52 protein-coding genes (2 of these 52 cut by a window edge) are annotated in these 56,248 nt (G+C 65.5%); 28 read left to right on the top strand and 24 right to left on the bottom strand.

The features are described from left to right. Both LQG66_RS23725 and LQG66_RS23720 read right to left on the bottom strand, forming a co-directional pair. Window positions 1–1,304: the 5' portion of a DUF2330 domain-containing protein gene (locus LQG66_RS23725; protein ID WP_231318084.1), read on the bottom strand. Its footprint begins 31 nt before the window's first position; 1,304 of the gene's 1,335 nt are visible here — the first part of the coding sequence; its start codon is at window positions 1,302–1,304; its stop codon lies off the left edge, out of view. Beyond that, window positions 1,301–2,125, bottom strand: coding sequence for an RnfABCDGE type electron transport complex subunit D (locus LQG66_RS23720; RefSeq protein WP_231318083.1), 825 nt, complete (start codon window positions 2,123–2,125; stop codon window positions 1,301–1,303). The genes LQG66_RS23725 and LQG66_RS23720 overlap by 4 nt, the downstream gene beginning before the upstream one ends. Before the next feature lie 154 nt (window positions 2,126–2,279). Here LQG66_RS23720 and LQG66_RS23715 point away from each other — a divergent pair, with 154 nt between their 5' ends. Then, window positions 2,280–3,854, top strand: a complete 1,575-nt coding sequence (locus LQG66_RS23715) for an AMP-binding protein (RefSeq protein ID WP_231318082.1) — start codon at window positions 2,280–2,282, stop codon at window positions 3,852–3,854. Between the two features lie 63 nt (window positions 3,855–3,917). Here the strand turns inward: LQG66_RS23715 and LQG66_RS23710 are convergent, their stop codons facing one another. The 3 genes from LQG66_RS23710 to LQG66_RS23700 all read right to left on the bottom strand — a co-directional run bounded on the left by LQG66_RS23710 (window position 3,918) and on the right by LQG66_RS23700 (window position 8,042). Further along, window positions 3,918–5,027: an HD-GYP domain-containing protein gene (locus LQG66_RS23710; protein WP_231318081.1), complete on the bottom strand. Its 1,110-nt coding sequence runs from the start codon at window positions 5,025–5,027 to the stop codon at window positions 3,918–3,920. A gap of 226 nt (window positions 5,028–5,253) precedes the next feature. Further along, window positions 5,254–7,551: a xanthine dehydrogenase family protein molybdopterin-binding subunit gene (locus tag LQG66_RS23705; protein WP_231318080.1), complete on the bottom strand. Its 2,298-nt coding sequence runs from the start codon at window positions 7,549–7,551 to the stop codon at window positions 5,254–5,256. After that, complete coding sequence (locus LQG66_RS23700) at window positions 7,548–8,042, bottom strand: (2Fe-2S)-binding protein (protein ID WP_231318079.1); 495 nt, start codon at window positions 8,040–8,042, stop codon at window positions 7,548–7,550. The genes LQG66_RS23705 and LQG66_RS23700 overlap by 4 nt, the downstream gene beginning before the upstream one ends. Window positions 8,043–8,295: 253 nt before the next feature. Between LQG66_RS23700 and LQG66_RS23695 the strand changes: the two genes are divergently transcribed. Both LQG66_RS23695 and LQG66_RS23690 read left to right on the top strand, forming a co-directional pair. Then, entirely contained in the window at window positions 8,296–8,676 is a 381-nt protein-coding gene (locus LQG66_RS23695) for a hypothetical protein (protein ID WP_231318078.1), read from the top strand. Window positions 8,677–8,708: 32 nt separating this feature from the next. Next, entirely contained in the window at window positions 8,709–9,380 is a 672-nt protein-coding gene (locus LQG66_RS23690) for a dienelactone hydrolase family protein (protein ID WP_231318077.1), read from the top strand. Window positions 9,381–9,532: 152 nt separating this feature from the next. Here the strand turns inward: LQG66_RS23690 and LQG66_RS23685 are convergent, their stop codons facing one another. The 3 genes from LQG66_RS23685 to LQG66_RS23675 all read right to left on the bottom strand — a co-directional run bounded on the left by LQG66_RS23685 (window position 9,533) and on the right by LQG66_RS23675 (window position 11,549). Continuing rightward, window positions 9,533–10,249 carry a polysaccharide biosynthesis/export family protein gene (locus LQG66_RS23685; RefSeq protein WP_231318076.1) on the bottom strand — a complete coding sequence of 239 codons (717 nt, stop codon included), beginning with the start codon at window positions 10,247–10,249 and terminating at the stop codon, window positions 9,533–9,535. Window positions 10,250–10,449: 200 nt separating this feature from the next. Next, window positions 10,450–11,106 carry a peptide-methionine (S)-S-oxide reductase MsrA gene (msrA, locus tag LQG66_RS23680; protein WP_231318075.1) on the bottom strand — a complete coding sequence of 219 codons (657 nt, stop codon included), beginning with the start codon at window positions 11,104–11,106 and terminating at the stop codon, window positions 10,450–10,452. 125 nt (window positions 11,107–11,231) lie between these two features. Further along, entirely contained in the window at window positions 11,232–11,549 is a 318-nt protein-coding gene (locus LQG66_RS23675) for a hypothetical protein (RefSeq protein ID WP_231318074.1), read from the bottom strand. A gap of 363 nt (window positions 11,550–11,912) precedes the next feature. On the opposite strand from LQG66_RS23675, the gene rpsT reads away from it, so the two are divergent. Continuing rightward, a complete protein-coding gene (rpsT, locus tag LQG66_RS23670) occupies window positions 11,913–12,179 on the top strand; it encodes a 30S ribosomal protein S20 (RefSeq protein WP_231327911.1) in 267 nt (88 codons plus the stop codon). Window positions 12,180–12,716: 537 nt separating this feature from the next. Here rpsT and LQG66_RS23665 read toward each other — a convergent pair. Continuing rightward, a complete protein-coding gene (locus LQG66_RS23665; protein WP_231318073.1) occupies window positions 12,717–12,968 on the bottom strand; it encodes a hypothetical protein in 252 nt (83 codons plus the stop codon). A 480-nt stretch (window positions 12,969–13,448) separates the two neighbouring features. Here LQG66_RS23665 and dnaA point away from each other — a divergent pair, with 480 nt between their 5' ends. The 5 genes from dnaA to gyrB all read left to right on the top strand — a co-directional run bounded on the left by dnaA (window position 13,449) and on the right by gyrB (window position 20,873). After that, the gene (dnaA, locus tag LQG66_RS23660) at window positions 13,449–14,870 is read left to right on the top strand and encodes a chromosomal replication initiator protein DnaA (protein ID WP_231318072.1); all 1,422 of its coding nucleotides are present in this window, start codon (window positions 13,449–13,451) and stop codon (window positions 14,868–14,870) included. 280 nt (window positions 14,871–15,150) lie between these two features. Continuing rightward, window positions 15,151–16,269 (top strand): DNA polymerase III subunit beta, encoded by a 1,119-nt coding sequence (dnaN, locus tag LQG66_RS23655; protein WP_231318071.1) that lies wholly within the window; start codon window positions 15,151–15,153, stop codon window positions 16,267–16,269. 139 nt (window positions 16,270–16,408) lie between these two features. Further along, the gene (locus LQG66_RS23650; protein ID WP_231318070.1) at window positions 16,409–16,777 is read left to right on the top strand and encodes an endonuclease domain-containing protein; all 369 of its coding nucleotides are present in this window, start codon (window positions 16,409–16,411) and stop codon (window positions 16,775–16,777) included. 82 nt (window positions 16,778–16,859) lie between these two features. Then, window positions 16,860–17,996, top strand: a complete 1,137-nt coding sequence (gene recF, locus LQG66_RS23645) for a DNA replication/repair protein RecF (protein ID WP_231327910.1) — start codon at window positions 16,860–16,862, stop codon at window positions 17,994–17,996. 441 nt (window positions 17,997–18,437) lie between these two features. Further along, entirely contained in the window at window positions 18,438–20,873 is a 2,436-nt protein-coding gene (gene gyrB, locus LQG66_RS23640) for a DNA topoisomerase (ATP-hydrolyzing) subunit B (RefSeq protein ID WP_231318069.1), read from the top strand. 36 nt (window positions 20,874–20,909) lie between these two features. Here gyrB and LQG66_RS23635 read toward each other — a convergent pair whose 3' ends face one another. After that, window positions 20,910–21,404, bottom strand: a complete 495-nt coding sequence (locus tag LQG66_RS23635) for a ribonuclease toxin HepT-like protein (RefSeq protein ID WP_231318068.1) — start codon at window positions 21,402–21,404, stop codon at window positions 20,910–20,912. Further along, complete coding sequence (locus tag LQG66_RS23630) at window positions 21,401–21,733, bottom strand: nucleotidyltransferase domain-containing protein (protein WP_231318067.1); 333 nt, start codon at window positions 21,731–21,733, stop codon at window positions 21,401–21,403. Before LQG66_RS23630 ends, LQG66_RS23635 begins: the two co-directional genes overlap by 4 nt. Before the next feature lie 198 nt (window positions 21,734–21,931). Here LQG66_RS23630 and murA point away from each other — a divergent pair, with 198 nt between their 5' ends. Further along, window positions 21,932–23,227: a UDP-N-acetylglucosamine 1-carboxyvinyltransferase gene (gene murA, locus LQG66_RS23625; RefSeq protein WP_231318066.1), complete on the top strand. Its 1,296-nt coding sequence runs from the start codon at window positions 21,932–21,934 to the stop codon at window positions 23,225–23,227. A 953-nt stretch (window positions 23,228–24,180) separates the two neighbouring features. Continuing rightward, entirely contained in the window at window positions 24,181–25,566 is a 1,386-nt protein-coding gene (locus tag LQG66_RS23620) for an MATE family efflux transporter (protein WP_231318065.1), read from the top strand. 5 nt (window positions 25,567–25,571) lie between these two features. Here LQG66_RS23620 and LQG66_RS23615 read toward each other — a convergent pair whose 3' ends face one another. Beyond that, window positions 25,572–26,714 carry an FUSC family protein gene (locus LQG66_RS23615; protein WP_231327909.1) on the bottom strand — a complete coding sequence of 381 codons (1,143 nt, stop codon included), beginning with the start codon at window positions 26,712–26,714 and terminating at the stop codon, window positions 25,572–25,574. 119 nt (window positions 26,715–26,833) lie between these two features. Here LQG66_RS23615 and LQG66_RS23610 point away from each other — a divergent pair, with 119 nt between their 5' ends. Beyond that, window positions 26,834–28,204 (top strand): MmgE/PrpD family protein, encoded by a 1,371-nt coding sequence (locus LQG66_RS23610; protein ID WP_231318064.1) that lies wholly within the window; start codon window positions 26,834–26,836, stop codon window positions 28,202–28,204. Window positions 28,205–28,212: 8 nt separating this feature from the next. Here the strand turns inward: LQG66_RS23610 and LQG66_RS23605 are convergent, their stop codons facing one another. Then, window positions 28,213–29,640, bottom strand: coding sequence for a serine hydrolase domain-containing protein (locus LQG66_RS23605; protein ID WP_231318063.1), 1,428 nt, complete (start codon window positions 29,638–29,640; stop codon window positions 28,213–28,215). A gap of 147 nt (window positions 29,641–29,787) precedes the next feature. Next, window positions 29,788–30,840, bottom strand: coding sequence for a helix-turn-helix domain-containing protein (locus LQG66_RS23600; protein ID WP_231318062.1), 1,053 nt, complete (start codon window positions 30,838–30,840; stop codon window positions 29,788–29,790). A 143-nt stretch (window positions 30,841–30,983) separates the two neighbouring features. Between LQG66_RS23600 and LQG66_RS23595 the strand changes: the two genes are divergently transcribed. Continuing rightward, window positions 30,984–31,901: a pirin family protein gene (locus LQG66_RS23595; RefSeq protein WP_231318061.1), complete on the top strand. Its 918-nt coding sequence runs from the start codon at window positions 30,984–30,986 to the stop codon at window positions 31,899–31,901. A 42-nt stretch (window positions 31,902–31,943) separates the two neighbouring features. Continuing rightward, the gene (locus LQG66_RS23590; protein ID WP_231318060.1) at window positions 31,944–32,858 is read left to right on the top strand and encodes a phosphoribosylaminoimidazolesuccinocarboxamide synthase; all 915 of its coding nucleotides are present in this window, start codon (window positions 31,944–31,946) and stop codon (window positions 32,856–32,858) included. Window positions 32,859–33,696: 838 nt separating this feature from the next. Here LQG66_RS23590 and LQG66_RS23585 read toward each other — a convergent pair. After that, the gene (locus tag LQG66_RS23585; protein WP_231318059.1) at window positions 33,697–34,089 is read right to left on the bottom strand and encodes a nuclear transport factor 2 family protein; all 393 of its coding nucleotides are present in this window, start codon (window positions 34,087–34,089) and stop codon (window positions 33,697–33,699) included. Window positions 34,090–34,264: 175 nt separating this feature from the next. On the opposite strand from LQG66_RS23585, the gene LQG66_RS23580 reads away from it, so the two are divergent. Further along, the gene (locus tag LQG66_RS23580) at window positions 34,265–34,744 is read left to right on the top strand and encodes an Lrp/AsnC family transcriptional regulator (protein ID WP_231318058.1); all 480 of its coding nucleotides are present in this window, start codon (window positions 34,265–34,267) and stop codon (window positions 34,742–34,744) included. 315 nt (window positions 34,745–35,059) lie between these two features. Here the strand turns inward: LQG66_RS23580 and LQG66_RS23575 are convergent, their stop codons facing one another. The 5 genes from LQG66_RS23575 to LQG66_RS23555 all read right to left on the bottom strand — a co-directional run bounded on the left by LQG66_RS23575 (window position 35,060) and on the right by LQG66_RS23555 (window position 39,057). Next, window positions 35,060–35,737 carry a nitroreductase gene (locus LQG66_RS23575; protein WP_231318057.1) on the bottom strand — a complete coding sequence of 226 codons (678 nt, stop codon included), beginning with the start codon at window positions 35,735–35,737 and terminating at the stop codon, window positions 35,060–35,062. Between the two features lie 123 nt (window positions 35,738–35,860). Next, window positions 35,861–36,526 (bottom strand): HAD hydrolase-like protein, encoded by a 666-nt coding sequence (locus LQG66_RS23570; RefSeq protein ID WP_231318056.1) that lies wholly within the window; start codon window positions 36,524–36,526, stop codon window positions 35,861–35,863. A 186-nt stretch (window positions 36,527–36,712) separates the two neighbouring features. Then, a complete protein-coding gene (locus LQG66_RS23565; protein ID WP_231318055.1) occupies window positions 36,713–37,342 on the bottom strand; it encodes a glutathione S-transferase family protein in 630 nt (209 codons plus the stop codon). Window positions 37,343–37,459: 117 nt separating this feature from the next. Then, window positions 37,460–38,224 carry an alpha/beta fold hydrolase gene (locus LQG66_RS23560; protein ID WP_231318054.1) on the bottom strand — a complete coding sequence of 255 codons (765 nt, stop codon included), beginning with the start codon at window positions 38,222–38,224 and terminating at the stop codon, window positions 37,460–37,462. Between the two features lie 143 nt (window positions 38,225–38,367). Beyond that, window positions 38,368–39,057, bottom strand: a complete 690-nt coding sequence (locus tag LQG66_RS23555; protein ID WP_231318053.1) for a phytanoyl-CoA dioxygenase family protein — start codon at window positions 39,055–39,057, stop codon at window positions 38,368–38,370. A 399-nt stretch (window positions 39,058–39,456) separates the two neighbouring features. Between LQG66_RS23555 and LQG66_RS23550 the strand changes: the two genes are divergently transcribed. Beyond that, complete coding sequence (locus LQG66_RS23550; RefSeq protein WP_231318052.1) at window positions 39,457–40,080, top strand: hypothetical protein; 624 nt, start codon at window positions 39,457–39,459, stop codon at window positions 40,078–40,080. 2 nt (window positions 40,081–40,082) lie between these two features. Here the strand turns inward: LQG66_RS23550 and LQG66_RS23545 are convergent, their stop codons facing one another. After that, window positions 40,083–41,576, bottom strand: coding sequence for an NAD-dependent succinate-semialdehyde dehydrogenase (locus tag LQG66_RS23545; RefSeq protein WP_231318051.1), 1,494 nt, complete (start codon window positions 41,574–41,576; stop codon window positions 40,083–40,085). A gap of 171 nt (window positions 41,577–41,747) precedes the next feature. After that, complete coding sequence (locus LQG66_RS23540) at window positions 41,748–42,068, bottom strand: hypothetical protein (protein ID WP_231318050.1); 321 nt, start codon at window positions 42,066–42,068, stop codon at window positions 41,748–41,750. A 343-nt stretch (window positions 42,069–42,411) separates the two neighbouring features. Between LQG66_RS23540 and LQG66_RS23535 the strand changes: the two genes are divergently transcribed. After that, complete coding sequence (locus tag LQG66_RS23535; RefSeq protein WP_231318049.1) at window positions 42,412–43,605, top strand: serine hydrolase domain-containing protein; 1,194 nt, start codon at window positions 42,412–42,414, stop codon at window positions 43,603–43,605. A 363-nt stretch (window positions 43,606–43,968) separates the two neighbouring features. On the opposite strand, the gene LQG66_RS23530 is transcribed toward LQG66_RS23535, so the two are convergent. Further along, the gene (locus LQG66_RS23530) at window positions 43,969–44,970 is read right to left on the bottom strand and encodes an adenosine kinase (RefSeq protein ID WP_231318048.1); all 1,002 of its coding nucleotides are present in this window, start codon (window positions 44,968–44,970) and stop codon (window positions 43,969–43,971) included. 70 nt (window positions 44,971–45,040) lie between these two features. Between LQG66_RS23530 and murJ the strand changes: the two genes are divergently transcribed. The 4 genes from murJ to LQG66_RS23510 all read left to right on the top strand — a co-directional run bounded on the left by murJ (window position 45,041) and on the right by LQG66_RS23510 (window position 48,998). Next, window positions 45,041–46,600, top strand: coding sequence for a murein biosynthesis integral membrane protein MurJ (gene murJ, locus LQG66_RS23525; protein ID WP_231318047.1), 1,560 nt, complete (start codon window positions 45,041–45,043; stop codon window positions 46,598–46,600). Between the two features lie 49 nt (window positions 46,601–46,649). Next, a complete protein-coding gene (gene trpS, locus LQG66_RS23520) occupies window positions 46,650–47,702 on the top strand; it encodes a tryptophan--tRNA ligase (protein ID WP_231318046.1) in 1,053 nt (350 codons plus the stop codon). A gap of 123 nt (window positions 47,703–47,825) precedes the next feature. Continuing rightward, window positions 47,826–48,320, top strand: coding sequence for a universal stress protein (locus LQG66_RS23515; RefSeq protein WP_231318045.1), 495 nt, complete (start codon window positions 47,826–47,828; stop codon window positions 48,318–48,320). A gap of 108 nt (window positions 48,321–48,428) precedes the next feature. Then, on the top strand, window positions 48,429–48,998 hold the full coding sequence (locus LQG66_RS23510; protein ID WP_231318044.1) for a NifU family protein: 570 nt from the start codon (window positions 48,429–48,431) through the stop codon (window positions 48,996–48,998). Between the two features lie 73 nt (window positions 48,999–49,071). Here LQG66_RS23510 and LQG66_RS23505 read toward each other — a convergent pair whose 3' ends face one another. Then, window positions 49,072–50,754: a methyl-accepting chemotaxis protein gene (locus LQG66_RS23505; RefSeq protein WP_231318043.1), complete on the bottom strand. Its 1,683-nt coding sequence runs from the start codon at window positions 50,752–50,754 to the stop codon at window positions 49,072–49,074. Window positions 50,755–51,008: 254 nt separating this feature from the next. Between LQG66_RS23505 and tsaB the strand changes: the two genes are divergently transcribed. The 7 genes from tsaB to ybeY form a co-directional block, all read left to right on the top strand. After that, window positions 51,009–51,707 carry a tRNA (adenosine(37)-N6)-threonylcarbamoyltransferase complex dimerization subunit type 1 TsaB gene (tsaB, locus tag LQG66_RS23500; RefSeq protein ID WP_231318042.1) on the top strand — a complete coding sequence of 233 codons (699 nt, stop codon included), beginning with the start codon at window positions 51,009–51,011 and terminating at the stop codon, window positions 51,705–51,707. Continuing rightward, a complete protein-coding gene (gene rimI / locus LQG66_RS23495; protein ID WP_231318041.1) occupies window positions 51,707–52,189 on the top strand; it encodes a ribosomal protein S18-alanine N-acetyltransferase in 483 nt (160 codons plus the stop codon). The genes tsaB and rimI overlap by 1 nt, the downstream gene beginning before the upstream one ends. A gap of 43 nt (window positions 52,190–52,232) precedes the next feature. Beyond that, a complete protein-coding gene (locus LQG66_RS23490; RefSeq protein ID WP_231318040.1) occupies window positions 52,233–52,685 on the top strand; it encodes a Fur family transcriptional regulator in 453 nt (150 codons plus the stop codon). Next, the gene (locus LQG66_RS23485) at window positions 52,678–53,397 is read left to right on the top strand and encodes an HAD family hydrolase (RefSeq protein ID WP_231318039.1); all 720 of its coding nucleotides are present in this window, start codon (window positions 52,678–52,680) and stop codon (window positions 53,395–53,397) included. The genes LQG66_RS23490 and LQG66_RS23485 overlap by 8 nt, the downstream gene beginning before the upstream one ends. A 55-nt stretch (window positions 53,398–53,452) precedes the next feature. Then, complete coding sequence (gene miaB, locus LQG66_RS23480) at window positions 53,453–54,850, top strand: tRNA (N6-isopentenyl adenosine(37)-C2)-methylthiotransferase MiaB (RefSeq protein WP_231318038.1); 1,398 nt, start codon at window positions 53,453–53,455, stop codon at window positions 54,848–54,850. A gap of 4 nt (window positions 54,851–54,854) precedes the next feature. Then, window positions 54,855–55,892 carry a PhoH family protein gene (locus LQG66_RS23475; protein ID WP_231318037.1) on the top strand — a complete coding sequence of 346 codons (1,038 nt, stop codon included), beginning with the start codon at window positions 54,855–54,857 and terminating at the stop codon, window positions 55,890–55,892. Between the two features lie 64 nt (window positions 55,893–55,956). Then, window positions 55,957–56,248: the 5' portion of an rRNA maturation RNase YbeY gene (gene ybeY / locus LQG66_RS23470; RefSeq protein ID WP_231318036.1), read on the top strand. It continues 218 nt past the right edge of the window; the window shows 292 of its 510 coding nt (coding positions 1–292); its start codon is at window positions 55,957–55,959; its stop codon lies off the right edge, out of view.

Below are 56,248 nucleotides of genomic sequence, written 5' to 3'. Positions count from 1 at the left end.
ATCTTCGCCACGATCTCGCTCCGCGGCCAGCCGGTGAGCGCAGCGACGTCGTCCGCTTCCTTGGCAAAGCGTGTGTCGAGCTTGTCCTTGTAGGCCTTCGCCGCCTGGCATGAGGCTTCGCCGCGCCAGGGATGATGCTGCACATAGCGCCCCTGGAAATTGCTGCGGTCCTTGGTCTCGATGAACACGATGTCCTCGGGAAAGGTCTTGGCATCGTAGCGCACGTGCAGGCGCGTCACGTAGGCGCTCGAGCCGCCGCCGGCGAAGCGCGGGCTGCGGAAGGCTGTGTCGTCGTCGCTGCCGATCCAGCGTGCGCCGAGCTCCGCCAATTCCTTGTTGCTCAGCGGATCGGCGGCGCAGGGATCGCACCAGCCCATGTCCCAGGCATATTCGACGAACACCGCCTGCATGTTTTCACGGGCGACGGCACGCTCGAACAGCGCCTTGTAGAACGGGCCGAACTCGTCCTTCACATAGAGCGGCACGTCGATGTCGGAGGGGATCTTCACGGTCCGGTAGTTGGCTGCCTCGATGCGGCCCTGCCTGGTCAGGGCGAAGATGATGAGATCTTGAGGTCCCCTGGCGTTCACGGTGCCCAGCCGCAGCGGGACCATGAACTTGGCGCTCTGGTAGCGCACCTGCAGCGGCCGCAGCGTGCCGTTGCCGATGCTCTTCATGCGCTCGACGTTGACCTTGGCGACGAAGAACCGCATGCCTTGCTTGATGTAGCTGCCGAGCACGGCCTCCGCGCCCTGCGGGATGCGATAATTGTTGTCGGTCAGCCAGCGCGTCAGCCCGTCGCTCTCCTGCGCCGACAGGATCAGCACGTCATATTCGGCGACGTCGTAGCTCGCCTCGATGGTGACGCCGTAGTGCCCGCGCATGGAGTACTCACGCCCGTTTCCCGCGGCGGCCATCATCGGCACGCCCCGGCGGACCTCGTAGACGCGGGGATTGCACGGATCCTCGTCGTGATATTCGACCAGCCGCGGCGCGGTGTACTTGTCGAGATGATCGATCGTCTTTGGCTCGACCACGCCGATCTGCTTGCGCTCGATGAAGGTCGGCACGGGAACCACGACCGCGAATTCCTTGACGTCGCCCTCGAAGTCGCTGGCCATCGTGATCGAGGTCTGGTCGCCGTCACGGGCCAGCACCACCTTCGAGGACTTGTTGAACAGCCTGGCGTCGGCCTGCGCGACGTAGAAGCCGCAGAATGCGTTGGCCGGCACGGCAGCCGCGTTGGCCAGGATCGCAGCGGCCGCGACGCCGGTACGGAAGAGCTTGCTGAAACGCAGGGTCATGTCGAAACTCCTTTCGGAACGGAAGGACGCCAGGAAAAGCGGACGGCGGGGATGAGCCGGTCGAGCACGAGCGTGAGCGGCGACAGCGCGATCAGCGCGACATAGAGCGCCGGCCGCATCTGCATGACGAAGGCGAGGTAGTACGCGGCGATCGCCACCGTGACCGCAAACAGCAGCCGGCCCACACGTGAATCCGGCGTAGTGCGCGGATCGGAGATCATGAAGAAGGTGAAGATGAGCAGCGAGCCGCTCTGCAGCTGATGCAGCGGAATCGCCGGGGGATCACCGAGCCAGGCGGCGCGTGCAAGCAGCAAGGCGGCGTGGGCGGCGAAGAAGAAGATGGCAATATCGATGCGGCGGGACGCGCTGAGCACGAGGACGGCAAACAGGCCCGCGAGGCTCGCGAACCAGATCGCCGTGCCCCACTGACCCGGTGAGATCCAGACGCCGTTCGTGGTGAACAGCAGCACGACGATGGCAAGCCCGGCCGGATTGAACACGTGCTTGCCGTCGATGCGCAGCAGGAATTTCGAGCTGATCGCGATGACGGCCGCGGCGGCATGGAGCCAGAGCACATCTGCGCGCAGCAGCAGGCTGAGCGACAGCCCGGTGATGACGGGCGATCTGACATCGAGCGGGTTGCCGGACAGCCAGCAGCAGATCAACTGGGTCAGCACGGCACAGGCGATCGCGACCACGCTCGCCGCGGGACGCGCACCGAAATCGATGACGGTGAAATTGATCGCCAACAGCGTGGTCAACGCCGCGATCTGGACATAGCGGGCATCGGGCAGCCGCCATCGCCGTGACAGGGCCTGCATGCGAACCTCCGGGCGTGTTTTGCCGCGCCATTGGTCGCCCTGGAAAAGAAACGGGTTCAATCCCGATTTGCTCGGGGCAAGGACAGGTGGCAAAAGACAACGACAAGAACGAAGCGGCTGGCACGGGCCGCAAGCAAGACGAGTGGAAGGACAGATGAACGAAACCAGGATCGCACCCGGCACGATGACGCCGTTCGACGGCATGGATGTGCCCTGGCTGCTCGCGCTGCGCAGCAGGACCCGGCGCGACCATCCCTTCCTGATCTGGGCGCCGTTCGATGCACCGGCGCGCCGCTGGACCTATGGCGAATTCCACGACCGCGTCGGCGCGCTGGCTGCGGGTTTGGTGAAACGCGGCATCAAGCCGGGCGATGCCGTGCTGATCCATCTCGACAATTGCGTCGAGGCCATGCTCGCCTGGTTCGCCTGCGTCGAGCTCGGCGCGCTGGCGGTCACCACCAACACGCGCTCGGCGGCGGCGGAAATGAGCTACTTCGCCGGCCACTGCCGCGCGGTGGCAGCAATCACGCAGCCGGCCTATGCGGAGATGCTGGCCAGCCACTGCCGCGACCTCAGCTGGATCGCCGTGATCTCGCACGATCCCGGCCAGCCGGAGAGCGCCGCCGTCGCGCCAGGCGACCGGTTCGAAGCGCTGTTCGCGGATAGCGCCGACCGGCCGCGGCGCGCGGTCGATCCGCTCGCGCCGTGCAGCGTCCAATACACATCGGGCACGACGTCGCGGCCCAAGGCGGTGCTGTGGACCCACGCCAATGCGCTATGGGGCGCGAAGATCAATGCCGCGCATGAAGACCTGCACCAGAACGACGTGCACCAGACCTATCTGCCGCTGTTCCACACCAATGCGCTGGCCTACTCGATGCTGGCGAGCCTGTGGGTCGGCGCCACCTGCGTGATCCAGCCGCGCTTCTCGGCCAGCCGGTTCTGGCGCGTGGCGGTGGAGCATGGCTGCACCTGGACCTCGACGATCCCGTTCTGCATGAAGGCGCTGCTCGACCAGGAGGTGCCCGGGGATCACAAATTCCGGCTGTGGGGCACCGCGCTGTCGGAGCCGCCCGCCTTCGCCAAATTCGGCATCAAGATCATCGGCTGGTGGGGCATGACCGAGACCATCACCCACGGCATCGTCGGCGAGGTCGACCAGCCGAACACGCCGATGTCGATCGGCCGCGCGGCGCCTGAATATACGATCCGCGTCACCGATGACGACGGCCATCCGACCGCGGTCGGGGACACCGGTAACCTCGCCATCAAGGGCGTGCCCGGTTTGTCGCTGTTCGCCGAATATCTCTACAACGAGGAGGCGACGCGGACGAGTTTCGACGCCGACGGGTTCTTCCTCACCGGCGACCGCGTCACGCGGCTGGAGAACGGCTTCATCAGGTTCGGCGACCGCGCCAAGGACATGCTCAAGGTCGGCGGCGAGAATGTCGCGGCCTCCGAGATCGAGCAGGTGATCATCACGGTGCCGGGCGTCCGCGAGACCGCGGTCGTCGCGATGCGGCATCCGATGCTGGAGGAGGTGCCGGTGGCGTTCGTGATCCCGCAGGCCGGCGTCGCGCGCGAGCAGCTGGCCGAGCGGATAACCGACGCCTGCCGCGCGGGGCTCGCCGACTTCAAGGTGCCGCGCGAGGTCAGGCTGGTCGACGAGATGCCGCGCTCGACGCTCGAGAAGGTCGCCAAGGCGGAGCTGCGCAAGCTGCTGCCCTGAGCCCGCCGCGAGGCGGTCGCGGCCAGCCGATCCTGACCCGAGAGACGGACCGAGTGCTCGCGACTAGTGCGCGCCCATCGCGACCGGGCGGAACGTCTGCAGCAGTTGCTGATCGAGCTTCGGTCCCATGTTCTCCATGATCGCGAACGCGCGCGCATGCGAGAACGCGGGCCTGTAGGCGCGGTGCTCGATCAGCGCGGCATAGATGTCCACGATCGTGGTCAGGCGCACGATGTCGCTGATCTGCTCGCTGTGCAGAGCATCAGGGTAGCCCGACCCGTCGAGGAACTCGTGGTGATGCAGGATCACGTCGAGCATCTCCGGCGGGAAGCCGCCCTGCCATGACAGCGCCTCGTAGCCGCGACGCGGATGCTGGCGCAGGATGGCGATCTCCTCAGCGGTCAGCTTGCCCTGCTTGTCGAGGATCGCGACGGGAATGAAGGCCTTGCCGACGTCGTGCAGCAGCGCCGCGCGCGTCAGCCGTCGCTGATCGTCGTCGCGCATGCCGAGATGCAGCGAGAAGCCGACCGCCAGGCCGGTGACGAACAGGCAATGACGATAGGTATCGTTGTGGTGGCATCCGACGGCCGTCATCCACTCGCGCAAGGAGGAGTGCTTGATCGCCTTGAGGATCCTGTTCTCGGCTGCGACGATGTCCTCCATCGTCAGCATCGCGCCAGCCGGCAGCTTCTCGAAAATCTTGACCATGACGGCCTGCGCCGCCTCGACGCCGCGATTGAGCAGCTTGCCGCGATCGGTCTCGTCGTAGCCGTCGTCAGCGGGAAGCGCCGAACGGATGCGCTGCAGCACGTCGGCCGGGCTGAACGGGCGCGCGATCGTATCGGTGGCGCCCAAGGCCCAAGCCTGCATCGTGGCGTGATGCATCGCCTCCGCGAGCACGAACAGGCGCGGCATCTCGCTATAGGCGCGCGAGGCGAGCTTCTTGCGGACCCGCTGCACGCTCTCCGGCGAGCGCAGGTTGATGTCGACGATGACGCCGGAGAAGCGCCCGCCTGGATTTTCGGGGATGTCGGAGGTCGGCATCATATCGACGTCGCCAACCGAGCGTAGGATACGCGCCAGCTCGCTGCTCTGATCGCCACGATCCGACGCGAGCAGGAGATGGCGCCTGGTCGCGGTCTGGGTCACGGTCTGCTTGGCTGTCGCGCTCATACGTGCTCGCCCCCTGCGGTTTGCTGCTCATGCAAGTTACCGGGATACGGGTTCGTCGCGGCTTAAGCCGTTCATTCAAGCTGTATCATTTTGGGTGAGTGAAGCGTTAAGCCGGTCGTTAAGATACGCGGCGATTGCGTTCGATCCTGGTCATGGCCCGGTAACGAAAAACCGCCGGAGAGTTTCTCCGGCGGTTCCGAGATACTGCAGCGCTGATGCGCCGGGTCTACGCCTTCATCGCGGCCTTGACGGCCGCCGCAGTGATCGGCAGCGAGCGCAGCCGCGCGCCGCAGGCGTTGTAGATGGCGTTGCCGAGCGCCGGCGCGACCACGGTCACCGCGGGCTCGCCGACGCCGGTCGCCTTCTCGCCATTGGCGATCACGGCGATCGCGACCTCCGGCACCTGGCTCATCCGCAGCGGCCGGTAGCTGTCGAAGTTGGTCTGCTCGATGCCGCCGTCCTTCAGCGTCGCCTTCTCGTACATCGCGAGCGACAAGCCCCACAGCGCCGCGCCCTCGACCTGGGCGCGGATGTTGTCGGGATGCACTTGCGTGCCGACATCGGTCGCCACCGTGAGCTTCTTCACCGTGACCTCGCCCGAGTCTGCAACCGCGACATGGGCGACGCATGCCGTCCAGCTCGCAGTGGCGCGCTCCTGCGACGACACGCACGATACGCCCATGCCCTCGCCTTTCGGCAGCTTCTTCGCGCCATAGCCGGACAGGCCCATCGCCGCCAGCAGCGTGTTGCGCAGCCGCTGCGCGCCGCCGTCGTTCTTGCCCTTGCCGTCGAGCAGCGCGATGCGGAACTGCGCCGGGTCCTGGCCCGATGCGGCTGCGATCTCGTCGATCATGCTCTCGACCGCCCAGAACGTCCAACCCGGCGCCACCGAGCGGAGCTGCCCGGACGGCGTCGCATTGTGCGCAAGCTCGTTCTTGATCGCGCGGACATGGTGGTTGGGCACGGTGTAGAAGAAGTCGGCGCCGTTGACCGTGAACGAGTCGAGCGGGCCCTTCTTGTCAACCGAGGGCGACAGGAAGTCCGGGATGCCCCAGCGCGCGGTCGGCCAGGCCGAAACGACATCGTGGCTCAATGCGATCAGCTTGCCGTTGGCATCGAGTCCCGCCCTGACCTTCTGGTAGGTGAGCGGCCGCGAGTAGTCCATCGTCATGTCGTTCTCGCGGGAGTAGATCACCTTGACCGGCTTGCCCACGGCCTTGGCCGCCTGCACCGCCGGCACCATCATGTCGGCATCGAGCCTGCGGCCGAAGCCGCCACCGAGCCAGGCCTGATGCATCACGACGTATTTGGGGTCGATCCCGGCCGCTCCGGCCGCGATCGCACCGGAGCGCGTCGCGAACTGATTGCCCGAGTAGATGTGCAGGATGTCGCCCTTGAACTCGGCAGTCGCGTTCATCGGCTCCATCGGCGCGTGGATGTTGATGCTGGTGGTGTACTCCGCCTCCAGCACCTTGGCGGCGCCCGACAACGCCGCCGTGGCATCGCCGTCCTTGACGAAGAACTGCCCGGCATCGTCCTGCGCCTGCAGCCGCATCGCCTCGGTGATGATGCTGTCGGTGCTGACGCCCGCGTATGGGCCCTTGTCGTAGCTGATCTTGAGCGCGTCGGCGGCCTTCCTGGCATTGGCATAGGTGTTGGCGACCGCGACCACCCAGCCCGACGTCGAGCCGGTCTTGTCGTCGAGCGTCACCGCCTTGATGAAGCCCGGCACTTTCTTGGCGTCGCTGTCGTCGACCGCCGTGACCGTGGCGCCGAAGCGCACCGGCGGCGTCACCACCTTGCCGTAGACCATGCCCGGCAGCATCGTATCGATGCCGTATTTCGCCGTGCCGTTGGTCTTGGAGGGGATATCGAGCTGCGGCACCGAGACGCCAATCATGGTGTACTGATCGGGCGTCTTCAGCGTGATCGCCTTCAACTCGTCCGGCGTGAAGCTCTTGGTGATCTTGCCGCTCTTGACCAGCTCGGCATAGGTCATCTGCTTCTTGGACTTCGGATGCATGACGACGGAGTCGCGAACCACGAGCTCAGTTGCCGGCACGCCCATCGCGGTCGCGGCAGCCTCGGTGAGCGCGATGCGGCCGGCGGCGCCGGCGCGGCTCATCGCATCGAAATTCATCATCGTGCTCCAGCTGCCACCGGTGATCTGGGCGCCGAGCACGGGGTCATTGAACTTCGGATCGTTGGAGGCGAGCTGGACCCGCATGTCCTTCCAGGCCGCGCCGAGCTCCTCGCAGACGATCTGCGCCATGGTGGACGCGATGTGCTGGCCCATGTCGGCCTTGCCGCAGGTCACGGTGACCAGCCCGTCCGGTGCGATCGCATACCAGACGCTGGGCTCGAAGGTGGTGGGGGCCGCTGCAGCAAGCGCGTTGTCGGTCAGCCCGGCATAGCCGAGCACGAGGCCGGTGGCGGCGGTGCCGACCAGGAACGAGCGGCGGCTGAGATCGGTCGCGGGGCTTTCGAGGCGTTCGCCTGCGGCGTTTGTCACATGCGTGTTCATGTGGGGCTCCGCTCGTTCGAGGTGGTATTGGAGGCGGTGCGCATCTCGGACGCCGCGCGCGAGATCGCCTTCTGGATCCGCGAATAGGTCATGCAACGGCAGAGATTGCCGTCCATATGCGCGACGATCTCCTCCTTGCTCGGGCTGGTGTTCTTGGCGAGCAGCGAGGCCGCCTGCATGATCTGGCCCGATTGGCAGTAGCCGCATTGCGGCACCTGCTCGGCGATCCACGCTTTCTGCAGCGGATGATCGCCCTTCTGCGACAGGCCCTCGATGGTCGTGATCTTCTTATTCGTGACGTCGCCGACCATGGTCTGGCACGAGCGCACCGCCTCGCCGTTGACGTGCACGGTGCAGGCGCCGCACAGCCCCGCCCCGCAGCCGAACTTGGTGCCGGTCATCTGCAACTCCTCGCGGATGACCCACAACAGCGGCGTATCGTTCGCCGCATCGACGGACATGGTCCGCCCATTGATGGTAAGTTTAGGCATTGGTTTCTTCCCCGCCCGGCGTGCGACTTCGCTTACGGCGAAGTTCGGTTTGGAGGACGCCAGCACCCACCGGATCGATGCCAGCCGTTGCAAAGAATGATCGCGACGGCGCAGCGATGCAACGGAATTTGGAACGACGCTTTGCGAAATGAATCAGCGATCGGCGTTGTGCGCCGCGGCAGCACTGGGATCGCAGCGCGGCGCGGGCTATGGAGAGGTGCAGCCGATGCGCTGCCGAAGGAGATTTCAGCCGATGAGAACACCTTTGCGCGTGATGCTGCGCCTCGCCATCGCCCTGCTCTTATCGGGTCTGCTGTTGCCCGGCCTGCTCGTCACGGACCGCGCCGAGGCGCAACCTGCGTTTCCGCTGTCATCTGGCCGCGCGCCTTTCACAGCGACGTTATCCAATGTGTCGCCGCTTGCCTTCGGCATGGATGTCGGTGAGACATCGCGCGTGCTGGATCAGCCGTTGATCTATCTAACCGGCTCGCCCGGCAACGAGACCTTCATGGCGTTGCGCGATCTCGGCGGCAGCGGCCTGGTCCCGCATCATCATCGCCTGTTTCTCAAGTTCCGCCGCGGACGGTTGACCGGCTGGAAAGAGGACTACGGCACCAACTGGATGTGGCGCTGAAACGCGCATCCCGACTGCATAGAGGACAGAACGTGGGACAGGACATCAAGCTGACGGCATCGGACGGTTTCCAGCTCGGCGCCTACCGGGCCGACCCGACGGCAACGGCAAAAGGCGCGCTGGTCGTGATCCAGGAGATCTTCGGCGTCAACCATCACATCCGCAGTATCTGCGACCGTCTCGCCGCCGCGGGCTATGTCGCGATCGCCCCCGCGATCTTCGACCGCGTCGAGCCCAATTTCACCTCCGGCTATTCGCCCGACGAAATCGCTGTGGCGCGGAAATTCGTCGCCAATCCGGATTGGGCCGCCATGCTGCGCGACACCCAGGCCGCGATCGACGCCGTCAAGGATGCGGGACCGGTCGGCATCATCGGCTTCTGTCTCGGCGGCAGCATTGCCTATGCGGCCGCCACCAAACTCACCGGGCTGAAGGCCGCCGTCGGCTATTATGGCGGCGCCGTCGTGCGCTTCGCCGAGGACAAGCCGGCCGTGCCGACCCAGCTGCATTTCGGCGAGAAGGACGCCGGCATCCCCCTGACCGACGTCGAGACCATCAAGGCCAAGCGTCCCGACGTCGAGATCTTCATCTATCCCGGCGCCCAGCACGGCTTCGGCTGCGACGAGCGGGCGAGCTACGACAAGCCGAGCGCGGATCTCGCCTGGACGCGCAGCCTCGCCTTCTTCGCGCAGAATCTTCGCTGACAATCATCGTCATTGCGAGCAGCGAAGCGACGAAGCAAGCCGGCCTTCCTTCTTGGTCCTGAATTGTTTCGCTTCGCTCGCAATGACGAAAATACAAAACTGGCATGATTCCCGGTCCATCGCTGCGCGATGTCGCGGAATGACCAATGAGATCAGAACCAGCGCTCGCCGACCTGGATGGTGTCGCCCGGCTTGAGCGACGTGCCGAGCGGCACTTCGTAGCGCGCTGCGCCCGAGGCATCGGTGTGGGTCAGGATGACGACGTCGCGCCGTGCCCGCGGCGAGAAGCCGCCGGCGATCGCGATCGCGCTCTCCACCGTCATGTTGGGCACGTAAGGGTACTGGCCGGGCGCCTGCACTTCGCCGAGAATGAAGAACGGGCGATAGGCTTCGATCTCGACCGCCACCGACGGCTCGCGGATGTAGCCGTTGCGGAGCTTGGCCGTGATCTCGGCGGCGAGCCCGGCCGTGGTGCGGCCGCGCGCGGGCACGCTGCCGATCAGCGGCATCGTGATCGAGCCGGCCGCATCGATCGCATAGGTGTTGGTAAGGCCCTCCTGGCCGTAGACGACGACGCGCAGCTTGTCGCCCGCATCGAGATGATAGACGGAATCGGAGCGCGCCGGCGCATAGCCGGCCGGCATGACATAGGCACCCCCGCGCGGGGCGGCGGCGAACGAGTTGCGCAACGCGGGGATCGCCCCGCCCTGCCCGGTGGCGGCAACCGGACTGGTGGCAGGCGTCCCATAGGCCATGGCGTCGAGATCGCTCTGCGGCTGGCCGATGGCCACGGGGGAGGCCGTGTGCATGCAGCCCGACAGCAGGATTGCGGAAACGACGGCAATGACCGGAAAAAACAACGCGCGCACTCGAACAATCCCTGAAAGAGGATGCTCCCTAGTCATGCGTGGTTAAGGTTAACAAACCGTTGGCGCGTGTAGTCCGCGCATCGCGCAAGTGCGGTTACGATGAAAATCAGCGGAGTTCGCCACAAGACAAAACCCTCTCCCACAGGTGTGGGAGAGGGACTTCAGCTTCACCGCGCGGCTCGGGCAGCAGGCCGCATCGCCTATGCGTTGACGCCAACGCCGATCGGGCACGCCACGCCGGTGCCACCGAGGCCGCAATAGCCGGCCGGGTTCTTCGCCAGGTACTGCTGGTGGTAGTCCTCGGCGAAGTAGAACGGGCCGGCCGGCGCGAGCTCCGTGGTGATAGCGCCGATCCCCCTGGCCCGAAGCGCCTTCTGATACGCGGCCTCGGATGCTTCGGCCGCCTCGCGCTGCGCATCGCTGAACGTGTAGATCGCAGAACGATATTGGGTGCCGACGTCGTTGCCCTGGCGCATGCCCTGGGTCGGATCGTGGCTTTCCCAGAACGTCTTCAAGAGGCGCTCATAGGGCATGACCTTGGGATCGAACACGACCAGCACCACCTCCGTATGGGCGGTCAGCCCCGAGCACACCTCCTCATAGGTCGGGTTCGGCGTATGGCCGCCGGCATAACCCACGGCGGTGACGTGAATGCCGTCGCCGAGCTGCCAGAACTTGCGTTCCGCACCCCAGAAGCAGCCGAGCCCGAACACGGCCTGTTCGAGGCCGGCGGGATATGGCGGCAGCAGGGCGCGGCGGTTGACGAAATGCGCCATTGCCGTCGGGATCGGCTGGGCGCGGCCAGGCAATGCATCGGCAGCGCTCGGAAGGGCAGGTGCTTTGCGCATGAAGAACATGGTTTGTCTCCGGGCATGGCATTCGCCCGCAGGAAAGATTCCTGCGGCGCGATGACCTTCGGTCGGGGATTATATAGGTCTCTACGCCAACGGCCGCCGCGATGTTACGCGGCTCTTCTGCGCGGTCAGTCGCGCGAATAGCCGATCAGCGGCTTGCGCGGCCGGAACACCAGCATCAGCAGGAGCCCGAGGACGCCAAGCACCGCGAACACCGGCTGATCCAGGAGCGCCGTGACGATCCAGTCCCACAGGAACGGGGCCTTTGCCTCGATCCACGCCTTGAAAGCCGCCTGGCTCGACTGATGGACGTCGTTCCAGAACTGGCCGAAACGGGTGAACTGCAGGGCCTGATCGGCCACCCAGCGCGCACCGTCATAGACGACGAAGATGAAGCTTCCGGCCAGCAGCAACAGTCCCACCAGGCGGAAAAAACCGCGGATCATGCCTCACCTGCCATATCTCGCATGCCCTCGAGGGCAGCAAGGCCTTAGCGGGGGCTCCTCAGAAATTCAACCTCGTCAGGGGTTTAGAACGCGCTTTTGGCGGTTCCGGCCGGCCCGGGGCGCTTTCGAGACCGTTGACGCTCGCCGGGGCTCCCCGTATAAGGTCGCCATTGGCGGTGGGCGCAATCCCGCCGCCGCTGTTCTTTGAGCAGCGCCGATCCGCCGAGCAAGATCCGCTCCGGTCCTGGCTTTCTCAAAGAGGCGTCCGAACAACCCATCGCGTCGGTCGGGCCGCAATCGAGCGGGCCGCGCGCGTACCCGCAGATTGCGGCGAACGCTCGCCGCCGAAGGATATTTGAGAGCATGGCCAACACGACCTCCGCGAAGAAAGCGACGCGCAAGATTGCCCGCCGTACCATCGTCAACAAGTCGCGCCGCACGCAGATGCGCGGCGCGGTTCGTACCGTCGAAGAGGCGATCAAGAAGGGCGATCGCGAGGCCGCGCTGCAGGCGATGTCGCACGCCGAGCCGCAGTTGATGCGCGCTGCGCAGCGCAACATCGTTCACAAGAACACCGCCAGCCGCAAGGTGTCGCGCCTCGCCCATCAGATCGCGAAGCTCGCGAAGTGAGCCGATCGGCCGACGAACTATCAAGATGCAAATAGCCCGGCTCGCGCCGGGCTTTTTCTTTTTCGCTGTTTCTATTTCACGGCGACATCACGATGCGCTGCCATCTGCGCGCGCAGCGACAATTGCGATGTCGCGCGCGCCTGACATGTTCCGTAGTCCTACGTGACCGTGTTCCGTAATTTTACGCGGGTGACAATTTTGTCTCACCTGAAACAGGCGTGAAGCCGCGCTGTGCTTGCGCGTCGATGTCAAGAGCACGTGCGGCCCCGTTCATTTCGCGCACGATGCGCAGCGGGAGTTACCCACGTGAAGTAACCGCAAAAAACATCGTCTCGAAAATGACTTAAGTGCATAGCGCGCCCAAGTGATTGGAAAAGCGACTGCGCTCGGCCGAAACGTAAAAAAATTATGAAGAAATTTTGGGCAGACCATGTTGTTTGTCACATCCGAGATTCCTCGCGATGATTCAAAACCTTGCTTTCTTAACGCGCAACTCGACGCGGCAAGCGGTCCGAAGACTCGTCACGCGTGCTCCGATCAAATGGATTGCGAGTCCCGACGCATCGTGTATTTCTTAAATCCACTCGCGGCGCCCACGATCTTTAAGACCAGCGCGGTTTTGGAAACGGGGTGGACGTGCAAATCGGCGGCGGTGTGCGCGTTGGCGACGCTTTCAAAAGCGATGGCCGGTTCGGTATCCATAGCAATATGGGTAGCGGCGGATCTTTGTCGAAATTTCTCGGGCGCAACATCATCGTTACGCCGTTTTGAACAAGAGAAATACGACATCGGTCGACCCGGCTGAAGCTTGCGACGGCTTCGCTCAGCGAGTGGACAATTGGACGGGATGTATTGCGTAGCGGCTGAATCTTGGGGTTCAGGCGCAGCTGCATTGGGAGATGACAACTTGCCGTGAGCAATCACGGTGAGGCGGGGAGGTTGCATGCTTTACGGACAGATCGCTGTTACACATCTTGGACTGGTTCCGGATCACACCCCCTTAGCGGTCGACACGGCCAGCACGGCCACTGCCAGCACGGCAATGGGTCCCCCTCTCGTCTCCCCCGCGCATCTGAGTATGCGCTGACCTCGCGGAGAACACCTTCTTCCAGCATTGATCTGCCCGACGGCGTGCGCGCCGAACGGCAAAGCTGTGTCTGGAGTTGAGCTTCCGCTCGAGGTCTCGCCGCGGCAGACGCGTCCTTATGTCAGGACATCTGCACGGCGGTCACACGACACCACCACTCAATTCGAAAAGTTGCGACTGCCATGACAAATTCGGAACAGGAACGCTGGTCTCGCGTGAAGGGCCGGCTGCGATCGACCGTCGGCGAGGACGTCTATACGAGCTGGTTTGCACGGATGGACCTCGAGGCCGTTCAGGACGAAAGCGTCCATCTGTCGGTTCCAACGCGTTTCCTGAAGAGCTGGATTCAGGCGCATTACGCCGAGCGCGTGCTGTCGTGCTGGCAGGCCGAGAAGCCCGAAGTGCATCGGATCGATCTGTCGGTGCGTTCGGCCATGCGCTGCGCCCCGCCCGCCAAGGAAGCGCCCGTCGCCGTCGAAGCGCGGCGCAGCGACACCAAGCCCGCGGCCGACATGCGCATGCCCGCCGCCTCTCCGGTCGGAGCCGGCCATGACGCGCTCGGCGGCTCGCCGCTCGATCCGCGGCTGACCTTCGCAAGCTTCGTCATCGGCCGCGCCAATACGCTTGCCCATGCGGCCGCCCGCCAGGTCGCCGACGGTCGCCGCGGCGACCCCGTGATGTTCAACCCGCTCTACATCCATGCCGGCGTCGGCCTCGGCAAGACGCATCTGCTGCAGGCCGTGACTTGGGCCGGCAATGCCGGAGGCGAGCGCAAGGTGCTCTATCTCACGGCCGAGAAGTTCATGTACGGCTTCGTCGCGGCCCTGAAATCGCAGACCGCGCTGGCCTTCAAGGAGGCGCTCCGCGGCATCGACGTGCTCGTCATCGACGACCTGCAGTTCCTGCAGGGCAAGTCGACCCAGGCCGAGTTCTGTCACACCTTGAATGCGCTGATCGATGCCGGACGGCAGGTGGTGATCGCAGCCGACCGGCCGCCGTCCGACCTCGAGAGCCTCGACGACCGCGTCCGCTCGCGGCTTGCCGGCGGTCTGGTGGTGGAGATGGGCGCGCTCGGCGAGGATCTGCGCCTCGGCATTCTCAAGTCGCGCGTCGCAGCGGCCCGCGCGCACCATGCGAGCTTCGACGTGCCCGAGCCGGTGCTCGACTATCTCGCCCGCTCCATCACCCATAACGGCCGCGATCTCGAAGGCGCCATCAACCGTCTGCTGGCGCATTCCAAGCTCAACAGCCAGCCGGTCACGCTCGACATGGCCGAGCGCGAGGTGCGCGACCTGGTCCGGCCGCAGGAGCCGAAACGGATCAAGATCGAGGACATCCAGCGCGTGGTGGCGCGGCAATACAACGTCAGCCGGTCCGACCTGCTGTCGTCGCGCCGCACCGCCAACGTCGTGCGACCGCGCCAGGTCGCCATGTACCTGGCCAAGACGCTGACCCTGCGGTCCCTGCCCGAGATCGGCCGCCGTTTCGGCGGGCGCGACCACACCACCGTGCTGCACGCCGTGCGCAAGATCGAGGCGCTGGTCGGCAAGGATACTGCGCTCAACGACGAGGTCGAAACCCTCAAGCGGCAGCTGCAGGAATAGACGTTTCCGCGCGGAAAGGGGCGCGGACAGAAGGTCCGCCTCCCCGCCATTCTCTCCTGATCCGATCCGTCCGCCAGACAGGCCGAAAGGCCTGCCGAAACATGGGAAAATCGGCCTTCCCGTCTCTTGCGCTTACGCCCCATCCGCGCCACTTTACGCTCCCCCTCGGGCTCCTGGACGCTGCCAAGCGCCGTTCGGGCGCGAGGTGCCATCGGCCGCGGCGCTGCTCAGCCCGCCGGCATTCCAGGACGAGCTCAGTTGGGAACGGGCGGATATTGCAATGAAGGTTACCGTCGAACGCGCGCAGCTGCTGAAATCGCTGGGTCACGTCCATCGCGTGGTCGAGCGGCGCAACACCATCCCGATCCTGGGGAATGTGCTGGTCCGCGCCGAAAATGCCCGGTTGTCGCTGCGGGCGACCGATCTCGATCTCGAAGTGACGGAAACGCTGGCGGCCGAGACCGCTACCGCGGGCTCCACCACCGTGCCGGCCCACATGTTCTACGACATCGTGCGCAAGCTGCCGGACGGCTCGCAGATCGTGCTGGAGAGCGACGGCGAACGCGCGGTGCTGGCGATCCGCGCCGGCCGCTCCAAGTTCACGCTGCAGACACTGCCGGAGAGCGACTTCCCCGATCTCGCCGCCGGCGAGATGACGCATGCCTTCGCGGTTCCGGCCAAGGACATCAAGAGCCTGATCGACCGCACGCAGTTCGCGATCTCGACCGAGGAGACGCGCTACTATCTCAACGGCATCTATCTGCATGCCGGCGGAACCGCCAAGCAGCCGACCCTGCGCGCGGTCGCCACCGACGGCCACCGGCTCGCCCAGGTCGACCTGCCGCAGCCGAGCGGCGCGGCCGACATGCCCGGCGTGATCGTGCCGCGCAAGACCGTCGGCGAGGTGCAGCGGCTGATCGAGGACAATGACAGCGAGATCCGGATCGAGCTGTCGCAGGGCAAGATCCGCTTCACGCTCGGCCAGGTGGTTCTGACCTCCAAGCTGATCGACGGCACCTTCCCCGACTATGGCCGCGTCATTCCGCAGAACAACGACAAGGAGCTGGTCGTCGACAAGGCCGATTTCGCCGCCGCCGTCGATCGCGTCTCCACCATCTCCAGCGAGCGCGGCCGCGCCGTCAAGCTCGCGCTGTCGCCTGGCAAGCTGGTGCTGTCGGTCACCAATCCGGATTCCGGCAGCGCGACCGAGGAACTCGAGGTCGAATACGCCGCCGACGCGCTCGATATCGGCTTCAACTCGCGCTATCTGCTCGATATCGCCGCCCAGGTCGAGGGCGAGGTCGCGGTGCTCCGTCTCGCCGATCCGGGCTCGCCGACCCTGATCCAGGACCGCGACAACAAGAACGCGCTCTACGTGCTGATGCCGATGCGGGTGTGAGGCGAGATTTGGTGCTTAAGCCTCGCTGCTAGATCGCAGTACACTCGTCGTGGCGGGCTTGACCCGGCCGGCCGCGCAAAGAAGATCCCCTCTCCCCCTGCGGGAGAGGGTGCCGAGCGAAGCGAGGCGGGTGAGGGGTATGCCACCGCAATCACCAAGCCATCGGAAGATCTCTAGACGCATCCGCGGCTTCGCCAAGACGATGCGACATCAGGCGACCGAGGCAGAAGCGGTCATGTGGCGCCTGCTACGTGACCGGAGATTCGAGCGCTATAAGTTTCGCAGGCAGACTCCAGTAGAGCAGTTCATTCTGGATTTTGTTTGCTTCGAGAAGCGCTTGATCGTCGAGATCGATGGCAGCCAACATGCTACCGAAGACGCGGATGCCGAACGAAATGCCATCTTGAGAGCTGCAGGTTTTCGTTTCGCTCGCTATTGGAACAACGACGTGTTGTACAATTCGTCGGCTGTTCAAGAGGACATCCTCGCAAAGTTGAGCGAGCCGTGAGAAACCCCTCACCCGCCGCCTTCGGCGGCACCCTCTCCCGCAGGGGGAGAGGGACTCAGAATGTGTGGCCAGCTTCTTTCCGATGACCCCCTCCCGCATCAACCGCCTCGCGCTGACGCATTTCCGCAGCTACCGCGCCGCGAGCGTGAACGTGCGGGCCGACCTGGTCGCGCTGGTCGGCGCCAATGGGGCCGGCAAGACCAATTGCCTGGAGGCGATCTCGTTCTTTGCGCCCGGCCGCGGCCTGCGCCGCGCCACGCTGGAGGACGTCGCCGACAACCAGGGCGACGGTTCCTGGGCGGTGTCGGCCGAGGTCGAGGGCGCGCTGGGGCTCACGACCTTCGGGACCGGCATCGAGCCGCCGCGCAGCGATGCCGCAACCACCCGGCGCTGCCGCATCGACCGTGAGCCGGTCGGCTCGGCGGCGGCGTTCGGCGATCACATCCGCATGGTGTGGCTGACGCCGGCGATGGATGGCCTGTTCATGGGCGCGGCCTCCGAGCGGCGGCGCTTCTTCGACCGCCTGGTGCTCGCGATCGACAGCGAGCATTCGAGCCGGGTGTCAGCGCTGGAGCGTAGCTTGCGCTCGCGCAACCGGTTGCTCGAGGTGCGCAATTTCGACGATCATTGGTGTGACGCGATCGAGCGCGAGACCGCGGAACTCGCGGTCGCCGTGGCGGCCAGCCGCGGCCAGACCGCGCTCAAGCTCGCCGCGATGCTGCGCGCGCGCGGAACCGCCTCCGCCTTCCCGTCCGCCGAGATCGCGCTCGACGGCTGGATGGAGAATGCGCTGCTGACCGAGCCCGCGCTCGCCGTCGAGGACCGCTACCGCGCCGTCCTGCGCGACAATCGCGGCAGGGACGCCGCGGCGGGCCGCACGCTCGACGGCCCGCATCTTACCGATCTTCACGTGGTCTACGCGCCGAAGAACATGCCCGCGCGCGACGCGTCGACCGGCGAGCAGAAGGCGCTGCTGATCGGTTTGATCCTGGCGCATGCGACGCTGGTGGCCGAAACCACCGGTATCGTGCCGTTGCTGCTGCTCGACGAGATCGTGGCTCATCTCGATCCCGGCCGCCGCACCGCGCTGTTCGCCGAGCTCGGCACCCTCGGTGCCCAGGTGTGGCTGACCGGCGCGGACCCCGCGGCCTTTGCCGAACTACGCGGGCTCGGCGAGATCTTCGACGTTGAGGCGGGCCGGATTACCGAGCGCCGCTAACGGCTTGTCCGTTGCGCCCTCCGGGGCCCTGCCCCGACTGGCTGCCGTTGGATCGGACCGCGACGGCGCGCCGTTCATCTCGCCACGACAGCGGCTGCTCGCATCCGGGCCGCTGCTGCTCGCGCGTAGCCGTCAGGCATTGGCGCTGGCGCGGTCTTGATCGATACCACGCGCGAAGGACGCTCTCATGCGGTCGAAACAAGCCGCGCAGAGAGCCCGGCAGCCGCCCCCGGAGCGCCCGCAAAAGCGCGTTCGAATCGCGCTTTCGCAAGCCCCGAAGCAGGTCCTCGAACGGCTTGAAAAACCGTTAAAAAAACCTATCTGTTCAATACCTTAAGAGGCTCCACTTTGCGCTAGGCGCATGGCGCCTTTCGTGGCACAAATAATTCCCTCAGCATCCCCTGCGCGGCACCGCCTTCGGGATCCTTTCAAAGGCCTCACATGACCGAACCCGCCCGGCAAACCATCGCCGAAAACGAGCCTGCAACCGCGAACGAATACGGCGCAGAATCGATCCGGGTGTTGAAGGGCCTGGATGCCGTGCGCAAGCGACCGGGCATGTATATCGGCGATACCGATGACGGCTCCGGTCTGCACCACATGGTCTACGAGGTCGTTGACAACGCGATCGACGAGGCGCTCGCAGGTCACGCCACGGCTGTCGAGGTGGTGCTCAATCCGGACAACTCGGTCACCGTGCGCGACGACGGCCGCGGCATCCCCGTCGACATCCACAAGGGCGAAGGCGTGTCCGCTGCCGAGGTCATCATGACCCAGCTGCATGCCGGCGGAAAGTTCGACCAGAACTCCTACAAGGTTTCGGGCGGCCTGCACGGCGTCGGCGTCTCCGTCGTCAACGCGCTGTCCAGCAAGCTTCAGCTGCGGGTCTGGCGCGACGACAAGGAGCATCTCATCGAGTTCGCCCATGGCGACGCGGTGGCGCCGCTCAGGGTGGTCGGCGAGAGCAAGGGCAAGCGCGGCACCGAGGTGACGTTCCTCGCCTCCCCCGACACCTTCAAGAACATCGAATACGACTATGCGACGCTCGAGCATCGGCTGCGCGAGCTCGCCTTCCTCAATTCCGGCGTCAACATCGTGCTCTCGGACATGCGCCACGCGGTCGAGAAGCGCGAGGAGATGCGTTACGACGGCGGCGTCGAGGAGTTCGTCAAATATCTCGACCGCAACAAGAAGGCGATCGTCCCCGCCCCGATCATGGTGCGTTCGGAAGCCAACGGCATCACCGTCGAGGCGGCGCTGTGGTGGAACGACAGCTACCATGAGAACGTGCTGTGCTTCACCAACAACATCCCGCAGCGTGACGGCGGCACCCATCTCGCAGGCTTCCGCGGCGCGCTGACGCGCCAGGTCAACGGCTACGCGGAGGCCAATGCGAAGAAGGAAAAGATCGCGCTCACCGGCGACGACTGCCGCGAGGGTCTGACCGCGGTGCTCTCGGTGAAGGTGCCGGATCCGAAATTCTCGTCGCAGACCAAGGACAAGCTGGTGTCCTCGGAAGTGCGCCCCGTGGTTGAGAACGTGCTCAACGAGGCGCTCGCCGCGTGGTTCGAGGAGCATCCCGGCGAGGCCAAGACCATCGTCGGCAAGGTGATCCAGGCCGCGGCGGCGCGCGAGGCCGCGCGCAAGGCGCGCGAGCTGACCCGGAAGAGCCCGCTCAGCGTATCGTCACTGCCCGGCAAGCTCGCTGACTGCCAGGAGAAGGATCCGGCCAAGTCCGAGCTGTTCATCGTCGAGGGTGACTCGGCCGGCGGCAGCGCCAAGCAGGGCCGCAACCGCGAGTTCCAGGCGGTGCTGCCGCTGCGCGGCAAGATCCTCAATGTCGAGCGCGTGCGCCCGGACAAGATGCTGTCGAGCGAGCAGATCGGCACGCTGATCACCGCGCTCGGCACCGGCATCAGCGACGAGTTCTCGATCGACAAGCTGCGCTATCACAAGATCATCGTGATGACCGACGCCGACGTCGACGGCGCGCACATCCGTACGCTTCTGCTTACCTTCTTCTACCGGCAGATGCGCGAGATCATCGATCGCGGCCACCTCTACATCGCGCAGCCGCCGCTCTACAAAGTCTCGCGCGGCAAGTCCGAGCAGTACCTGAAGGACGAGCGCGCCCTTGAGGACTATCTAATCAGCACCGGCCTCGATGACTGCGTGTTCAAGACTGCGGAGGGCGAGGAGCGCAAGGGCCGTGACCTCCTGGCGCTGGTCGAGGAAGCGCGTCTCGTGCGCAACATCCTGCGCAACCTGCACACGCGCTACGACCGCACGGTGGTCGAGCAGGCCGCGATCGCCGGCGTGCTGCGCCCGGACATCACCCGCGACATCCCGACGGCGGACGCCGCAGCCGCCTACATCGCAAAACGGCTCGACGTGCTGGCCGACGAGGTCGAGCGCGGCTGGATCGGCCACTTCGTCGAGGGCCAGGGCTTCAGCTTCGAGCGCACCGTGCGCGGCGTGAAGGACGTGGCCGTGATCGACGACGCGCTGCTCGCTTCCGTCGATGCCCGCAAGCTCGACGACTACGCGGCGCGCCTGCAGGAGGCCTATGCCAAGCCCGGCACCTTGCGCCGCGGCGACGCCCCGACCGTCATTCATGGGCCAGTCGATTTGTTCGAGGCGGTCACCGACGCCGGCCGCAAGGGCATCGTCACGCAGCGCTACAAAGGTCTCGGCGAGATGAACCCGCAACAGCTCTGGGAAACCACGCTCGACAAAGATGCGCGCACGCTTCTCCAGGTGAAGGTCAAGGAGGTCGACGAGGCCGACGACATCTTCACCAAGCTGATGGGCGACGTCGTCGAGCCGCGCCGCGAGTTCATCCAGGACAACTCGCTGAGCGCGAACGTCGACGTTTAGCGACGAACCCCGTTCTTCCAGGTCGGTCCGCGACGGTTATCGCTGCTGGCGGTCAGGGTCCACGACGTTCTTGAATTGCGAAATAGCATCGCGAATTCTGAGAAGTACACGACTGGCAGCTTCGACGGACGGCCCCGCCTTCGACGCATCAAAGTCGCCGTAGACCGCGTTCCTGGCACGGTGGCGCATTCTCATCAGTTCTAGCAGATCGAGGCGAAGCGCGGCATCGAACATGGCCGGCCTTCCCTTGTCGCCCTGCATCGACCTGGAGACACGATCGATCAGATCCTTGTGCCACGCATCTCCGGACGGGCTCGTCTCGCCGAGAATGTCGAGAATGCGTTGGATCGCCTTCTCGAGCAGTGTGTATCCGGTTTCCATCCCGTGCAGGAATGCGTTCGACCGCTCCCACGCGGTATCCGGATCATCGGAGTCGAAGCCGCCGCGTTCGAACGTCCGGAGCGACATCCCAAGTTGATTGATGGCGCTGTCCAGATCGGCGTCAACGTCGCTCCAGCGATCATCGCTCATGGCAACGTCACCGCGTGATCGGCAATGCGCGCGAGCAGCCGCTCGCTCGCCTGGGACTTGAGATGAATGTCGGCCGGCAGCTCATGACGGCGACACAGGTCCTCGGCGAGCTCGACGGCAGCAAGCTCGTGCTCGCGTGGGACATCGATGATGACGTCGAAATCACTGTCGAACGACATGAGCTGTCGTGCGACGGACCCGAAGACGATGAAGTGGCCGCCGCAACGCTCCGCGAACCCCCTCAGCTCAGCCATGACGGCGTCAGCCGCCCGCCGTCGTCGTGCGGTTTCGCGCGCCTTCCGTTCCGATACCGTGACAAACTGGACCATGAACAGCTCCTGTCCTGAATATCAGCGTTCCTGCGGCCCAAGACAATGCCTCACCGGACGAGAGTTGAAACCCTGGCAAGTCCCTTGCCCGGAGCAGTGGCCTGCTCGTGCCTTCCGTGTTAATTCCGTGCCGGACCGATGTTCCGCCTTCGCCGGTCCCCTGGCAAATTGCCCCTCTCAGAACGGACTTTTTCGCGCATGGCGCCCATTCAATATATCGTCGAGGGTGGTCACCGGCTCAAGGGCGCGATCGAGCCGTCCGGCAACAAGAACGCCGCGCTGCCGATCATCGCCGCAGCGCTGCTGACCGAGCACCCGGTCACGCTCGACAATGTGCCACGCATCCGCGACACCGAGACCTTGGTCGAACTGGTGCGCTCGGTCGGCGCCTCGGCCGAATGGCGCGGCCGCAACCGGCTCGCCATCCACGCCAAGGAGATCCGCGCCGCCGATCTCGATCCGGATCTGTGCGCGCGCATCCGCGCCTCGATCCTGCTGGCCGGCCCCCTGCTCGCCCGCTGCGGCGAGGTGGCGCTGCCGCCGCCGGGCGGCGACGTGATCGGCCGGCGCCGGCTCGACACGCATTTCCTCGCCTTCGAGCAGCTCGGCGCCACCGTCACCGCGACCGACAAGATCGAGCTGCGCGCCTCCGGCCTCAAGGGCGCCGATGTGTTCCTCGACGAGCCCAGCGTCACCGCGACCGAGAACGCGCTGGTCGCAGCGGTCGCCGCGCACGGCACGACCTACTTGCGCAATGCAGCCTCCGAGCCGCACGTGCAGGATCTCGCGCATTTCCTGGTCGCGCTCGGCGCCAACATCGAGGGCATCGGCACCAACACCATGGTGATCCATGGCGCCAGCACGCTCGGCCAGGCTGCTTACGCGATCCAGCCCGATCACATCGAGGTCGGCTCGCTGATCGGGCTCGCCGCGGTAACGCGCTCACCGCTGCGCATCGTGCGCGCCGGCACCGAGCATCTGCGCTCGATCCGCATGGGGTTCGAGCGGCTCGGCATCATTTGCGAGGTCGCCGGCGACGATCTGATCGTGCCGTCCGACCAGACCATGAAGATCAAGGATGATTTCGGCGGCCACGTGCCGAAGCTGGAGGACCAGCCGTGGCCGGCCTTCCCCGCCGACCTGATGTCGATCGCGATCGTCACCGCCACGCAATGCGAGGGCGTGATCCTGATGTTCGAGAAGATGTTCGAGTCGCGGATGTTCTTCGTCGACAAGCTGATCTCGATGGGCGCGCGCATCGTGCTGTGCGACCCGCACCGCGCCATCGTCGCCGGTCCCAGCCGCCTGCGCGGCGCCCGCGTCGTCTCCCCCGACATCCGCGCCGGCATGGCCATGCTGCTCGCCGCGCTCGGCGCCGAGGGCACCTCCTATATCGACAATGCCGACCAGATCGAACGCGGCTACGAGCGCATCGACGAGCGGCTGAATGCGCTCGGCGCCAAGATCACCCGCGTGCCGGAGCGCGGGCGGTAGTCCTATTCAGTGCCGACCGCTCCCTCCAGAAAACGTAGGGTGGGCAAAGGCGCGCCCGCATCGTCCCGGTTCATACGCCACGCCCGTCGCGCCGTGCCCACCATGACGCTCATGGGCTCACGATGGTGGGCAGGCGCCGCCTTCCGGCGGCTCTTTGCCCACCCTACAAATCCTGCCCGCCGGACGACCCGCGCGACCGGCTACTTGCCCGGACTGAGGACACGCCGTTTGATGCGGTCGAGGAAGCGTCAAACGGCTAGAAATCCGTGCGCATGAACACCCAATTTCGCAGACGATTCAATTAGCGTAGGCTGTTCCACACGGACGCGCCAAAATTTTCCGCTTGCTTTATTTCCGAAAATCGGAAACACTGCAGCCATCCTGTCCTCATGAGAGGGGCGCTTCGCGGTCGTCACGGACGTTGAGGGCGGGATGCGGTGGACGTGGCGGCCTGCAGCGGGATGACCCTGCGGACGAACAGGCGGTCACGTACGGTCAAGTCGCGCGGTCCTGATACTCCGATGCTAGTATCAAGCTCGTGTTGGCGCTCGCGCGCCGCGCGGGCGACGGTGGCCAGAAAGCCCGGCGCACCGGGGAGAACGCGAAGCAGCCGTGAAGACCATCGCGCAGGGAATGCCGGAATATCCGGCTGGACCTGTGGTTCCTGCCCCGTGCATTTCTTCACGCACGGGGGCCATGGGTATCAGTCGATGCCCGGCATTCCCTGCGCCCTCTCATCACAAAGAGGGCCCCGACGAAGCAAAACTCGGGCGCGAAAAGTGCCGCGAGAATGCAGACTCTCATCGCGAGATCTCGTCAAAGCGATGCCGATGCAGATCACCCTGCCGATCATAATTCCTCCGCAGAGCTGCGCTCGCCCGCCGCACGCCTCCTCGGAGAAAACATGCCGTTGCGATGTGCGCGGCACGACGACGGCTGCTATACCACCGATCATGACCTCGACATCCGGAACCAATCACGCACCGCCACCGGCGGAGCCGATGCCTCCTCTCGCGCACGAGCTCTGGGACACGATCCGGCTCGCCGCGCCGATGGCGCTGACGCAGCTGTCGCAGATCGCGATGATGTCGACCGATCTCGCCTTCATCGGCCGGCTCGGCGGCGACGCCGTCGCCGCGGCGGCGTTGGCGGGCACCGTGTATTTCGTCGGCTCCACCTTCGGCATGGGCCTGATGTCCGCGGTGGCGCCGCTTGCCGCGCAGGCCTTCGGCGCGGCGGATGCTGGGCTGGTGCGGCGCGCGCTGCGCGTCGGCTTGTGGGCCGGCCTGTTCATTGCACTGCCGATCATGATGATTGCGCTGAACGGTGAGGCCATCCTGTTGGCGCTGGGACAGGCGCCGGCCGTGGCGCATCTCGCGCAGGAGTATCTGGCCGGCCTCGCCTGGGGCATCGCGCCGATGCTGTGGTTCCTGGCGCTGCGCAGCTTCATGGGGGCGGTCAACCGTCCCGAGCCCGTGCTCTGGATCACCCTGGCCGCGATCCCGCTCAACGCGCTGCTGGTCTATCCGCTGCTGTATGGCCACTGGGGTTTTCCGCAATTGGGCCTGACCGGCGTCGGCCTCGCGACCTCGCTGGTCAACACCGGTACGTTCCTCGCGGGGCTGTGGTTCGCAGCATTCCGTCCGCCGTTCCGCGACTATCACGTGCTCGCGCAACTCGGGCGTATCGACTGGAGGCTGATGCGGCAGCTCCTCATCATCGGCGGGCCGATCTCGCTGTCGTTCCTGCTCGAATATGGCCTGTTCTCGGCGGCTGCGATCCTGATGGGGTTGATCAGCACGCCCGCGCTCGCCGCGCATCAGATCGCGCTGCAGATCACGGCGATCCTGTTCATGGTTCCGTTCGGCATCAGCATGGCCGCGACCGTGCGCGTCGGTCATGCCGCCGGGCGCGCCGATGCCAGGGGCATCCGGCGCGCCGGCCTGATGGCGATGCTGCTCGGCCTCGCACTCGCTGTTCTGTTCACGCTCGGCATCATCGTTGCGCGGTTCGACATCGTGCAACTGTTCCTCGGCGCCGGCATCGCCGATGCGGAAGCGACCGTGGCGCTGGCCGCCACGCTTCTCCTCGTCGGCACGACGTTCTTCATCACGGATGCACTGCAGACCATCGCCGTCGGCGCGCTGCGCGGCATCAAGGACACGCGCGTCCCGCTGCTGCTGGCCGTGCTCGGCTATTGGCTGATCGGCTTTCCCGCATCTTATGCACTCGCCTTCTACACCGCGCTCGGCGCGATCGGGATCTGGATCGGCCTGTCGATCGGCACCACCATCTATGCGGCACTCTTGGTGCTGCGCTTCCTGCGGCTGTCGCGGTGAGGAGATCAGGCGCCCGCTGTATTCGGCGTCTCGTCGCGCTCCGGCCGGTGCGGCCGTCCCGTCGACGCATCGGCCCATTCGGCGACGACGCGCTCGAGATCGATCAGGTTCTGCCGCATCTGCTCGAGCGAGAAGCCGAGCGCGAAGAAGCGCTCCGCGGCATCGCCGGGCAAGCCACGCGTGAGGCCGTCGCTGCGGACAGCAGCGACCTCCTCGGCATAGGCCTTGACCGCGACATGGATCGGCCAGATTGGCGGCGGTCCGGAGCCATTGCGGATGGCCGCCGCGCAGCCGCGCAAGTAGCTCGCGATGGCGTCGCTGACGCGCGTGACCGGACCCGACAGCCGGGCCTGCAGGTCCGAGGGCAGCGGCACCACGCTGGCGCGTCCGATCATCACGACGTCGTGGCGCAGCCGGAGGATGGTCCGCAACAGCGGACCGGTGTCGGCACCCGACGAGAGCCACGCCGAGCGCTCGCGCTCGGCCTCCGCGCCGGTCGCGTTCAACTCGGTCAGCGCGGTGCCGATGCCGTCCTGAATCCGATGCAGCGCGTCGTTGTCGCGGCCGCGCGACAGGCCGGCCAGCAGCTCGGTCATCGCCGCGGCGATCAGTTCGAGCAGGCGTCCCGCCGCGCTGCGCATCTGCACATGCGCGCGCGACGGCAGCACGATGAAGGACACGACGAGTCCCGTCAGCGCGCCGACCGCGACCTCGAACACCCGGTCGACCGCCGAGCCGATCGCATCGAGGCGGCCCATGGTCGGCACCAGCAGCACGATCACCGACGTGACGGTGGCCGGGTTCAAGCTCGGATTGAACGCCGCGATGAAGGCGAGTGGCGTTACCGCCAGGACCAGCATGCCGAGCAGCTGCAGCTCACCGGTATGCGGGATCAGCAACGTGATGGCGCCGCCATAGATCGCGCCGCCGATGGTGCCGAACATGTAGTCGCGGGTCGCCTTCAGCGAGCGCCCGACGCTGCCCTGGGTGACGATCAGCGAGGTCAGCACCGCCCACAGCGGCAGCTTCAGCTGAAAGGCCGTGGCGATCGCGAAGGCGAGCGTCGCAGCCACCGTGCCGCGCACGGCCAGCGACATCTGCGCCTTGCCCACGCGCACCCGGCCGAACAGCTTCTTGGGCGACACCATCGATCTCTCACCTTCAAAAGCACCGCGCGATCCCGGCATGGCAGCCTCCCACCGGGCCCGTCCGGCTTGAAAGGCGGAATCAGCTTGCCTACGCTGTTTTCAACAAGCGAGGAAACACGATGGCCCAGGAAACCGCAACGCTCGCCGGCTATGTCGCCGAGCTGAAATATGACGATATCCCGCCTGAGGTGCTCGACCGCGCCAAGGTGCTGACATTGGATTTCCTCGGCAGCGCCATCCGCGCCCGGCGCGAGGCGGAATCGACGCCGTCGGTCGTCAATATGCTGGCGGCGCTGAAGCTCGACTCGGCCGGCGAGGCGACGGTGTTCGGCGACAGCCGGACGTGGACGCCGGCGGTGGCGGCGCTGCTCAATGGCACGATGGGCCACTCGCTCGACTTTGACGATACCCACGCGGATTCCTCGCTGCATCCGAGCGCGCCCGTGGTGCCGGCTGCGTTCGCCGTCGGCGAAATGGTCGGCGCCTCGGGGCGGGAGGTGCTGACCGCGATCGTCGCCGGCTACGAAGTGTGCTGCCGGCTCGGCAATGCGCTCGATCCGACCTCGCACTATGCCCGCGGCTTCCATCCAACCGCGACCGCCGGCACCTATGGTGCGGCAGCGGCTGCCGGCAAGCTGTTCGGCCTGTCGGAGCAGCAGCTCATCTATGCGTTCGGCGTCTCCGGCAGCCAGGCGGCGGGATCGCTGCAATTCCTGGTCAACGGCGCCTGGAACAAGCGCTATCAGGTCGGCGCGTCGGCGATGAACGGCGTGATCGCGGCGACGCTCGCCAAGAACGATTTCATCGGCGCGGTCGAATCCGTCGAGGGCAAGCATGGCCTTTTGGTCGGCTACACCGACACACCGCATCGGGACAAGGCAGTTGCTGGCCTGGGTACGACCTATGAGACGATGAAGATCGGCGTGAAACCGTATCCGAGCTGCCGCTACACCCATGCCGCGATCGACGCCATCATCGCGCTGCGCCGCGAACACAATCTGACGCCGGACCAGGTCAGGCGCGTCGAGGTCGGCCTGCATCGCAACGGCATCACGCTGACGGGTGATGCCGCCACCAAGCGGCATCCGACCTCGATCGTCGGCGGCCAGTTCTCGATGTTCTTCACCGGCGCGCTGGCACTCGAACAGGGCCGCTTCGGCTGGGACGACTACACGAAGCTGGGCGATGCCGCGATCAATGCGCTCGCCGACAAGTTCGACGTCGTGCAGGACGATCGGCTGGAGACGGGCCGCAGCCACCCGTTCGGCGCGCGCGTGACCATCACCACCGAGGACGGCGTGCACGAGCGGCTGCACGACGATCCCTCCGGCGAGCCGACGTCGTTTCCGTCCGCGCAGGCGATGAGCGACAAGTTCATCACGCTGGCGCGGCCGGTTCTGAGCAGCCGGGCGCAGAGCTTTGCCGACGCGATCCTGTCGCTGGAGCGGTTCGATCACGTCGCGCAGGCGACGGCGTTGGGGCGGGCGTAGCGCGTGCATCACTCCGAGCTGATGACCTCCGTCTTGCCATGCGTCGCAGCGACGACCTCGCTCACCAGCTGCGCCACGCCATCGGCCTCCGGCGGCCAGTTCACGGTGCGGCCGAAGCGCGCGATGACGAGGCGCTCGGAGGGGATGACGATGACATACTGGGCGAGCGTGCCCTTGGCGAAGAAGGCGTCGCGCGGCCAGCCATGGGAGATGCGATAATTGGCGCCAAAGCTGTCGCCGCGATTGGTCCAGAAGCCGGCGCCGAGGCCGACAAAGGCATCGGGCGTCGGCGTGGCGACGTAGTCGACCCAGCCGGCGGGCAGGATGCGGCGGCCGGCAACGACGCCGTCGTCGAGATAGAGCTGGCCGAGCCGCGCCCAGTCGCGCGCGGTGGCCAGCATCTGGCTCGATCCTTCCGGCGTGCCAGCGGCGTCGAACTCGATGGAGACGTTGTTCATGCCGAGCGGATCGAACAGCTCGCGATGCGCGAAGCGCAGCACATCCGCCGCACTGCCGCCGGCGGCGTCGCGGACGAGATGAGACAGGATGATGGTGTTGCCGTCGTGATAGTTGGAGGTCGCGCCCGGCGTGGTTTCGAGCGGCATCGATTCGGCAAACGCCGCGCGGTCGGGCTCGACGAACTTCATGCGATTGACCGGTTCGAGCGCGGACCCGAGCGAGGCCTGCAGCGAACTGCCGAGCGCGAGCCCGGCGGTGTGGCGCAGCAGCTGATCGACCGTGATGGCACGGCGCGGATCGTTGTCGCTCTGCCACGCCGCGACCGGCGCCGGCGCATGCAGCGCGATCTTGCCCTGGCGGACGAGAATGCCGATCAGGCTCGCGGTCATCGACTTGGTCGCGGAGAAGCCGAGCAGCGGCGTGTCGACGGAAAAGCCCGAGGCATAGCGTTCGGCGATCACCTTGCCGTCCTTGAGCACCAAGATGGCATGGGTGCGCCGGAATGGTGGGGCCTCCGGTTCGGCAAAGGCGCGATCGAGCGCCGCCGCGAGCGCGGGTGCTGCCGGCGTCACCACGTGCGGCGGGGCAATGTCGGGCAGCAAAGCCGGCTGCGGCTGAGAAGGCCGGAACGTCGGCCAATCCTGCCCTTCGCCATGCTCCATGTGGCAGCCGAGCCCATCGCGAAACACCGCATGGCTGCGGCCAAGCCCGAGCAAGGTCACGGTCACATCCTTGGCGGCGCGATCCACACGGACATCCATCGCCCAGGTCAGCAGCCCGGCGCCAGGCATCGCCTCCCGGGTTTCGGCCAGAATGCGGTCCGGGTCGAGACCGGAGACGAACGTCTCGGAGCACAGCACGCTGGCGATGAAGCCGGTCGCGACCTGCGGCACGTCGCGGGCACGGGCGGCACCAAGCGCCAGAACGCTGAGCGCTGTGGTCGACAGAATGAGGGCAAGCAGGCGGCGTCGGGACATGGGAAGCTCCGGCAGATGGGCGTTGATCTGCCGGACGAGACCGCACGGACGCCGGCGCGGCTCGCCGATTTCGTAAAGCGCACCAGCCGGAATTGGCAGCAACCTCGCCGATTTCGAAATTCCTCCGTGATTTCAATGTCCGAAATATCACGCCGTCGACAGCCTCAGCCGCCGATACTCCGTCGGCGTCACGCCCGTCACCGTCTTGAACGCGCGGTTGAACGGGCCGAGCGACTGGAACCCGGCATCCATCGCGATGGTGATGACGGGGACCTCAGCCTGGGCGGGATCGGCGAGCGCGGCCTTGGCCTCCTCGATGCGATGGTTGTTCAGGAACGTATTGAAGTTGCGGTAGCCGAGCTCGCCATTGATCAGCCGCCGCAGCCGGTATTCGGGAATGGAGAGGCGCGTCGCCAGCATGCCGATGGTGACGTTCTCGTGGCGGTAGATGCGCTCGTCGGCCATCAGCCGCATCAGCGCATCGACCAGCCTGCGGTCGGCGGCCCGCGGCGCCGCGACCTCAGGCGCAACGGCTTGCGCCGGCTCCGGCGCGAACAATTCGCCGGCGCCGACCCTGAGCAGCATCAGCACGACGGCGCCGACCACGGCCAGGAACATCGCCGCGTTGACCACATTCGCCAGCTCCGACGGACCGCTGCCGGCGGACGCGATCTGCAGCAGCGCGTTGACGCCGCCATAAGCCATCGCCGCGATCACGACGAAGACACGGACGCGCCGTCGCCCTTCGACGAGATCGGCCGACCAGGAGCGGATCGTCTGCGCCAGCGTCACGCCGACAAAGCCGAGCGCCAGCAGGTTGTTGGCAACGATCACGAGCCGCGCATGGCCCGCAGGCCCGAGCACCAGACAGCTCGTCAGGCTGAAGCCGAAGACACCGAGCCAGATCAGAGCATGCGGCCAGCGCGGCGCAAAGCCGTCGTCAAACAGCGCGCGGCAGAACAGCCAGAGCACGACGATGTCGGCGGTCGCCAGCGCGATCATCGGCGCGAAGGCCAACGACGGCGCCGCTGTCCCACCGATGTTGAAAGTCGCCGCGTGCGCGGCCGAGCCGAGCGCCAGCGCGATCGCCAGCCGTCCGACGAGCTGCCTGCCGAGATCACGCCACAGCGATACGGCCAGCATCGCGAGCAGGGCGATGGCGGCGGCGCGCAGCGCAAGATCGAGGCTTTCGAGCGGCATCGTCACAGGTCCGTGTTATCGGGCGGAACTCTAGGCCGGACCGCCGCTCCGTTCAAATCCCCCGGCATACGTCGCGACCTCATGCCCTGCCGCGGCCCCATCAAAGCTGCTAGACTTGGCCGACCACATTTCAGGAGCGTCCCATGAGCTGGCAGCCATCGATCGATCCCGAGTTCGGCGATCCCACCTCCTGCGATGCGCTGGAGCACGTCATCGTGCCGCGCACCCGCGATCTCGGCGACGGCTTTGCCGTGCGCCGCGCGCTGCCGCACGGCCGGCGGCAGATGGTCGGCCCGTTCATCTTCTTCGATCATTTCGGCCCGGTGCAGTTCGTCTCCGGCAAGGGCATGGACGTGCGGCCGCATCCGCATATCGGCCTTGCCACCGTGACCTATCTGTTCGACGGCGCCATCACGCATCGCGACAGCGAGGGCAACGTGCGGGAGATCCAGCCCGGCGCGATGAACCTGATGACGGCGGGCCGCGGCATCGCACATTCCGAGCGCACGCCCGACCTGCAGCGCCAGACCGGGCAGCAGATGCTGGGGCTGCAGAGCTGGATCGCGCTGCCGGTCGAGTCCGAAGAGATCGCACCGAGCTTCCAGCACTATGCAGCCGACGCGCTGCCGACGATCAGCGACACCGGCTTCTCCGCGCGCGTGATCGCCGGCAAGGCGTTCGGCGCGGCCTCGCCCGTGACGATGGTCTCGCCCTGGTTCTATGTCGAGGTGACCGCGCAGGCCGGAACGGTCGTCCCGCTCGATCCCGACCACGAGGAGCGCGCGATCTATGTCGTCGACGGCGAGGTCGAGATCGCGCGCGAGCGCCACGAAGGACCGCGGCTCCTGATCTTCCGCCCCGGCGACGCCATCAGCGTGCGCGCGGTGAAGCCGACCCGGATGATGTTCCTCGGCGGCGACGCGCTGGAAGGGCCGCGCCACGTCTGGTGGAATTTCGTCTCCTCCAGCAAGGAGCGCATCGAGCAGGCCAAGCAGGACTGGAAAACCGGCCGCTTTGCCGCCGTTCCCCAGGAGCACGAGTTCATTCCGCTGCCGGAATAGGCTATTGCGGTCGCAGCGCTCCCGTTTCGAAAGCCCCGCACGATGACCACGCTCCTCACCAGCAATCTGCCGCTCCCGAAAATCGGCCGCGGCAAGGTCCGCGACATCTATGCCGTCGGCGACGACCGCGTGCTGCTGCTCACGACCGACCGCATCTCCGCCTTCGACGTCGTGATGAACGAGACCATCCCGATGAAGGGCGCGGTGCTGACGCAGATCTCGGCGTACTGGTTCAATGCGCTCGAAGGCGTCGTGCATCACCACATGATCTCGGCCGACGCCGATGAGATCATCGCCGCGGTGCCGGAGCTGAAGCCGCATCGCGACGAGATCCTTGGGCGCGCCATGCTGTGCAAGCGCACCACGGTGTTTCCGATCGAATGCGTGATCCGCGGCTATCTCTCCGGCTCGGCCTGGAAGGAATATGCCGCTGATGGCACGCTGGCCGGCGAGAAGCTGCCCGAAGGCCTGGTCGAGAGCGAGAAGCTCGAGCCCGCGATCTTCAGCCCGGCGACCAAGGCCGAGACCGGCCATGACGAGAACATCACCATCGCACGGATGCGCGAGGTGGTCGGCGACGAGACGGCATACGCGCTGGAGAGCATGACGCGCGCGATCTATACGCTCGGCGAAACCTTGGCGCGCGAGCAGGGCATCATCATCGCCGACACCAAGTTCGAGTTCGGCCGCGACAAGGATGGCCACATCATTCTGATCGACGAGGTGATGACACCGGACTCGTCGCGGTTCTGGGCGGTCGACGCCTATCAGCCGGGCCGGCCGCAGCCGAGCTTCGACAAGCAGCCGCTGCGCGACTATCTCGACGCCGAGCGCAAGGCCGGGCGCTGGAACGGCGACGCACCGCCGCCGCCCTTGCCGCAAAGCGTCGTCGACGCCACCAGCCAGCGCTATCTCGAGGCGTTCAGGCGCGTGACGGGCAGTGAGCTGAAGATCTGAGTGGCTAAACTCACTCGCTATCGCCGAGACTGAGGACAGGTGCTGACCTCGTGAGTTGTGATACGAACTTGCGCCGCGCCGGCAGTGCGCTCCCTCGCCCCGTTCTTACGGGGAGAGGGTTGGGGTGAGGGGCAGACGCACGGGAAGTGTGTGGAGAGACCTGTACCCCCTCACCCGGATTGCATCTTCGATGCAATCCGACCTCTCCCCGCAAGCGGGGCGAGGTGAGCACCGATCTCGCCGCGGATTGTTCGCTCTTATAACTTGCAATCCGAGTGCAATCATCCTTCAGGAAACTGAAGACCAGACACACGTCATCGGCCTCGCGGCGCCATGGCCCGAGCTATGCGGATCGATCTCGCCCTCGAAAATGCAGAGGGCGCAGGGAAGGCCGGACCTCGACTGAGGCCCGTGGCCCGCCTGCTCAAAAAAATGCAGGCGGCAGGTACCACAGGTTCAGCCGGACGACCCGGCCCTCCCTGCGCGATAGTTTTAACGTCTGCTCCGTGCTCTCCCCGGGGACCGGGCTTGTTTGCCCCCGTCATCCGCGCGACACGTCATGTCGCAGCGGGCTTAGCGCCAGCATCGGGGCGCCAGGACCACACGGCTTGAACGTCCGCGAGCTGCTAATCGTCCAGCGCATCAGCACCTGACAGGCCCACGGCCACCGCTCCCCGCCTTCTACGTATCGTGACGACGCGTACGCCCCTCTGCATGAGGACGGGATGTGCGGATACAACCACGATTTCGGAAAAAGCGCAAGTCAAAATTCAGCGGCAAGGTAACCCGACGGGCAGTTTTCGCGCAGCTGACAAGCGGCACACCAGCGAACGCGCAATCATCCGGCAGCCGCAAAGCGGCTCTCGATATGAAACGACTTGGCTGTCACCAGCCACTCACCATCAATCAGGTGGAAGCAGAGATAATCGAGATAGAGCAATTGATCGATCCTTACGCGCACCTTGACCAGCGCCTGAGATGGCGAGGCAAGGTCGATCAGCAAGATCTCCTGGTGACGAGGCGCCGCTTTCGACTGTGGCGAGGGAGTGGTCGCCAACAGCTGGCGATACTCGGCCGCGGTGAGAACGCGCAGGCCGTCGTCACGCAAGCCGTGCAGTTGCGCAGTCGGCGCAAACACACGATCGAACTCGTCGACATCGAAGTCGAACATCAGACTGAAATAGCTCTCGACGGCAGCAGTCACGGATCGGTGCGCAGCGATGTCGGCCATGTTCGACGTCTCCCGGTTTGGAGCAGCGCCATCGCATACGAAGAAGGCGGGCAAGCGCGGCTGTTGTCGACGGACATCTTCGGCCCGGACCAGGGCGCATGTCCTTGCGAACTGTGCTATTGTGCCGGCGCCCTACGCAATAAATCCCCAACCCTCCTCCGCGATTGTCAGAGATATGCCAAAAGCCAAGCTCGACGCGATCGACCAACGCATCATCGGAGAACTGCAGGCCGACGCGCGGCTGAGCAATGTCGACCTTGCCGACCGGGTCGGATTGTCACCTTCGCCCTGTCTTCGTCGCGTCAAGCGGCTGGAGCAGGAGGGCATCATCGAGGGTTATCGCGCCGTCCTGAACCGCGACAGCGTCGGCCTCGGGTTCTCCGCATTCCTCGCGGTCAAGATCGTAGGACATGCGAACGAGCATGCCTTGGCCTTCGAGGATATCGTCTGCGCAATGCCGGAAGTCCTCGCCTGCCATCTGGTCTCCGGCGATTCAGACTACCTGCTCGAGGTCGTGACCGCCGACCTGGAGCACTATCGGCAGTTCCTGGTCGAGCGGCTGTTGACCCTGCCCATCGTCCGCGAGGTCAGAAGCAACATCGCCATCCAGACCCGCAAAGCCGCGGCACCTCTGCCGTTGGAGCACTCCCAATGAGCTCTCGGCACCAGGGAAAAGTTCTCGGACTGAGGTAGCTAGATCTCCTCGACACGCAGCAGCACGGGCATATCAGTTGGACCGTCCCTTCCGAGCCAGTTGCCCCAAATGACTTTGGCTTTGAAGTGACGACCGCGACATCGAACACCTATCACGTCCCCGACAACGGGCGGGACTCCTTGATGATAGTTTTCGTCACGACGAAGCTCATGCTCCGTGACGAGCTCGCCGGACTTCAGGAGGATCCTTTTTACCCAATAGGCCAAGCCATGATGCTCCGATCTCTCGTCATCGACCATTCGCCGGTGCGCGCAGCTAATCCTCGAACCCGACAAACACCGTCGCTTCCTTCACCGACTTGCGCTCGGACACGACGGCATTGGCCGGAAAATCGTGATCCGGCCAGCCGAGCGCGATGCTCTTCATGATGACCTGATCGTCGGCGATGCCGGCGTGCTGACGAACCACCGGCGATTGCATGATGCCCTGGCTGTTGATCACGGCGCCCAGCCCGCGCGACCAGGCGGCGTTGACCAGCGCGTTGGTCACGGCGCCGCAATCGAACGGCGTGTCGTCGCTGCCGTCCAGCACGCGGTCATAGGTCACGATCACGCACACCGGCGCGTCGAACTGGCGGAAGCCGCGCATGACCCAGTCCTGACGCTTGTCCTTGTCGTCGCGCGCGATCCCCATGGCGGAGAACAATTGCTTGGCGACGCCGACCTGCCGCTCACGGTGCGGGCCATCGAAGGGCTGGCCGGTGCGAAATTCCCGCGACTGCGGCACGCCAGCCAGCATCCGCTCGGTATTACCGGCCCGGATGCGGTTGAGCGGCTCGCCGGTGATGACGTAGAAATTCCAGGGCTGCGTGTTCATCGACGACGGCGCGCGCATCGCCAGCCCGATGATTTCCTCGATGAGCGCCCTGGGCACGGGATCGGGCTTGTAACCGCGAATGCTGCGGCGACCGAGGATGACGTCGTCGAACTGCATGTGTGGGCGATTCCCGGGATGAAATGAGTTGCAGGGATATTTGCGGCTTTTCGGTCCCGGTGCAAGATGACGAGGCGGGCCGGCGAGGTCACTGCAAGTCCAGCCGACTGGACCGGCACCGAGCTATCGCTTCAGCATCGACAGAACCGTGCGCGCGAGATCGGCGGGACTTTCCACGAGGCGGTCTGCGCCGGCAGCTTCGAGCTCATCGCGGCTGCCATAGCCCCAGAGCACGCCGAGGCTGCGCATCCGGACGGCGTGGGCGCCGGCGATGTCGTGACGGCGGTCGCCCACCATGAGGCCGTGCGGCGCCGCGATATTCCGTTGGATGAGAATATGCGCGAGCAACTCCGGCTTGTGGTCCAGCTCACCTGACGGCACCGAGCCATGGATGGCGTCGAACAACGACGCCAGATCCAGATGCTCCAGGATGCGCCGCGCGAACACCTCGCGCTTCGACGTGGCGAGATAGAGCCGCAACCCGGCACTCTTCATCTCCTGCAGCGCGTCGCGGATGCCGGGATAGAGCTCGCTGCCGAACAGCCCGCTGTCGCCATAGTGCTGACGATAGGCCGCGACGGCCTCATCGACCCGGTCATCGCCATAGGCCTGCAGCAGCACCCGCAGCATGTCCTGCAGCGGCGGGCCGATCACGCTGGTCACATCGAGCGTGTCGTCGGGCGCGTGCCCGAGCGCGCGCAGCGCTGCCAACGTGCTCGCGGCAATGCCGGGCCGCGAGTCGATCAAGGTGCCGTCGAGGTCGAGCAGGACTGAATGAACCGGGGACATGTCCGACCATAGCGGCGGGCTGCAACGCCGTAAATGTCTGCTCAGTCCAAGACCCGCAATCTCGGAGCAATGGCGGATTAGTTCCGTTGTTCGCCAGATGGGCGGACCGATCTGCCCGCCTCGACGAGCAATTGCTCTTTCCCCGCCAACAACTGAACCTGCCCCCGAGGGTCCGGCGGATGCGCGTCATGCCTTCGCACTGGGACGGCTCGAAACCTCGCCATACCATCGCTTGAGATGACGGAGATGTTCGGGCGGCGCGAGCTTCGCGCGGGCGGAGAAATCGACGGCCACCATGGCGCTGATGTCGGCGATCGTGAAGGCGGCTCCGCCGACGAAGGCGTGATCGGCCAGCCGCGCATCGAGCCATGCCAGGAAATGCTGAGCCCGCAGACGGCCGCGCTCCGCCAGCGCCGGAATCTGGTCAAGCGGCAGCGGCCCCGGCAGCGCGCGGTGCTCCAAGCCCGGCACGCTGTTCCGGAACGCCTCCTGGATGGCGTAGATGCCATCCCACTCGATCCGCCGTAGCCAGCATTCGACCAGCGCCCGTTCTTCCGCGTCTTGCCCCATCAGGACGGGCTCAGGATGCAGCTCCTCGATATAGCGGCAGATCGCGATGACATCGGTAATGGCAGCGCCGCTGTCGAGCGCGAGCACCGGGACCGTACAATCGGGATTCATCGCGCGAAATGCCGGGGTGAACTGCTCGCCGCCGCGCAGGTCGACCTGCACGGTGGGAAGGGTGAGACCCTTCTCGGCGAGAAAGATGCGCACGCGGCGTGGGCTCGGTGCGGTGGCGTTGTCGTACAGCTTCATGCTCATTCTCCCTTGCGAGGCTCGGGTCGAGGCACGAGCTCGCACGTCGCAGCATTTCGTATGAATCATACACTTGTCTGTTGCTGCCACCCCATCGCTGAACACACGTCTCGCGTCTCAAGTCAGCGCGCGATGCAAGGCACTCGCGAGGCCATCCGGATTTTCGATCGCCAGCGAGTGTCCGGCTTCAGCAACGACGGTGACGGAAATGCCGTGGTGCGAAAGATCACCGATATCGAGGTGAGGCAGGGAGCGCTCACCGACGATGACCGTTCTCGGCATCTTCAAGCCATAGAGAGTTCTGCGCCAAGTCGGCGTACTGCCCTTGATCAACGAGACTGCTTCGCGGTGCACAGCAAATGCAGCGCTTTGCGCGAGCGACGTAGCCCATACGGCATTGCCTTGGGCTTTCGATGCCTCAACCAAATCGAAATGGCCCCGCGCCACGTAGTCAGACTCGGACATAGCGGCGACCCTTTTGCTGAAGACCCCGCCGCCCGGGTCGATGTTTGGCTCACTCAACGCGACTCGTTCAACCTTCGTGCCTAAAATCTCGGCAAGCACGATGGCAACGGCGCCCCCCATGCTATGACCGAAGAGATTGATCGAACCTGGCACCACGTCGCAGAGCAACTCGGCAACCGAGCGTGCATGATCTTCGATGGAATAGCTGAAGCTTGCGGGCCGATCGCTCAACCCTGAGCCCAGCAAATCGACCAGGATCGCTCGTCTTCCTGCAAGAACAGGTGAGGCTGCGATACCCTCATACTCGGCTGACGACGCACAACCGAGACCGTGAATGTAGACCACGGCTGGGCCGCTACCCGGCATCTCGCGATAGGCGATATTCGCAGATGCCGTACTGAGCCAATAAGCGTTCAACACCGTCCCCAATAGCTTTGAGTGCATCAACACAGAGAGGATGAACGAACTTGCTCGATGATTCGCGCAAACACGAAGAACGACAAGCTCAGGCGCCTCGAGCGACGTCCTCGTCGCAAATCGATCAACGCACTCCGGCGCTCTCACGTCACCCCGAAGATCTCGTCCTGATCCATGCGCACCGCGCGCAAGGCGCGCGTTCCGCGCCACTGCTCCTGCTGCTCGGCCAGGGCATAGGTGATCAGCAGCGACCGGCGGCGCGCGCCGCTGCGATTGAGCGTGGCGCCGTGCAGCACGTTGACATCGAACAGCAGGATGTCGCCGGCCTCTCCGGTCGTGACGAAGGCGGATGATGCCGCCTGCGCATCGTCGGTCCCGCGGCGATGCGTGCCCGGCGCCAGCTGCGTCGCGCCGTTGTCGGGGCCGAACGGATCGAGGAAGGCGAGCGCCGACACCGAGTCGGTGCGCCAGCGCTCGACGCTGTCGCGATGCAGCGGCTGCGCGCCGCCATCGGCGCGCGGCTCGCGCCCTTCGACCTGGCCCAGGAAGAACGGCGCCTTGAGGACGTGATGCACCGCCGCGAGCATCACCGGCAGACGGCAGACGCGCTGCACGGTCGGATCGAGATCGACCATGGCATGGCGCCAGTCGCGTCCGCGCGGGACCGGCCACTGCTCGGACGGGACAGTGCCGGCCTCGAATGCGTTCCGCAACGCCACGATCCATTCTGCCGGGATCGCACTTCGTAGCAGCAGATAGCCGTCCTCATCCAGGCGATGCGCGTCGGCCGCAGCAAGCCGGCCGACGGTGGTGCAGATCGATGCCGCGGTCATGGCTGCGCTCATACATCGCGAGGAGCTGGTCGAATGCTTCGCATCGTTGACGATCCATCACCTCTCCGCAAGCGGCACGCCATCGTGGCCGACGCCAGCAATCCGACACTGACTTCGTCGCCGCTCGCGGTTGGTCCGACGACGAACGTCACAGTCGGAGGCGGTGCCCACGCGGAAGCCCCTGGGCTATTTCGTGACGATCAGGACGGAGCGGCTGCACTTCGCCACCCATCACGGCGCCGAGGCGACACGGCACTGAGGCGAAAGGTCACGTCGCAGCGGGGCTGCCGGACGGCGGCGGTTAACCGTGCGTTAACCACTACCAAATTACTTATTTTCATCGTTTGAAACAAATAGAAATATTGAGAAATGGAGCCTGCAGGCTCCTCCGAGGCGCATATGGCGGTTGTCCAAAGCACCAGCCGGATCTCTCCCGCGATGGAGCGGGTCTATCACCAGAGCAATCTGCTGGGCGAATGGAAAGGCAGCTGGACGGCCAACAGCCAGGCCGTGAGCTTCAAGGTTGTGAACATTCGCGGCAGCCAAGCCACGGTGGAATACACCCACCATGGGCATACCGAGCGCGGCATCGGCACTGTCAACGGCTCAACCATCGACTTCGGGCCCGTCACGCTCGGAACCAAGGATGGCAAGAACGCGGTGCTGCTGTTCTCGGCCGGCGGCGGCAAGGCCACGGCGATGCTCCAGAAGCAGGCGCCTCCGGCCAACGAGAGCAATCTCGCCGGGAGCTGGGCTGGCTATTCGGGCGATAACGGCATGAGCGCGAGCTTCCGCGTGCTTTCCGTCAACGGCAACGAGGCGCAAGTCAGCGTCACCACGAACGGCGTCACCCGTCAGGGCACTGGCATCGTCTACAGGAACGTCATCATGTTCGGCCAGTCGCAGATCTCGACCGACGACGGCAAGAGCGGCAAGGTCATCTACCAGGTCGGCAACAAGTCCTACATGGTCCCGGTGAACAAGCTTGCCTCGACGTCGTCGGCGGTCGACAAGTCGGCCTGAGCTCACACGCCCGCCATCATCACGTATTTGATCTCGAGATATTCCTCGATGCCGTGATGCGAGCCCTCGCGTCCCAGGCCGCTCTCCTTGACGCCGCCGAACGGCGCGACCTCGGTGGTGATCAGGCCGGTGTTGACGCCGACCATGCCGGACTCCAGCGCCTCCGCGACGCGCCAGACGCGGCCGAGATCGCGGGCGTAGAAGTAGGACGCCAAGCCGAACGGCGAGGCGTTGCACATCGCGATCACATCAGCCTCGCTATGGAAGCGAATGACCGGCGCGAGCGGGCCGAACGTCTCCTCATGCGCGACCAGCGCATCCGCCTTCACGTCCGACAGCACGGTCGGCTCGAAGAAGGTGCGGCCGAGCGCGTGGCGCTTGCCGCCGGTGATGATTTTGGCGCCGCCCTTGACCGCGTCGGCGATGTGGCGCTCGACCTTCTCGACCGCCTCCGCGTTGATCAGCGGCCCCTGCGTCACGCCGGCTTCAGTGCCGTCGCCGACCTTCATCGCCGCGACCTTGGCGGCGAGCTTCTGCACGAAGCTGTCGTAGATCTTATCCTGGGCATAGAGGCGGTTGGCGCAGACGCAGGTCTGGCCCATGTTGCGATATTTCGAGACCATCGCGCCTTCGACCGCGGCGTCGACATCGGCATCATCGAACACGATGAACGGCGCGTTGCCGCCGAGCTCGAGGCCGAGCTTCTTCACCGTGCCGGCCGACTGGCGATACAGGATCTTGCCGACCTCGGTGGAGCCGGTGAAGCCGACGAAACGCACGGCCGGATGCTCGCACAGCACCTTGCCGATCGGCGGCGCATCGCCGGTGACGATGTTGAGCGCGCCCGCCGGGATCCCGGCACGCTCGGCCAGCACGGCGAGCGCGAGCGCCGACAGCGGCGTCTCGTTGGCCGGTTTCAGCACCACGGTGCAGCCCGCGGCGAGCGCCGGCGACACCTTGCGGGTGATCATCGAGTTCGGGAAATTCCACGGCGTGATGGCGCCGCAGACGCCGATCGGCTGCTTCAGCGCGAGCAGCCGCGCGTCCGGCTTCTGGGTCGGGATGGTCTCGCCATAGACGCGGCGGGCTTCCTCGGCGAAGAACTCAATATAGGCCGCGCCGATATCGACCTCGCCCAGCGCTTCCGTGAGCGGCTTGCCCTGCTCGGAGGTGAGGATCAACGCGAGATCCTCGCGGTTCGCGGTGATCAGCTCGAACCACTTTCGCAGAATGTTGGAGCGCTGCTTGGCGGTCAGCTTGGCCCAGGCCGGGAAGGCGCGCGACGCCGCTTCGACCGCCTGCGTCGTCTCCGCAGGCCCGAGCTGTGCGACCTTGGCGATCTCCGCGCCGGTCGCGGGATTGACGACCGGGAAAACCGGCGTGCCGACCCAGGCGCCGTCGATGTAGCTCTGCTCGCGCAGCAGCGACGGATCCTTGAGACGCTCTCGCAGGCTCGAGGCAGGAGATTGGGATGCGCGGGCGGCGGTCGATGTCATCGGGCAACTCCTCGAAGCGATCGGTATCTCGCTCGGAATATAGCCCCCGCATGGCAGCGGCGCACGGCATGTGCGCCTCCTGAACGGTACATTCGACCGAGCCAACCGTACCTCTACAGCACCAAATGCGGTGCCGCCGGGGTCGCGGGCGGGCGTCGGATCAGAGCGGTATCAGGCCGCGCCGCTCATGTAGGTCTCGCGACGGCCGATCATGCGTTCCGCCGCGGCCTTGGCGTCGGCCTTGGTCGAGGTCGCGCAAGTGCGGTATTCCAGGTCCGGCAAGCTGGCGGGATCGCGGCGCCCGAACCACGACTTGTGGCCGACGGGTAAGAGCGCAAGCGCCTGCGCCACATTGTCGACCGCTCCGAACGAATACAGCGCGCCGGTCGCCGCGATGCGCACCTCGTAGATTCCCGGGGTGATCGGTGCCACGATATTGTCACCGCGCCCCGGCCGCGGATACCGCTTCCACTCGCTCCACGTCGAAATCATATCGCCCCCAACGGCGGACGTTGCCGCCAAAAAAACGTCATCGGCTCAAAAAAGCCGTTTGTTGAACCCTTTAAGGCAGAAATGGTTGCAACTCACAACAGTCGCAAGCCCGTGGTGGGAACATGGCGCCCATGTGACGGACTCGCGGCTCCATGGAACTAATCATGATTCTCTGAATATTTTGAAGCGCTGTGGCATCGGCAGCGCCGTTCTCCCCTGCCGCAATGCCCGCGCTGCATCATCACGAGATCGCGACCAAGTCGATCTGCGACGGTCCTTGCTGGCTCGGTCGCGCCGGGAAACAATCACCTACCGTCACACAAGAACGGAATGGGAGGCGTTGATGCAGAGCAAGACCGAGATCGATGGCGTGCTGCGGCAGAGGGCAGAGGCCGGCGAGATCCCCGGTGTGGTCGCAGTCGCGGCTGACAGCAATGGGGTGATCTACGAAGGCGCGTTCGGAAAACGCGACCTCGGCCGCGACGATCCGATGACCACCGACAGCGTGTTCTGGATCGCCTCGATGACCAAGGCGATCACCTGTGCCGCCGGAATGCAGCTGGTCGAGCAGGGCCGGCTGTCGCTGGATGCGCCGATCGGCCGCGTGCTGCCGGACCTCGCTGCACCCAAGGTGCTCGATGGCTTCGATGCGAACGGCGAGCCGATCCTGCGCCCGGCGAAGACCGACATCACATTGCGCCACCTGATGACCCACACCGCCGGCTTCTGCTACGACATGTGGAACGGCGACATGGCCAGCTATGTGGAGAAGGCCGGCACGCCCGGCATCATCACCTGCAAGAACGATGCGCTGACGCTGCCGCTGGCGTCGGATCCCGGCACGCGCTGGGAATACGGCATCAACATCGATTTCGTCGGCAAGGCGATCGAGGCGGTCAGCGGCCAGAAGCTCGACGCCTATCTGCGTGACAATCTGTTCGCGCCGCTCGGCATGGATGATACCGGCTTCAAGCTCGGTCCGTCGCAGCGCGCACGCCTGGTCGGCATGCATGCCCGCGGCGAGGACGGCAAGCTGGCGCCGATCCCGTTCGAGATCGAGCAGGAGCCCGAGTTCCACATGGGCGGCGGCGGGCTCTACGGCACCGCCGGCGACTACATCCGCTTCACCCGCATGATCCTCAACCAGGGCCGCGGCAACGGCAACCAGGTGCTCAAGCCCGAGACGGTCGCCGCCATGCGCGACAACCACATCGGCGAGCTCGAGATGACGAAGATGGCCGCGGCGGTGCCGGGCGTCACCAACGACGTCGACCTCTATCCCGACATCGTCAAGAAGTGGGGCTTGAGCTTCATGATCACGACGGCGCAGACGGCGGAAGGCCGCAGCGCCGGCAGCCTCGCCTGGGCCGGCCTCGCCAACACCTACTACTGGATCGATCCCGCGCGCGACGTCACCGGCGTGATCCTGATGCAGCTGTTGCCGTTCGCGGACCGGCTGTGCCTGGAGACCTTCGCGGGCTTCGAGCGCGGCGTCTATGCGGGGCTGGATGCGGCCGGCGGGCAAAAAGCGGCGTGATGAGTTGAGACAGCACGGAGGGCGGGCGGCGGATCGATCCGCTCGCCTTCGGCTCATCCTGACCGATAGAGTTATTAGTTGCGCAGAAGGACCCTTTTGAAAGCACGCCCTCTTCAACAAATTGGATGGATATCTGCCGGAGAGATACGAGCTTTTGCGGCACTGACGGTGCGCTCCCTCGCCCCGTTCCTACGGGGAGAGGGTTGGGGTGAGGGGCAGACGCACGGGTGGTGTTCGCTGCGAGACCTTTACCCCCTCACCCGGATTGCATCTTAAGATGCAATCCGACCTCTCCCCGCAAGCGGGGAGAGGTAAGGGCACCGAGCAAAAGGATGGGACCGAGCAAGCCGTGCGCCTGAGAGCTTAAACCTTCAGCCCGTGCTGCGCGGCGAGATCCTTCAGCGACACTTGGGGCCGCGCGCCGATGTGCTGGATCACCTCGGCCGCGGCGAGGCCGCCGAACCGGCCGGCCGCCTCATAGCCGGTCTTGCGCACCAGCCCGAACAGGAAACCGGCCGCGAACAGATCACCGGCGCCGGTGGTGTCAACCAGCGTCTCGATCGGATGCGCCGGCACCGCGATGACGCCGTCATTCGACACCACGACGCAGCCCTTGTCGCTGCGGGTGACGATGCCGAGCGTGGCATCCTCGCGCAGCTGCTTCAGGGCGCCGTCGAAATCCGACGTCTGGTACAGCGAATGCAGCTCCGTCTCGTTGGCGAACACGAGATCGACGGTGCCGCCGCGCAGCAGGTCGAGAAACTCCTCGCGATAGCGATCGACACAGAACGCATCCGACAGAGTGAGTGCGACCTCGCGGCCGGCGTCATGCGCAATCGTGGCAGCCTTCACGAACGCGTCCTTGGCGTCCTTCGGATCCCACAGATAACCTTCGAGATAGATGATGCGCGCGGCTGCAATCTGCGCGGGATCGATGTCGGCCGGAGTCAGGTTCTGCGCGGCGCCGAGATAGGTATTCATGGTGCGCTCGCCGTCGGGCGTGACCAGGATGTAGGAGCAGCCGGTGGCCGGGCCGTCGGCTGCGGGCGCGGTGTCGAAGGCGACGCCGGCCGCCCGGATGTCGTGCGTATACATCCGCCCGATCTGGTCGTCCTTGACCTTGCCCACATAAGCGGCACGGGCGCCGAGGCTCGCGAGGCCGACGATGGTGTTGGCCGCCGATCCGCCCGACATTTCGGTGGCTGGTCCCATGTCGCGGTAAATCGCGGCCGCGCGCGCCTCGTCGATCAGCGCCATGCCGCCCTTGGTCATGCCATGCCTGGCGAGAAAGGCTTCGTCGGCCTGCACCAACACGTCGAAAATCGCGTTGCCGATACCGAGAACATCGTATTTCGCGTCAGTCATCCACTGGCCCCGTTTACGGCGTTTTGCAAACGCTGCGGCCTATCACAAGCGGCGCTGCTATAGAAGCCTGATGATCCGCTCATTCGTGACTGTGTTGTCAGGAACACTGGCCTCTCGCCTGCTCGGCTTCGTCAGGGACGCACTGATGGCGGCGTTGCTGGGCGCCGGGCCGGTCGCGGATGCATTTCTTGCGGCGTTTCAGCTCGTCAACGTCGTCAGGCGATTGCTGACGGAAGGCGCGCTCAACGCCGCGCTGGTGCCGGCCTGGCTGCGATTATACCAACAAATTGGCCCAACGCAGGCGGCAGCTTTTGCCGGCCGCGTGCTCGGCACGGTCAGCGCCGGCCTGCTCGCGGCAACGTTCGCGCTCGCGGCCGTGATGCCGCTCGCGATGAGCGTGATCGCGCCCGGCTTTGCCGGTGAAGAGACGCTCACCTTGGCCGTGAATGATGCCAGGCTGATGCTGCCCTATCTCGCCTTCGCCGGCCCTTCGACCGTGCTGCTCGCGCTGTCGAGCGCGCAAGGACGCTTCGCGCTGGCGGCCTTCGCACCGCTGCTGTTCAACATGTCCTTGATCGCCGTGACGATTGTGCTGCTGGTGCAACATCCGGATCCCACGAACGCAGCGCTGCTGCTGGCCGGCACGATCGGCATCGCCGGATTGCTGCAGCTCGTGATGCTGGCGCGGCGCGGACGCGGCGTCAGCATCGCCTCGCCCGTGCGGGTCGTGTTGGACGCGGAGATGCGCGGCTTCTTCGGCAAGGCGCTGCCCGGGATGGTCGCGAGCGCCGGCCCACAACTGCTGGCCATCAGCGGCGCGATCATCGCGTCCGCCACGCCGTCGGCGGTATCATGGCTCTACTTCGCCAACCGCCTGATCGAGCTGCCGCTCGGCCTCGTCGGCGTCGCGATGGGCACGGTGCTGGTGCCGGAGCTGAGCCGCGCGTTGCACGCCAGCAACAAGGCGGCGCTGGCCGAGCTGCAATCGCGCGGCCTCGAGCTCACGATCGGGCTCGCGCTGCCCGCGACATTGGGACTGATGATCCTGACCGAGCCGATCGTTCGTTTGCTGTTCGAACATGGCGCCTTCACCGACGCCGATGCCGTGGCGACCGCGCGCGTGCTGACCTGGCTCGCGGCCGCATTGCCGGCGCAGGTGCTGACCAAGGCGTTGCAGCCCGCCTTCTTCGCGCGCGAGGACACGCAGACGCCGCTGCGCGCCACTCTGATCGGATGCGGCGCCGCGATCGCGCTGGCGTTCCTGCTCGGTCATTCCTTCGGCGCGAGCGGCATTGCCGCCGGCCTCGCGCTCGGCGCGTGGGCCAATGCCGCGGTGCTGATCCGGCGCGGCGCGGCGCGTTTCGGCTTTGCGATCCCGCCCGCGTCACGGCGCCGGCTGCCGCGCATCGCGCTCGCCGCGGCGGCAATGGGCGCCGCGCTGTGGAGCGCGGCCGCGCTGACCTTGGGCTCTCAGACCGGGCCCCACATCGGCGCGGCTGTGGTGTTGCTGACGCTGATCGGCGGCGCGGTGATCCTGTATGCCCTGCTGCTCCTGGCGCTCGGCGTCGTGAGCTGGCGGGAAACGGTCCGGGCGATCCGCCACAGGCCTGCCCCCGACTTGCACCTTTGAGGCGCTCGTGCCAAACGACGCACCAAATCCATCATCTGGAACACTGACCATGGCCTTCGTGGAACGGGTTTTCTCGGGCGTCCAGCCGACCGGCAACCTGCATCTCGGCAACTATCTCGGCGCGATCGTCAACTTCGTGAAGATGCAGGAGACGCACAACTGCATCTATTGCGTCGTCGACATGCACGCGATCACCATGCCGATCGACGTCTGGGGCGGCCCTGCCGAGCTCGCGCGCAACACCCGCGAGGTGACCGCGGCGTTCATCGCCGCCGGCATCGATCCGAAGAAGCACATCGTGTTCAACCAGAGCCAGGTCTCCGGCCATGCCGAGCTGGCCTGGATCTTCAACTGTGTCGCGCGGATCGGCTGGCTGAACCGCATGACCCAGTTCAAGGAGAAGGCCGGCAAGGACCGCGAGAACGCATCGGTCGGGCTCTACGACTATCCGGTGCTGATGGCGGCCGACATCCTGCTCTATCGTGCCACCCACGTTCCGGTCGGCGAGGACCAGAAGCAGCATCTCGAGCTTTCGCGCGACATCGCGCAGAAGTTCAACAATGATTTCGGCGATTCCATCCGCGCCCAGGGCTTCGGCGACGGGCTGTTTTTCCCCTTGCCCGAGCCGCTGATCACGGGGCCGGCGACGCGCGTGATGTCGCTGCGCGACGGCACCAAGAAGATGTCGAAGTCGGATGCGTCGGATTATTCGCGCATCAACCTGACCGACGATGCCGACACGATCGCGCAGAAGGTCCGCAAGGCCAAGACCGATCCCGAGCCGCTGCCAACCGAGGAGAAGGGCCTGGAGACGCGCCCCGAAGCCGACAACCTGGTCGGTATCTATGCCGCGCTGTCGAACCGCCACAAGGCCGACGTGCTGCGCGAGTTCGGCGGCGGCCAGTTCTCCAGCTTCAAGAGCGCGCTGGTCGAACTGTGCGTCACCAAGCTCGGTCCGATCGCCGCCGAGATGAAGCGTCTGACGGCCGATCCGGGCTATGTGGAGTCCGTGCTGGTCGATGGCGCCGAGCGCGCCCAGGCGATCGCCGCGGAGACGATGAAGACCGCCAGGGACATCGTCGGCTTCATCCGCAAGCACTGATGGAGAGCGGCGCAGGTTGCAAGCCGCCCTTTCGATGAACGGAAACGGCACGCCCCTCTCCCCAACGGAGATGGGTTGTGGCAGCATCGCTGGGTTCGAGCAGCAGCAGCAGGCGGGAACGCGATGGTGGTGCAGCGGCAGAGCTACCAGTCCGGCCATACGCCGAAATGCCTGGTCGTGGTCGACGACAGTGCAGAATGGGATCGCGCGGTCCGCTATGCCGGCCGCTGGGCGACCCGTGCCGGCGGCCGGATCGTGACGCTGCACGTCATCGAGACCGAGGATCAGAACCAGCAATGGCTGGGGGTTGCCGACCTGATGCGGGCCGAAGCCCAGGAAGACGCAAATGCCGCTCTCGACCAGGCGGCTACGCTCCTGTTTGCGATCGGTGCGATGGCACCGGAACGCGTCGTCCGGGAAGGCGATCCGACCACGCAGATCCTGGCCACGATCGAACACGACAGCGACATCGCGCTGCTGGTGCTCGCCGCCAATTCCGGCGCCGATGGCCCGGGACCGCTGGTGACCCACGTGACCAAGACGATCGGCGCGTTCCCGATCCCGCTCGTGATCGTCCCGGGTGACCTCGCGGACGCCGATATCGACGCTCTGTCATAGGGTTGCACAGCAAACCCCGGCGCGAGCCCCTTGATCGTGCGCGCGCCCTCGCCATCTGCTAAGAGAACCTCACAGGCCGGCCTTGAACCGGCGCTGCCGGAGAAAGCCATGTTCATCCAGACCGAAGCCACTCCCAATCCCGCCACCCTGAAATTCATCCCGGGCCGCAACGTGCTGCCGACTGGCACGATGGAGTTCGGCAGCCGCGACGCCGCCGCGCGCTCCCCGCTGGCCGAGCGCCTGTTCGCCGTCGATGGCGTCACCGGCGTGTTCTACGGCGCCGATTTCATCACCGTGACCAAGAGCGCCGGCGAATGGCAGCACCTGAAGCCCGCGATCCTCGGCGCGATCATGGAGCACTACATGTCGGGCGCGCCGCTGCTCGCCGATGGCAGCGCGGCCAATGACGAATCCGCCGACGAGGACGACGAGTTCTACGACGAGGCCGACAGCGAGACGGTCGGCATGATCAAGGACCTGATCGAGACGCGCGTCCGCCCGGCGGTGGCCAATGACGGCGGCGACATCACCTTCCGCGGCTTCAAGGAAGGCATCGTCTATCTCAACATGAAGGGCGCCTGCTCCGGCTGCCCGTCATCGACCGCGACCCTGCAGCACGGCATCCAGAACCTCCTGAAGCATTTCGTGCCCGAGGTGGTCGAAGTCCGCCCGATGTGAGGAGAGGCGAATAGGGAATGGCGAGTGGCGAATAGCGCGATCTGCCATTCGCTACTCGCGAGTTGCCCTCTTCTCACGCCGCCTTGCCGATGCCGGCCGCCTCGGCGGCTGCCTGGCGCATGCTCGACGACATCTCGTTGGCGACCGTGCTCTGTTCGCCGACCGCCTGCGACGTCGATGAGACATATTCGCTGACGTTCTGAATTGCGTTCTTGATGGCATCGAGCGCGCCGACGACATCAGACGAGATGCCGTTGAGATTGCCGATCTCGCTGCCGATCCGGTCGGTCGCCTGTTGGGCCTGGTTGGCCAGATTCTTCACCTCGCCGGCGACGACCGCAAAGCCGCGACCAGCCTCGCCCGCCCGGGCCGATTCGATGGTCGCGTTGAGTGCGAGCAGATTGATCTGGCCGGTGATCTGGCCGATCAGTTCGACGATGCTGCTCATGGCGCCCGCAGCCGCGGAGAGCCGCTGCGCCTGACGATCCGCCGCCTCGACGCGCGAGACCGCGGTCGTGGCGGTGTCCTTCGATTTTGCCATGGCGTCCGCGATCTGCTGCACCGAATTGTTGAGTTGCTCTGCGCCGGCCGCGACGTGCTCCATCATGCCGCGGACCTTTTCGCCCTTCATGCGGGTGATCACCTGCGCCGTGACGTCGGTGGCGAATTTCACGATCTTGTACGGCTTGCCATTGAGGTCGTTGATCGGATTGTAGCTCGCCTGGATCCAGACCTGACGGCCGCCCTTGCCGGCACGCTCGAACTCGCCCCTCTGGAACTCGCCGCGCTTCAGCGCGGCCCAGAAATCGCGGTACTCAGCCGTCTCGCTCGCGCCGGACGGCATGAACATGCGGTGATGCTTGCCCTTCACCTCGGCCAGCGTATAGCCGAGCGTCTTGAGGAAGTTCTCGTTGGCGTCGCGTACGATCCCATCCAGATCGAATTCGATGACGGCCTGGGACTTGCCGATCGCCGCGATCTGGCCGGCGAAATCGGCCGCGGTCAGTTTCGGCTGCGTGACGTCAGAGGCATATTTCACGACCTTGAACGGGGCTCCGGTGTCGTCGAGAATCGGATTGTAGGAGGCGAGGATCCAGACCTCCTTGTTGCCCTTGCCGCAGCGCTTGAACTCGCCTGAGCGGAATTCGCCGCGTTTGAGGCCGGCCCAGAAGTCCCGATAGGCCGCGCCGTCGCGCTCGTCCGGCGTCACGAACATGCTGTGGTGCCGGCCCTTCACCTCGGCCAGCGTATAGCCCATTGCATGCAGGAACTGATCATTGGCGTCGATGATGGTGCCGTCGAGATTGAACTCGATCACCGCCTGCACGCGGCCGATCGCCGCGAGCTTTCCGGCATCCTCGATGCTGTGCATCTTCTGTGCGGTCACGTCGGACGCGAATTTGATGATCTTGACCGGCCTGCCGCCGTCCAGCACCGGGTTGTAGCTGGCCTGAATCCAGATCGGCCGGTTGCCCTTGCCGAAGTGCTTGTATTCGCCGGAGCGAAACTTGCCGCCTCTCAGGTCGGCCCAGAAGGCGCGATATTCGGCGCTGTCACGCACGTCGGGGGCCACGAACATGGAGTGGTGCTTGCCCTGGATTTCGGCCAGCGCGTAGCCCATCGTGTCGAGGAAATTCTTGTTCGCGGTGACGATCGTGCCGTCGGTGCCGAACTCGACCACGGCCTGCGAGCGATTGATCGCATCAACCTGGGCCATTGCATCACGCGATGCGGAATTGCCTCGCCAAAACGACATGGAGAATCCTCTTCTCGGGACGGGGGCGGCGATCCCGCCGACGGACGGCGCGCATGTCCCCCTGAAACTACGGGACGGATAATTCCCACAGGCCCGGAAAGATTTGCTTAAATGGCTGCTAATTCAGTAGTTTAGCATATCGCTGGTTGCGCCTTGATGCGTTTTTCGCGATGAGGATGTAATGAAGGCGGTAACTAACTTTATCAAGGTACCACAAAAGCTATTGGCGCCACCTTCAATGCGAATCTGACCGGATGCTGATACTCGCCATCGATACCGCCCTCGACCATTGCGCGGCTGCCGTTCTGGACACCGATTCGGCCGCGATGCGCGCCCAGGAAACGCTTCCGATGCAGCGCGGCCACGCCGAGGCGCTCATGCCGCTGATTGCGCGCGTGATGCAGCAGTCAGGCGTCGGCTTCCACGAGCTCGACCGGATCGCGGTGACGACCGGTCCTGGCAGTTTCACCGGCCTGCGCGTCGGCCTCTCTGCGGCGCGCGGGATTGCACTGGCGGCGCACAAGCCGGTCGTCGGCGTCACCACGCTCTCCGCGTATGCGGCTCCGATCGTCAGTGAGGACGGCGCAAGCCCGGTCATATCGGCGATCGATGCCCGGCATGATCAGGTCTACTATCAGGTCGTGAGCGGTAGCGGCGACGAGCTGGTCGCGCCACGGGTCGCTGCGATCGACGACATGCTCACGGTCGCGCGCCTCGGCGCTCCGCATCTGGTCGGCAATGCGGCGTCCATCCTGGCCGCGCGATGGCCTGCCGACGCCGCCGCTCCGGTGGCGGTCGACACGCAGCCCGGTCCCGACATCGCGTGGGTCGCCTGGCTCGGGGCTGCGGCCGAACCGGCCCATGCGCCGGCCCGGCCGTTCTATCTGCGCGCTCCCGACGTGAAGCCGCCGGCCAACCTGCCGCTCGAACCGGCGCAGACGGCCGCCCGCTGATGAACATGTTCTTCCGGTGGCTGGGCCGCCACAAGCCCTCGTTGGAGGCGGCCTCGCTGCGCGACGCCGGACGGCTCGCCCAGATCCACGCCGCCTCGTTTCACCGCGGCTGGGGCGAAGGCGAGTTCGAGTCGATGCTGGCCGAGCGCAACACGATGGTTCATCGACTGCGAATAGGTCGCAAGATCATCGGCTTCATCGTCTCGCGCATCGGCGCCGACGAGGCCGAAATTTTGTCGGTCGCCCTTGACCCAAATCAGCGCGGCCGCGGCTTTTCTCGTGATCTGCTGCTGCTGCATCTCGGGCATTTGGCAGGCCGTGGGGTTCGGACGGTCTTTCTCGAAGTCGAAGAAAACAACCAGCCGGCCCGGCGACTCTATGAACGTGCCGGATTTGCGACCGTCGGCCGGCGGGAGCGCTATTACCTGCAGCCTGGCGGGGAACAGTTGAATGCGCTTCTGATGCGCCGGGACTTGTCGTAACATGCACTTGGTGGCAGAAAGCGCATCCTTGAGGCGAGACACAATGACCTCCTTAAAAACTACGCCAGCGCTCAATTCCTCCGGCATCGAGGCGCGCTGCGCCGCCACCGGCATGCGCATGACCGAGCAACGCCGGGTTATTGCCCGTGTGCTTGCGGAAGCCAGCGACCATCCCGACGTTGAAGAGCTCTATCGGCGCTGCGTCGCAGTCGACGACAAGATCTCGATTTCCACCGTCTATCGGACCGTGAAGCTGTTCGAGGATGCGGGCATCATCGAGCGCCACGATTTCCGCGAAGGCCGCGCCCGCTACGAGCAGATGCGCGACAGCCACCACGATCACCTGATCAACCTGCGCGACGGCAAGGTGATCGAGTTCACCTCGGAGGAAATCGAGAAGCTGCAGGCGGAGATCGCCCGCAAGCTCGGCTACAAGCTCGTCGACCACCGGCTCGAGCTGTATTGTGTGCCTCTCGACGAAGAGACGAATGGCTGACGCGACGCCTGGTTCGAACCTCGATCTCGTCATTTTCGATTGCGATGGCGTGCTGGTCGACAGCGAGGTGATCTCCTGTCAGGCCCATGCCGACGTGCTCAGCCTGTGTGGCTACCCGATCACCGCGGATGAGGTTTTCGATCGCTTCCTGGGCCGCTCGTCGAAACAGGCGACGTTGGAGGTCGAGGCGGAGCTCGGCCGCAGCCTGCCCGACGATTTCAATGCGCGGCTGCAGGACCGCCTGTTCCGCGCCTTCGAGCAGGACCTGCGGAGCATCGAGGGGATCACCGACGCGCTGGACTCCATCGACATCCCGGTCTGCGTCGCCTCCTCCGGCTCGCACCAGCGCATGCGCGTCAGCCTCGGCGCCACCCGGCTGTATGACCGTCTCGCCCCGCACATCTTCTCGTCCTCGCAGGTCGAGAACGGCAAGCCGGCCCCCGACCTGTTCCTGTTCGCCGCAGCACAGATGAAGGCCAGGCCTTGGGCCTGCGTCGTCGTCGAGGACAGCCCGGCCGGCATCCGAGGCGCCGCCGCCGCCGGTATGACCGTGCTCGGGTTCCACGGCGGCAGCCATTGCCGGCCGGACCATGCCGGCAGCCTGCAGGCCGCCGGCGCCACCCTGGTTTTCGACGATATGCGGCAATTGCCAGCAATTCTGAACCGGCTGGGTGAGAAAACGGGCCCGCTTGCTGGATTTTCGGCCGTCTAGCCTATATCTGAGCCCCGCGCCGAAATTGGCGCGCTCCCGACCGTACGCAAGGTTCATGACGCCGCCGCGCAAGCTGCACATCAAGTCCTATGGCTGCCAGATGAACGTCTACGATGCCCAGCGCATGGTGGACACGCTGGGAGCTGAGGGCTTCGTCGAGACTGCCGATGTCGGCGCCGCCGATCTGGTGATCCTCAACACCTGCCACATCCGCGAGAAGGCATCCGAAAAGGTCTATTCGGAGCTGGGGCGGCTGCGGGTCGCGAAAGAGGACGCCGCGAGGGCCGGCCGCACGATGCAGATTGCGGTCGCCGGCTGCGTAGCCCAGGCCGAAGGCCAGGAGATCATCGCACGCGCGCCGACAGTCGACATGGTGGTCGGCCCGCAGAGCTACCATCATCTGCCGGAGCTGCTGGCGCGCGCCGGCCGGGGCGAACGGGCAATCGAAACCGAGTTCCCGGCCGAGGACAAGTTCGCCGTCCTGGCCAAGCCCAGCCGTGAGGCTATCCGGGCCCGCGGCGTCTCGGCGTTCGTGACCGTGCAGGAGGGCTGTGACAAGTTCTGCACCTTCTGCGTGGTGCCGTACACGCGCGGCAGCGAAATGTCGCGCCCGGTCGCACGGATCGTCGACGAGGTCACTCAACTTACGGACAACGGCGTTCGCGAGATCACGCTGATCGGGCAGAACGTCAACGCCTATCATGGCGAGGGTCCGGACGGCCGCGCCTGGACGCTTGGTCGGCTCTTATACCGGATCGCCGAGATCCCCGGCGTGGCCCGCATCCGCTATTCGACCAGCCACCCCAACGACGTCGACGACAGCCTGATCGCCGCGCATCGCGATCTCGACGCGCTGATGCCGTTCGTGCATCTGCCGGTCCAATCCGGCTCGGACCGCATCCTTTCCGCGATGAACCGCAAGCACAGCGCGGCCGCCTACCGGACAGCCGTCGACCGGTTCCGTCACGTACGCCCGGAGATTGCGTTCTCCTCCGATTTCATCGTCGGGTTCCCCGGGGAGACCGAGGAAGATTTTCGCGCCACCCTCGCGCTCATCGACCAAATCGGCTACGCTGGCGCCTATTCGTTCAAATATTCGCCGCGACCGGGAACGCCGGCGGCGGACATGCAGGAGATGGTGTCAGCGACCGAGATGGACGAGCGATTGGAGCGGCTCCAGGCCTTGATCGACAGCCAGCAATCGGCCTTCAACAAGGCCGCGATTGGCACCGTCGTCGACGTGCTGTTCGAACGCGTGGCCCGGAAGCCGGGGCAGCTCGTGGGACGAACCGCCTATCTGCAGCCGGCGCACGTGATGGCGTCGGACGAGATCATCGGGCAGGTGATGCCGGTGAGGATCGACAGCCTCGAACGCTACAGCCTGCTCGGCGAGCTCGTGACAGCGACGCCGGTCAGCCGTTCCGCAGCCCCCCTTGCCACCGTCGGAGCCTGAGCCCTTGCCCAAGAGCGCATCGGATTCGCCTTCCCTCGCTCAAAACCGCAAGTTCGACCGCGAGACGTCGATGCCACCCGAGACGCAGGTTGTCATCGATTTCGACGACAATCGCGCGGTTTCGGCCCTTGTCGGTCCCTACGGACAGAACCTGGCGTTGGTGGAGCGCCGGCTCGGCGTCGTCGTCGATTCCCGCGGCAACCACATCACGATCGGCGGCTCCCGCGACGGCTGTGACGCCGCGCGGCGCGTGCTGGAATCGCTCTATGCCCAGGCGCTGCAGGGCCAGGACCTGGCCCAGGGTGACGTCGAAGGGGCGATCCGCGCCGTGGTCGCGCAAGGCTCGCTGTTCGAGTTCGATGCCAAGAACGCGAAGAACGCCTTCGAGAGCATCAACCTGCGCAAGCGCCCGGTGCGCGCCCGCACGGCCGCGCAGGATTCCTACATTCGCGCCTTGAAGCGCCATGAGCTGGTGTTCGGGATTGGACCGGCAGGAACCGGCAAGACCTGGCTTGCGGTCGCGCAGGCCGCCCAGCTGTTCGAGCGCAAGGAGGTCGATCGCATCATCCTGTCGCGCCCGGCGGTCGAGGCCGGCGAACGGCTCGGATTCCTGCCCGGCGATCTCCGGGAAAAGGTCGACCCGTATCTGCGTCCGATCTATGACGCGCTGTACGACCTGATGGACGCGCGCGTCGTCGAACGCGCGCTGCAGTCCGGCGAGATCGAGATCGCGCCGCTCGCCTTCATGCGCGGGCGCACGCTGACCAACGCCGCGATCATCCTCGACGAAGCCCAGAACACCACGTCCATGCAGATGAAGATGTTCCTGACTCGTCTCGGCGAGAACAGCCGCATGATCATCACGGGCGATCCGTCTCAGGTCGACCTGCCCAACGGGCAGACGTCCGGTTTGGCGGAGGCCGCCCGGCTGCTCGAGGGTGTCGAGGGGATCGCACAGGTCAAGTTCACCGGCGAAGATGTCATTCGCCACGAATTGGTGGCGCGCATCGTCGCTGCCTATGAAGGCCCGAAGGCCCGCTGACGCAAGAGCAAGCACGCCGATCGGCGCGCGATTGACCGCGCCATCCGCACAGATATCGACCAGGATGCCACAAAGTCCCATTCCAAGCACTGAGGTGATCGTCGCAGCCGACTGCTGGCAGGACCAGCCCGACGCCGAGGACGTCATACATCGCGCCATCATCGCAGCCGCGGAGATAGTCGAGGCCGACGTCGGCGAGGCCGAGATCGCCGTCATGCTGACGGACGACGCAGGCATCCGCACGCTCAACAGCAACTGGCGCGGCATCGACAAGCCGACCAACGTACTGTCGTTTCCCGCGCTGCAGCCCACCGGGCCGCGCAGCGAGGACGATGCGCCGCGTATGCTCGGCGATA

Origin of the sequence: Bradyrhizobium ontarionense (assembly GCF_021088345.1) — a bacterium.
Lineage (GTDB): Bacteria > Pseudomonadota > Alphaproteobacteria > Rhizobiales > Xanthobacteraceae > Bradyrhizobium > Bradyrhizobium ontarionense.
The sequence above is the reverse complement of the archived record's forward strand: the minus strand, read 5'-3'. Positions and strand labels throughout refer to the sequence as shown.

What these genes read in the sequence shown, in the direction of transcription:
- dnaA (WP_231318072.1), top strand. Translation starts at nt 13,449, where the DNA reads ATGACAAATTCGGAACAGGAACGCTGGTCTCGCGTGAAGGGCCGGCTG.
- LQG66_RS23565 (WP_231318055.1), bottom strand. Translation starts at nt 37,342, where the DNA reads ATGAAGCTGTACGACAACGCCACCGCACCGAGCCCACGCCGCGTGCGC.
- LQG66_RS23605 (WP_231318063.1), bottom strand. Translation starts at nt 29,640, where the DNA reads ATGTCCCGACGCCGCCTGCTTGCCCTCATTCTGTCGACCACAGCGCTC.
- LQG66_RS23505 (WP_231318043.1), bottom strand. Translation starts at nt 50,754, where the DNA reads ATGTCGTTTTGGCGAGGCAATTCCGCATCGCGTGATGCAATGGCCCAG.
- LQG66_RS23585 (WP_231318059.1), bottom strand. Translation starts at nt 34,089, where the DNA reads ATGGCCGACATCGCTGCGCACCGATCCGTGACTGCTGCCGTCGAGAGC.
- rimI (WP_231318041.1), top strand. Translation starts at nt 51,707, where the DNA reads ATGAACATGTTCTTCCGGTGGCTGGGCCGCCACAAGCCCTCGTTGGAG.
- LQG66_RS23540 (WP_231318050.1), bottom strand. Translation starts at nt 42,068, where the DNA reads ATGATTTCGACGTGGAGCGAGTGGAAGCGGTATCCGCGGCCGGGGCGC.
- LQG66_RS23635 (WP_231318068.1), bottom strand. Translation starts at nt 21,404, where the DNA reads ATGAGCGATGATCGCTGGAGCGACGTTGACGCCGATCTGGACAGCGCC.
- LQG66_RS23535 (WP_231318049.1), top strand. Translation starts at nt 42,412, where the DNA reads ATGCAGAGCAAGACCGAGATCGATGGCGTGCTGCGGCAGAGGGCAGAG.
- LQG66_RS23510 (WP_231318044.1), top strand. Translation starts at nt 48,429, where the DNA reads ATGTTCATCCAGACCGAAGCCACTCCCAATCCCGCCACCCTGAAATTC.
- tsaB (WP_231318042.1), top strand. Translation starts at nt 51,009, where the DNA reads ATGCTGATACTCGCCATCGATACCGCCCTCGACCATTGCGCGGCTGCC.
- LQG66_RS23600 (WP_231318062.1), bottom strand. Translation starts at nt 30,840, where the DNA reads ATGCCGCTCGAAAGCCTCGATCTTGCGCTGCGCGCCGCCGCCATCGCC.
- LQG66_RS23485 (WP_231318039.1), top strand. Translation starts at nt 52,678, where the DNA reads ATGGCTGACGCGACGCCTGGTTCGAACCTCGATCTCGTCATTTTCGAT.
- LQG66_RS23555 (WP_231318053.1), bottom strand. Translation starts at nt 39,057, where the DNA reads ATGACCGCGGCATCGATCTGCACCACCGTCGGCCGGCTTGCTGCGGCC.
- LQG66_RS23650 (WP_231318070.1), top strand. Translation starts at nt 16,409, where the DNA reads ATGCCACCGCAATCACCAAGCCATCGGAAGATCTCTAGACGCATCCGC.
- LQG66_RS23550 (WP_231318052.1), top strand. Translation starts at nt 39,457, where the DNA reads ATGGCGGTTGTCCAAAGCACCAGCCGGATCTCTCCCGCGATGGAGCGG.
- LQG66_RS23710 (WP_231318081.1), bottom strand. Translation starts at nt 5,027, where the DNA reads ATGAGCGCGACAGCCAAGCAGACCGTGACCCAGACCGCGACCAGGCGC.
- LQG66_RS23570 (WP_231318056.1), bottom strand. Translation starts at nt 36,526, where the DNA reads ATGTCCCCGGTTCATTCAGTCCTGCTCGACCTCGACGGCACCTTGATC.
- LQG66_RS23620 (WP_231318065.1), top strand. Translation starts at nt 24,181, where the DNA reads ATGACCTCGACATCCGGAACCAATCACGCACCGCCACCGGCGGAGCCG.
- murA (WP_231318066.1), top strand. Translation starts at nt 21,932, where the DNA reads ATGGCGCCCATTCAATATATCGTCGAGGGTGGTCACCGGCTCAAGGGC.
- LQG66_RS23575 (WP_231318057.1), bottom strand. Translation starts at nt 35,737, where the DNA reads ATGCAGTTCGACGACGTCATCCTCGGTCGCCGCAGCATTCGCGGTTAC.
- LQG66_RS23580 (WP_231318058.1), top strand. Translation starts at nt 34,265, where the DNA reads ATGCCAAAAGCCAAGCTCGACGCGATCGACCAACGCATCATCGGAGAA.
- trpS (WP_231318046.1), top strand. Translation starts at nt 46,650, where the DNA reads ATGGCCTTCGTGGAACGGGTTTTCTCGGGCGTCCAGCCGACCGGCAAC.
- rpsT (WP_231327911.1), top strand. Translation starts at nt 11,913, where the DNA reads ATGGCCAACACGACCTCCGCGAAGAAAGCGACGCGCAAGATTGCCCGC.
- LQG66_RS23545 (WP_231318051.1), bottom strand. Translation starts at nt 41,576, where the DNA reads ATGACATCGACCGCCGCCCGCGCATCCCAATCTCCTGCCTCGAGCCTG.
- LQG66_RS23515 (WP_231318045.1), top strand. Translation starts at nt 47,826, where the DNA reads ATGGTGGTGCAGCGGCAGAGCTACCAGTCCGGCCATACGCCGAAATGC.
- LQG66_RS23705 (WP_231318080.1), bottom strand. Translation starts at nt 7,551, where the DNA reads ATGAACACGCATGTGACAAACGCCGCAGGCGAACGCCTCGAAAGCCCC.
- LQG66_RS23695 (WP_231318078.1), top strand. Translation starts at nt 8,296, where the DNA reads ATGAGAACACCTTTGCGCGTGATGCTGCGCCTCGCCATCGCCCTGCTC.
- recF (WP_231327910.1), top strand. Translation starts at nt 16,860, where the DNA reads ATGACCCCCTCCCGCATCAACCGCCTCGCGCTGACGCATTTCCGCAGC.
- LQG66_RS23490 (WP_231318040.1), top strand. Translation starts at nt 52,233, where the DNA reads ATGACCTCCTTAAAAACTACGCCAGCGCTCAATTCCTCCGGCATCGAG.
- LQG66_RS23720 (WP_231318083.1), bottom strand. Translation starts at nt 2,125, where the DNA reads ATGCAGGCCCTGTCACGGCGATGGCGGCTGCCCGATGCCCGCTATGTC.
- LQG66_RS23715 (WP_231318082.1), top strand. Translation starts at nt 2,280, where the DNA reads ATGAACGAAACCAGGATCGCACCCGGCACGATGACGCCGTTCGACGGC.
- LQG66_RS23700 (WP_231318079.1), bottom strand. Translation starts at nt 8,042, where the DNA reads ATGCCTAAACTTACCATCAATGGGCGGACCATGTCCGTCGATGCGGCG.
- msrA (WP_231318075.1), bottom strand. Translation starts at nt 11,106, where the DNA reads ATGTTCTTCATGCGCAAAGCACCTGCCCTTCCGAGCGCTGCCGATGCA.
- gyrB (WP_231318069.1), top strand. Translation starts at nt 18,438, where the DNA reads ATGACCGAACCCGCCCGGCAAACCATCGCCGAAAACGAGCCTGCAACC.
- LQG66_RS23615 (WP_231327909.1), bottom strand. Translation starts at nt 26,714, where the DNA reads ATGGTGTCGCCCAAGAAGCTGTTCGGCCGGGTGCGCGTGGGCAAGGCG.
- LQG66_RS23630 (WP_231318067.1), bottom strand. Translation starts at nt 21,733, where the DNA reads ATGGTCCAGTTTGTCACGGTATCGGAACGGAAGGCGCGCGAAACCGCA.
- LQG66_RS23610 (WP_231318064.1), top strand. Translation starts at nt 26,834, where the DNA reads ATGGCCCAGGAAACCGCAACGCTCGCCGGCTATGTCGCCGAGCTGAAA.
- miaB (WP_231318038.1), top strand. Translation starts at nt 53,453, where the DNA reads ATGACGCCGCCGCGCAAGCTGCACATCAAGTCCTATGGCTGCCAGATG.
- LQG66_RS23530 (WP_231318048.1), bottom strand. Translation starts at nt 44,970, where the DNA reads ATGACTGACGCGAAATACGATGTTCTCGGTATCGGCAACGCGATTTTC.
- LQG66_RS23675 (WP_231318074.1), bottom strand. Translation starts at nt 11,549, where the DNA reads ATGATCCGCGGTTTTTTCCGCCTGGTGGGACTGTTGCTGCTGGCCGGA.
- murJ (WP_231318047.1), top strand. Translation starts at nt 45,041, where the DNA reads ATGATCCGCTCATTCGTGACTGTGTTGTCAGGAACACTGGCCTCTCGC.
- LQG66_RS23595 (WP_231318061.1), top strand. Translation starts at nt 30,984, where the DNA reads ATGAGCTGGCAGCCATCGATCGATCCCGAGTTCGGCGATCCCACCTCC.
- LQG66_RS23590 (WP_231318060.1), top strand. Translation starts at nt 31,944, where the DNA reads ATGACCACGCTCCTCACCAGCAATCTGCCGCTCCCGAAAATCGGCCGC.
- dnaN (WP_231318071.1), top strand. Translation starts at nt 15,151, where the DNA reads ATGAAGGTTACCGTCGAACGCGCGCAGCTGCTGAAATCGCTGGGTCAC.
- LQG66_RS23665 (WP_231318073.1), bottom strand. Translation starts at nt 12,968, where the DNA reads ATGTCGTATTTCTCTTGTTCAAAACGGCGTAACGATGATGTTGCGCCC.